Origin of the sequence: Polaromonas sp. CG_9.5 (assembly GCF_035984465.1) — a bacterium.
Taxonomy (GTDB): Bacteria; Pseudomonadota; Gammaproteobacteria; order Burkholderiales; family Burkholderiaceae_C; genus Polaromonas.
The window spans coordinates 1-55,677 of the sequence record NZ_JAXCHR010000003.1 but is presented as its reverse complement, the minus strand read 5'-3'; the positions used below and the strand labels follow the sequence as shown (position 1 = coordinate 55,677).

Genomic DNA, 55,677 nt, shown 5'->3' with positions numbered 1-55,677 from the left:
GGGGCTCAATGCCCGGGGAATAGACAACATCATTGCTGTTGATGACCTTACCCAAGGCGACAAATTCCGCAACCTGGCTGACCTGAACATTGCCGACTATATTGACGCGGGCGACTTTTACGACCGGTTTGCCAATGGCGCATTCGGCCATGTCGAAGCCGTATTTCATGAGGGCGCCTGCAGCGACACCATGGAGCTGGACGGCAAATACATGATGGCCAACAATTACACGCTGTCGTGTGATTTGTTTCGTGCCTGCCAGACCCACAACACCCGGCTTTTGTATGCCTCGTCTGCCGCCACTTATGGGGGTTCTGACACCTTCAGCGAATCGCCTGAATTCGAGAAGCCGCTGAACGTCTACGGCTACTCCAAACTGCTGTTTGACCAGCAGCTGCGACGTGAGCTTGGCGCCCGGTTTGAAAATGCGACAACGCAAGTCGCCGGATTCCGGTACTTCAATGTGTATGGCCCCCGCGAGCAGCACAAGGGCCGCATGGCCAGCGTGGCTTTTCATCAGTTCAGCCAGTTTCAGGCCGAAGGCAAGGTCAAGCTGTTTGGTGACTATGGCGGCTATGGTGCCGGTGGTCAGATGCGCGACTTCGTTTTCATCGATGACGTGGTGGCTGTCAACCTCTGGTTTTTAGACCACCCTGAAAAGTCGGGCATTTTCAACCTTGGCACAGGCCGTGCCCAGCCCTTCAATGACGTGGCGGTTGCTGTTGTCAACACCTTGCGAAATGCCCAGAATGCAGCGCCATTGAGCCTTGAAGAGATGGTGCGTGGCGGCATGATTGACTACATCAGCTTTCCCGATGCATTGGTCGGCAAATACCAAAGCTACACCCAGGCCGACCTGAGCGCATTGCGTTCCGCCGGTTGTAAGCATGAATTTGCGGATGTGCAATCGGGTGTGAGTGCCTACATGCAGTGGCTGAGCAACGCTAAAACTCAAGGGTAACGGGCTAAAAGATTTCGCCAGACCGGTCAACCCGGCGCGTGTCCAGCCGTTAGGGGAACTGCATCCTTTATTTCAGGATGCAACGCCCCATTCAACTCACTCTTGAGGAATCTTTCATGTTCAAAAAATTGCTGGCATTTCTCGCTGCCATGTCCGTCTTTGCAGCATTTGCTGCGGTTGATGTCAACAAGGCCAGCGAAGCTGAACTCGACGGCATCAAAGGCGTTGGGCCTGTTACGACCCGGCTTATTGTTGCTGAGCGCAAAAAATCCGAATTCAAAAGCTGGGACGACTTCATCGCCCGCGTCAAGGGTGTGGGCGCAAAAAGCGCCACCAAGTTCTCTGCCGAAGGCTTGACTGTCGGCGGCGCAAGCTACAGCGGCCCAAGCGCCACGGTAACCAAGACTGCGACTGAAAAAACCAAGTCAGCAGCGGTTGCGACCAAGGATGCCGTCAAAGAAACAGCAAAAGATGCCAAGGCTGCCGTAACGCCAAAAGCCACTGCAGCCAAGCCTGCGGCCAGCGCAGTCAAGTAAGAAACTTGACTGGCCCACAAAAAAACCCGCATCAGGCGGGTTTTTTTGTGGCTGCAGTAAATGCAGATCCGGGTGATTAACCCATGTGCAAACCGCCGTTCAAGGAGAAGTCGGCGCCGGTGGCGTAACCACCTTCATCAGAAGCAATCCAGGAAATGATGGATGCGATTTCTTCCGGCTTGCCCAAACGTTTGGCAGGCACGCCAGCGACAATTTTCTCCAGCACTTCAGGACGAATCGCCTTGACCATGTCGGTGCCGATGTAGCCCGGGCTGACCGTGTTCACCGTCACACCCTTGGAGGCGACTTCCTGCGCCAGCGCCATGGTAAAGCCATGCAAACCGGCCTTGGCGGTGGAATAGTTCACTTGGCCGAACTGGCCCTTCTGGCCATTGACAGAAGAGATGTTGATGATGCGTCCAAAACCAGCCTCAACCATGCCTTCAATGACCTGCTTGGTCACGTTGAACATACTGTCGAGGTTGGTCGAGATCACGGCATCCCAGTCGGCCTTGCTCATCTTGCGGAATTGGCCATCGCGCGTGATACCTGCGTTGTTCACCAATACGCTGACCGGGCCGTGCTCTGCCTTGACCTTGTCAAATGCAGCCACAGTGGAATCCCAGTCACCCACGTTGCCGACCGAAGAGTGAAATGAATAGCCCAGCGCTTTTTGCTCGTCAAGCCACTTGGTGAAGTCACGTGTGGGGCCGCAACCGGCAATAACCGTGAAACCATCCTTGGCCAGCCGCTGGCAGATGCCGGTTCCGATGCCGCCCATGCCACCCGTTACATATGCTACTTTTTTGCTCATTGTCTACTCCTTGAATTGTTAATCTTTGAAAAGCTGTTTCACTATTTTTTTAATAGCATTTAACGCCCGTGTAACAAGCGCCAGCACCCGTTTTACCTGATATTCAGCGCTCCAGTGTCAGGGCAACCCCCATACCGCCGCCAATACACAGGCTGGCGATGCCTTTTTTGGCATCCCGGCGCACCATTTCGTGCAGCAGTGTGACCAGAATGCGGCAACCGGACGCGCCAATCGGGTGGCCGATGGCAATCGCGCCGCCGTTGACATTGACCTTGCTGGTGTCCCAGCCCATTTCCTGGTTGACGGCGCAGGCCTGCGCGGCAAAAGCTTCATTGATTTCAAGCAGGTCAAGGTCTTGCGCCTTCCAGCCTGCGCGCGCGAGCGCCTTGGTCGATGCAGGCACAGGGCCCATGCCCATGTAGGCGGGGTCAAGTCCGGCGGTAGCGTAGCTGGCGATGCGCGCCAAAGGCGTCAGGCCAAGCGCCTGGGCTTTTTTGGCTGTCATGACCATGACGGCAGCCGCGCCGTCATTCAGGCCCGAGGCATTGCCTGCAGTGACGCTGCCAGCCTTGTCAAAGGCTGGACGCAAACCTGCCAGGCCTTCGGCACTGGTTTTGCGGTTGATGAATTCGTCGGCTGAAAACACCAGCGGATCGCCCTTTTTCTGGGGAATCGAAATCGGAACAATCTCGTCCTTGAACTTGCCGGTGTCTTGCGCTGCGGCGGCCTTGGTCTGGCTGGCCAGCGCCAGCGCATCTTGCATGGCGCGGTCAACGCCGTATTTCTTGGCTACGTTTTCGGCCGTAATGCCCATGTGGTACTGGTTGTAGACATCCCACAGGCCGTCGACGATCATGGTGTCGACCATTTTCCAGTCACCCATGCGCTGGCCGTCGCGCGAACCGTTCAACACATGCGGCGAAGCACTCATGTTTTCCTGACCGCCGGCAATTACGATGTCGCTGTCGCCAGTGCCCACGGATTGCGCCGCAAGCATGACGGCCTTCAGTCCGGAGCCGCAGACGGCATTGATCGTCAGGCCGGGAATGCCGTGTGGAAAGCCGGCCTTCAGCACGCTCTGGCGCGCCGGGTTTTGGCCTACGCCTGCAGTCAGTACCTGGCCCATGATGACTTCGCCGATTTGCTCAGCATTCAAGCCAGAGCGCGCCAGCACCGCCTTGATGACGGCAGCGCCCAGTTCGGTGGCAGGTACTTTTGCCAGCGAGCCGCCAAATTTTCCAACGGCTGTGCGGCCTGCTGAAACGATAACGATATCTTCCATGTTGTCTCCTTGAATTAAAAAATGGGAAATGCCCGATGGCAAACTTCACCCGGACGAATCAAGGGGTGAGGTTTGCTGGCGTCCTGGAACGCCGAGCTGTCATTGTGACTTATCAGACTTTGGCCTTGACGTAGCGTCCTGGCGCAGGCTCGATGACCTTGTAATTGCGGTTGCCGTAGGTTTTTGGCGCTGCAATCTGTTTGCCGGCATTGGCCTGCAACCAGTCTGACCAATCGGGCCACCAGCTGCCGGCATGCTCGGTCGCCTCTTTTTGCCAGTCTTGCTGCGCTGCCGGAAACTTGTCGCCCGCCGACTTGCTGGTCGCCAGATTGTCATTGGTCCAGTAACTGCGTTTCTTTTTGGCCGGTGGATTGATCACGCCAGCAATGTGGCCTGAAGCGCCCATCACGAAACGCTTTTTACCGGGCAGTACCTGTGTCGAGGCATAGGCCCCGCCAATTGGTACGATATGGTCTTCGCGTGAACCGTAGATATAAAACGGCATGTCCAGCTTGCCGAGATCGACTTTTTCATCGCACACCACGAGTTTGCCGGGCTTGATCAGGTTGTTTTCGAAATAGGTGTTGCGCAGGTACCAGGCGTAAAACGGCCCCGGCAGGTTAGTCGAGTCGCTGTTCCAGTAGAGCAGGTCAAACGGCGGCGGGGTTTCGCCCTTGAGGTAATTGCCGACGACATAGTTCCACACCAGGTCATTGGGTCGCAAAAAGCTGAACGTGGACGCCAGGTCTTTGCCCTTGAGCAAACCGCCCTTGCCCATTTCAGCCTCACGGTATTTGACGGAAGTTTCGTCAATAAAGATGTCCAGGATGCCGGTGTCGGTAAAGTCCAGCAACGACGTCAGCAGTGTGGCGCTTTCAACCGGCTTTTCGCCGCGCGCCGCCAGCACCGCCAAGGCGGTTGCCAAAATCGTGCCACCCACGCAAAAACCCAGTGCATTGAGGGTGTCGGCGCCGGTAATTTCCTGCACCACCTTGATGGCCTTGATGGCCGCGTGTTCGATGTAGTCGTCCCAGGTCTTGCCGGCCATCGACTGATCGGGGTTGCGCCAGCTCAGCACGAAAGTGCGGTGGCCTTGTGCGGTCGCATAGCGAATCAGGGAGTTTTCAGGCTGCAAGTCCAGGATGTAAAACTTGTTGATGCACGGCGGAACCATCAGGAACGGGCGCTCATACACCTTGTCCGTCAGGGCCTTGTATTCGAGCAGCTGGAAAAACTCGTTTTCAAAAACCACGGCACCTTCGGTGGTGGCGACGTTTTTGCCGACTTCAAAGATACTTTCATCGGTCATCGACACGTGGCCCTGCTTCATGTCGTGCAGCATGTTGGCCATGCCCTTGGCGATGCTCTCGCCCTTGCTATCGATGGCTTTTTTCTGGGCTTCTGCATTGAGCGCCAAAAAGTTGCTGGGCGCCGAAGCGGCCATCCATTGCTCGACCGCGAAACGAAGGCGAGCCTTGGTCTTGGCGTCGGATTCGACGGCTTCAGCCAGGCCCATCAAGGTGTTGGCGTTGAGCTGGTAGGCAGCGCTGAGGAATTTGGAAATCGGGTTGGTCTGCCAGGCCGGATCTGAAAACCGGCGGTCAACAGCGGCAGGCGCTGATTCGCTGGCCTGCAAGCCCTGGTTCCAGAGCGCCGATGCGCCGGCAATGTAGCGCTGCTGGAGTTCCATGAGTTTGCCCGGCTCGAAACGAATGTCGGGCTGGGTTTGATTCATCGACGTGAAGGCAGAAAGATCCATTTGTGGAAAGCCGGGCGCCGGCCCTGTGCCCAGGGTGGTCATGGCTTGCTTTAAACCGGCACCCAGGGTTTCTTGCATTTGTTGGACTGTGCGGGTCCATTCAGGTTCAGAATTCAAGGTTGTCTCCTCTAGAGTACGAGTCTTTGTGAGCGCCCTATTGCCTCATCTTGCAGTATCGTAGGATTTGCTTTTGATTTTCTGACAAGGCCATGTATTTATGTATTTGATCGTTATCGCGTGGATGTACGTCGTGCTCATGATGAGTATTGCCGAGGCTACCAACAGCAATGGAACGCTGTTGGGCGCTTTGGTCACCTTTGTGATGTATGGCGCGGCGCCCGTGGCGTTGGTGGTTTACCTGATGGGCGCGCCCGCACGCAGCAAGGCCATCAAAAGGCGTGAAGCCGAAGCACGTGCGCTGCACATCGCTGGCGTCAAGCCGGACACCGCACCGGCAGCCCCTTCAGTCGCGCCAGATGCAAGCGGCCATGCGCCCGGTGGTGCCGAAGCCGTTGCCAAGGATGCCGGCATCGCGCCGGTGAGAAAAGAAACTTGAATTGCTGACCGTACACCAGGGCGCGCTGCCGTCGTTGCCATAAACCTGCGTAACGCCCAGCGCCTGCAGGCGAAGTCGGGCCAGCCCCGGCAAATTGGCCAGGTACTTGCCCGGCCCGGTGGGGACAAAAAATTGCGCCGCTTCAGGCTGTCTAGCCATGAACGCCGTCTTGACTTCTTCGCCGACCTCGAAGGCAGACGGGCCAATGCACGGCCCCAGCCACGCTATTGATTTAATAGCTGCTTGCGCATGTGCAGCCTGCACAAGCGCACTAAATGATGCATAAACAGACTCCAAAACGCCGCATCCACTGCTGATGCCGGCTCCCGCCAACCCGCGCCAGCCGGCATGCGCTGCGGCCACCACAGTGCCATCTTGCGTTGTCAGCAGCACTGGCAGGCAATCGGCCACCATGACGGTACAGGCCAGGCTGCGCTGCGTTGTCACGCAAGCATCGGCCCGCTGGCCTTGCGGGCTGGCGGCGTCCAGTTGGAGTGTGTCGACACCATGCACCTGGTTCATGAAAACCATGTGCGCACCCGTGGCGCGCTGCAAGACCAGACGATTTTCAGCGACTGAAGCAGGCAGATCGCCCACATGGTCGCCCAGGTTCATGCTGTCGAAAGGCACCGCCGACACACCGCCGGCACGGCGGGTGAACACGGCCCGCACGCCGGGCGGCGCAGGCCAATCGGGCACCAGCCAGTCGGGATGAAAAGCGGTGTGCATCTTCAGGCCTCGCAATCGCTGCAATCTGATGCGTAAAAAGAGGGGGAGCGTGTCATGGCGCAAAGCATAAGCCGAAACAGCATTGCCAAATTCAGCCGCGTCGGGACAAGCCGCTTGGATCACTTGCGCGACTTTGCCCAACGGCAAGCGTCGCTACCATGCAGGGCTTTATCACAGCCCTGCCCCGGAGACACCCATGAACGCCCTCACTGCACTGACCAATCACCAAATCCGCCTGGCCAGCCGACCCGTCGGCCTGCCCACCCGCGACAACTGGAAATTCACCACCGAGCCGGTGACCGAGCCTGGCCCGGGTGGCGTTCTTGTCAAGACGCTGTACCTGTCGCTCGACCCGGCCATGCGCGGCTGGATGAACGAAGGCAAAAGCTATATTGCACCGGTCGAAATTGATGCAGTCATGCGCGCAGGCGGCGTGGGCCGGGTGGTTGCCTCGCAAAATCCGGCCTTTGCCGTGGGCGACCATGTCAGTGGCGGGCTGGATGTGCAGGAATACTGCCTGATTCCGGAGGCGCAGCTCAAGCGCAGCGGCCTGTTCAAAATCGACCCCAGCCTGGGCCTGACGACCTGGCTCAATGTGCTGGGCATGCCGGGCATGACGGGCTACTTTGGCCTGCTCGACGTAGGCCAGCCCAAGGCGGGCGAAACCGTGGTGGTGTCAGGTGCCGCCGGCGCGGTGGGCCAGACTGTGGGCCAGATCGCCAAGCGCAAAGGTTGCCGCGTGGTGGGCATTGCGGGCGGCCAGGCCAAATGTGACTGGGTCGTCAATGAATTGGGCTTTGACGCCTGCATCGACTACAAGGGTGGCGATGTGAAGGCTGGCTTGAAGGCGCACTGCCCGAACGGCATAGATGTGTATTTCGACAACGTCGGCGGCGAGATTCTCGACGCCGTGCTGACACGCATCACGCGCGGCGCACGCATCATCATCTGCGGCGCCATCAGCCAGTACAACAACACCACGCCCGTGAAAGGCCCGGCCAATTACCTGTCGCTGCTGATGAACCGCGCGCGCATGGAAGGCATCGTGGTGTTCGACTACGCTGACCGTTACCCGCAAGCGATTGCCGAAATGGCAGGCTACCTCAAGGACGGCACGCTGAAAAGCCGTGAAGACGTGGTGCAAGGCCTGGAGAATTTTCCGGAAGCGCTGCTCAAGCTGTTCAATGGTGAAAATTTTGGCAAGCTGGCCTTGCAGGTGGCATCAGAGTAAGCGGTTGCGCCTTTTACCCGGCGCAGCGCGCTAGCTTTGCAGGCTGAAGCGGGTTCCGGCCTGCTTGAGGCCCCAGAAGAGCTCGACCAGCGCCGGATTGTTCAGCAGCGGCTCGCCCATGAGGATCAGCCAGTAGCCCGCCCCGTCTACCCAGAACGGCAAGAAAGCATGGCTGGGCAGTAAAAAATCAGGATCGCTGTGAAACGCCACATAGCGGCTGGCACCCTCCCAGCCGCGCCGCGCCTGGCGCGTTGCAAAGTCTGAATAATCGGCAGCGGCTGCGCACAAGGCGTCGGCCTCGTCCTGCTCTACCCCCGCCCGGCCCAGGCAAAAGCCGCCGTCCGATGCCAGCACGGCACGGCGCTCGCCCGACAGCGACGCAATCACATGCGGCAAAAAGTCATCGAGCCGCGCATCAGGGCCTTGCAAGGGACGTTGCAGCGCTTGCACCCACCCGTTTTCAAGGGCGACTTCCAGTATGGCGGGGGCCTGGGCATCGATGGCACGCCAGGCGGCCAGGTCCAATGACCGATCACCCGTCAGCAAGACCTGCAAGGCAGATTCGGACGGGCCGGGGTTTTTGCCGGCAAACGCGTGCAGCGCGCCGGCCGGTGTCAGCATGAAGCCATCGGATGCAGTGAAAGTCATGAAATACCCAGCCAAACAGAAAGATTAAGAAAAGCCAGCGGCCAGTTGCTTCAGGCCGGCGACACGCTCGGCGTTCTCACGCGAGCCGTTGATACATCAGCGTGCCCAGAAAGGCCCCCAGCGGCTGAACGGGCATGTCCAGGCGCTGCGCGCGTGTCAGGGCATCCATGCCGTCAAGGGTGTCAATGGACATGTCAGCGGCCAGCGCGTCGCTTTGGCACAAGCCCTGCAAGACAGACAGCGCGGTGTTGCTCGCAGCCCATTGCGCATCGGGACTGAGAATCAGGCGGTTCAAAAACGTCACCCGCACTTCGAACGGCTGTTTCAGCGCCAACGCATCGGCCAGCTTGTGCAAAAACAGCTTCGGTGCTGACGCCGGCAGCGCAGCCAGACGCGTCTGAAATTCGTTAACGCTCAAGGGCGCAATTTCAACCGTTGCAGCAGGCGCTGGTGCTTTGACAGGCACTGGCGCTTTTGCCATAGCCGCCACCGGGGCAGTGATGAACCGCACAGCGGGTGCGGCAGGTGCAGGCGCGGCCGTTATGGCGGGTGCCCGCACCTTAGCCGGCAGACGGGGTGCCACCCATGCCGAACGGACGGGTACAGTGGGCGCCGCCTTCAACAGCGCAGCACGCATGGCTTCAATGCCATAGGGCTTGCGCAGCATGACCAGCGACGGGCTTTTCATGCGGCTCGCCTCCAGTGCCAGCCAGGTCTCATCAAAGGCAGGTGCCACCAGCACCGCTGGCGCACCGTTGAGCGACTCAAGCAGGCTTTCCTGCGCCTCTTGCGTCCAGCGCGCCAGCCCCCGGCCCGCCAGATCGAGCACATACAGATCCGCAGGCGGCAGCGGCTCTTTGCGCCCCACCGGCACGGCACCGCACTCAAAATCCGGCAGCGTCTTGCCGACCAGCATCATCAAGGCAGTTTCTTCGCGGGCGGTCAGGCCGGCCAATGCCACGTTCATGTGAACTCCCGGGGTTGTTCCAGCTGCAAGCTGACGGCAGCCCAGTCATCGGGCAGCGAAATGCCAGTTTTGAGCAGTGCGCGGCGTGCCAGCATGAAGGCCAGGTTGTCGTGACAGGTCACGCAGTGGTGCAAAAACTCGTTTTGGGCCGACGGGTCACCGCGCTCAAACGCCAGCACGGCTTGCTCGGCCAGCAGACGAGAATCGTCAACGCTGCAGCGCCGCGCGCGCGTAGAAATGTCGGCACAAGGATGGGCCAGCACGCTCCAGCGCGTCGCCAGCGGATTGATGGCGGGCAGCGCGCCCTGCGCCGCCTGCGCATCAAACCAGCGGGCCGCATGCGCTGACAGACGGGCGCGCGCCAGTTGCAACGCCGCGCGCTTGAGCGTTTCGTGCTGCGCGCCAAAACAGCTGAACAGATCCGCCAAAGCGCCCTGCGCTGGCTCAGCGCCGGCCAGCTCAAGCGTCGCCTGCAAGCGCGCTATGTGCGCATTGGCATCGTCTGGCTGACGCAACAGGTGGCGGCCTTGCTGGCGCACCACTTGCCGGGCGATACGCTGACCGGGAACTACTGCAGACATAAGCTTTTCTTTTGAGGTTTTACGACTTCAATCAAGCAGCGTGTCCATGAGGTCAATCATGAACTCAGCCTGCTCTTGCGTCATGGGCTCAAAGCCGGCCGGCAGCCCGAGCGCGACCAGCACGTCGGCGTCTGCAGGCTCACGCCCCATGCCCAGCAGCGCTTCGCTGATGCGCGGCAATTCAGCGGCCATGCGCGGATGGGCCAGCACCACATGCGAGATGTCGCTGATACGGCTTTCCACCAGCACCTGCAACTGGCTGCGCGTCATTCGCGTAAGCGACGCATAGGCATCGGCCAGGAAAAACGAAGCCTGCACATCGCCCTTGATGGCCAGGCGCGCGGCGGCCTGAAAACTCTCCACCGGAACCCACTCGATCAGCGACTCGTCCAGATCAGCCGGCTCCAGCAGCCGCAAGCCAATCAGCTTCACGTCCTTGTTGTCCGTCAGGGCGATGCGGTGGCCAGGCTTGATGTCTTCGAGCTTTTGCAGACCCGACTCGGCACCGGTGGCAATCACCATTTCGTCCGACCGTCCGATGGGGCGTGCAAACGGAATGTAGCCTTGGTTGCGAATCATGTCGGCCGCATCAAACGGGTTGGCATACACCAGGTCGGCTTTTTCTGCAGCCAGCAACTCGGCTTGCTCGGACGGGCTGGCCGGCGTGAGCAGGTGCAGATGAATGCCGGAGCGGCGCTGCAGCAGCGTGTTGAGCATGTGCCAGCCGGCAAAGCGCTCGGGCGAGAAATCGGGGGCCACCAAAAAATTGAGGGTCATGGTGCGGTTTTCTCCTTCGCTTGCGTTTGCGTTTGCTCTTGATCCAGCCATTGGCGGTACACCGGAATCAGCTCATTGATGCGGGTGCGCGAGGGCTTTCGGCGCACCGAGGTGTAGCCGGCGATCTTTCCCTGCCGGATGTTGGGAACTGCCGTGGCGTAGACCCAGTAGTACGCACCGTCCTTGCGCAAATTCTTGACATAGCCATGCCATTTCTGGCCTTGTGAAACCGTCTCCCACAGATCCTTGAAGGCCGCCTTGGGCATGTCGGGGTGGCGCAGGATATGGTGCGGCATGCCGATCAGGTCATCCCGCTCCCAGCCGCTCAATTCGACAAAAGCGTCGTTGGCGTGGGTAAGAATGCCATCCAGGTCGGTACGCGAGACGATCAGCCGCCCTTCCGGAAAAGGCACTTCAACGCTTGACGCGTACACCGTGCGGGAATCGCCATTGGTATAAGTCAGCCGCGATTCGACGGCGTCAACGGCGGGACGGGTCATTTCAGGCAGTTTCATGACAGCCCCTTTAGATCAGCTTGGTCAGCGTTTCGGCTGCCCGCTTGATGTCCAGAAAAATCAAGCCCAGCTTGGCGTTGGACTTGGCCAGCACGGTCAGCACGGCTTCAGGGCCAGCTGAACTCATGATCACGTAACCCCGTTCGCCCTGAATCAGGACGCGCTCCAGTGAGCCCCGTGCCAGTTCGCGCGCAGTGCGCTCGCCGAGTGAGAGCAAGGCGGCAGACATGGCGCCCATGCGGTCTTCATCCATGCCGTGTGGCAGGGCCGAGGCAATCATCAAGCCGTCGGTGGAAATCAAGGCTGATGCCTCGATATCGGCCGTAGAACCGTTCAGGTCCTCCAGCGCTTGCTGAAACATATCTGTGCGCATCTTCCGCTCCTGTAGTCGAACTCAATTTGAATTCCCGGATTAGGCGCGCACAACCAAATGTTACTGTTGATACAAATCAACTCTCCCCAAAACAGCTTTTATTCAAGGTTTCCCCGCGCTGTGAAAAGTGGCAACGCCCGACCAAATGCCCAAAAATTCAAACCATCGTTGGATGCCTGAAAATTTGGCGCTAGAGTCAGTGCTTGCTTCTCACTTCAACCAGGAAATTTCATGATTCTCGAACTTGCAGACATTCGCATTCATCCGGGCCAGCAAGCAGCGTTCGACGCCGCCATCCAGCGCGGCATTGCCGACGTGATTTCAAAAGCCAGGGGTTTCGAGGGCTACACCATCAACAAGGGCATCGAAAGCCCCGAGCGCTACATTTTGCAAATCTTTTGGGCCACGCTGGAAAACCACACTATTGATTTCCGCGAGTCACCGGCTTTTGCCGATTGGCGGGCGATCGTCGGCCCGTTTTTTGCCGGCCCGCCTACCGTGGAGCATTTCAACCTGCTGGCCAAATCCGACTGACAGCGCGCGCAGAGACAGCGAAAAATCAAGGCTGGATAACCAGTTTTGCGCTGATGGCAAAGGGGTTAATGGGATATTGACACTTTGCACAGCTGGCAATGAACACGCCGAAAACCAGCCCCTTCAGCTTGGCGGCCTGTTCAGCCCCTCACGAAATCAATTTTTCACACTTTTCAGACCTGGCATGAAACCCTTCACTCACCTTCCCCGCCTTTTCACGACGCAAAAGCTTTCGTCCCTTTCCGGACATTCAGGACACGCGGTGCGCGCTCTGTTTTTAATAGCTGCTTGCGCCCTTCCACTGTGCGCCAGCGCCCAAAAAAGCTTGAAAACTGCCGAATCTGCAGCCGCCTGGCCGACCCGGACGGTTCGCATTGTGGTGGGGTTTCCGGGTGGCTCGACACCGGACATGTCGGCCCGCACGCTGGCCGAGCCCTTGGCACGGGCGCTGGGCCAGCCGGTCATCATTGAAAACCGGGTCGGTGCTTCGGGCAACATCGCTGCCGATTTGGTTGCCAAGGCCACCGACGACCATACGCTGGGCATCGTCATCAATGGCAATCTGACCTCCGCCAAACAGCTCTACCCCAAGCTGCCTTACGACCCGGCCAAAGACTTCACGCCGATATCGCTGCTCGCCACCGCCCCGCTGATGCTGGTGGCGCCGGCCAGCCTGCCGGGCGGCGCGGCCTTTTTTGAGGCCGCCCGCCAGGGTGGCAGCCAGTGGAACTATGGCTCGGTCGGTACAGGTTCGGTCGCGCATCTGGGCATGGAACTGATCAAAAGCCAGGTGCCCGGCATGACACCGCTGCAGATTCCTTATCCGGGCAATCCGCAAGTCGTCACCGCCATGCTCGGCGGCCAGATCCAGATGGCGCTCATTCCGCCAGGCATTGCCCTGCCGCATATCCGCTCTGGAAAACTCCAGGCCATTGGTCTGGCGGGCGGACGCAGTCTGCTCGCGCCCGACGTTCCGCCCTTGTCCGATATCGGCGTGAAGAACGTCCATCTGGAAGTCTGGAATGCGTTGATTGGCCCGTCCAGCCTGTCCAAAGCGGCGCAAGCCCGGCTGGCGCAGGAAGTGCCGCGCATCATTCGTGAGGCAGACACGCGGCAAAAACTGTTTGCCCAAGGCTGGCAGGCTGTCGGCACGTCGCCAGAAGGCCTTAAAAGCCGCCTGAAAGACGAAACCGCGCTGTTGGGCAACATCATCCAGACACGCGGCATCAAAATCGAATAAGCCAGCAACGCGTCACAGCCACTTGCGGGCGCAACGCCTGGCGGGTGGCGTGGCACACTTCAAAATTTCGGATACAGCGGCTCATTTTTCAAAAATTTTCGGCCATTGAGCCCCGCACGTCACTCAAAAGGAATCTTTTTCATGCGCTTTGTCGTTACCCCGCCCGCCCCAGTTTCTGTGCCCGTCGTAGGCACCGAAGACCGCTTTCCGATTCGCCGCGTTTATTGCGTGGGCCGCAACTATGAAGAGCATGCCAAGGAAATGGGGTTCACCGGCCGCGAGCCGCCTTTCTTCTTTTTGAAGCCCGCCGATGCCATCGTCGTGGTCGATGCCGGCAGCACCGGCTCGATGGCCTACCCCAGCCTGACCCACAACCTGCACCACGAAATTGAACTGGTCGTGGCGGTTGGCACAGGCGGAAAAAACATTCAGGCAGCCGATGCGCACCAGCACATCTTTGGTTACGCCGTCGGTCTGGACATGACGCGCCGCGACCTGCAAAACGAGATGAAAAAGCAGGGCCGCCCGTGGTGCATCGGCAAGGGGTTTGACCAGTCCGCACCGATTGGTCCCATCACACCCGTAGCGCAGGCCGGTGACATAGACAACGCAGAAATTTACCTGCAGGTCGGCGGCCAGGACCGGCAGCGCAGCCATGTCTCCAAGCTGATCTGGAATATTGCCGAAACCATCGCGCATTTGTCCGCTGCCTGGGAGTTGCAGCCCGGCGACCTGATTTACACCGGCACGCCGGAAGGCGTGGCCGCCGTGGTAGCGGGCGACACGATGACCGGCGGCGTCACGGGCCTGGAGTCCTTGAGCGTCAAGGTGGTCTGACAGGCCTGTTTGCTGAAACGCCGAAGGCCTGCAGCGCTGAAAAATCCATTTTTTATACGATTTGTGCCTCTTGTGCATGATAGACGGGCGAATAAAGCTATTTATTTGATAGCATTTTTCGCCCCTGAAATCCAGGTTTCAGCCAGCAAGAATTTCAAAGCCACTACACTTATTTAATGCACCGCCCTCCCCTGAAATACTGCCGCGTTTGCGGTACCGCCGTGGTTTACCGCTTGCCTGACGATGGCGACACCAAGGAGCGGGCTGTCTGTCCGGCCTGCCACACCGTCCACTATGAAAACCCGCTCAACGTCGTCGGCACCGTGCCGGTCTGGGGCGAAGATGGCGCGCAGGTCTTGCTGTGCAAACGCAATATCGAACCGCGCTGGGGCAAATGGACGCTGCCGGCGGGTTTCATGGAAATGGGCGAAACCACCGCCGAAGGTGCAGCCCGTGAAACCGACGAGGAAGCCGGTGCGCAGTATGAATTGCAGGGGCTTTTTACCCTCATGAATGTGGCGCGTGTGGGCCAAGTGCATCTGTATTACCGGGCGCGGCTGCTAAACCCCGACTTCAATCCCGGCCATGAAACCATCGAGGCCCGGCTGTTCACCGAATCAGAAATCCCGTGGGACGACCTGGCCTTCAGAACCGTCAAGGAAACGCTGGCGCTTTATTTTGACGACCGCCGCAAGGGCCATTTCGGCGTTCATGTGCTTGACATTGCCTGAGCGGGCGGCCCTGCAGCTTTGTAAGCAAGTGCAGGCGGCAGTTTCAGCGCCTTAAAATTTCAGGCATCTGTAAAGGCGCTGCGCCAGGCAGGTTATCTGCCCGTCGCGTCATTCGTCGCCCCTTTCATCCCGCATTCCAACACCCGTAAATCCATGTTCAAATCCGCCTCTTTTTTCCGTATTTCTGCCGACTTCGTCATGCCGCCCCTGGATGCACTGGAAGAGGCGCTGCAGTCTGCCCAATTCATGCCCTGCGGCGCCACCCAGCCCGAGTCCGTCGGCTGGGTTCCGCCGCGCGGCAACAAAAGCACGGTACTGCTGGAAACTGTAGGCCCCCAAGTCATCTTGCGGTTGTGCATTGAACGCCGTCCCGTGCCCGCTTCTGCCGTCAAAGCCGAGGTCGAACTGCGCGTTGAAAAATACAAGCAGGAAACTGGCCGCGAGCGCGTCAGTTCCAAAATCAAGAAAGAATTCAAGGAAGAAGCCATGCAGTCCCTGCTGCCACGCGCGTTCACCAAACGTTCTTCAACGACGCTGTGGATTGACCCGGTGAATAAATTCCTGGTGGTGGATTCAGGCAGCTTGACCGGCGCTGACAAAGTGGTGGGCAACCTGGTGGAAGTGCTCAGCGAAGTCCCCGGATCGCGTCCGGGTATCATGGCCAAGCCGGTGCAAACCACGACAGCTGCCGGCACGGCCATGGCGCAATGGCTGGCCAGCCGCGAAGCACCTGCCGATTTCACGGTCGACCGTGACTGCGAACTCAAGATGCCCGATGACCAAAAATCAACCGTCCGCTATTCACGCCACACGCTGGAGATTGACGAAGTGGCTGAACACATTGCTTCGGGCAAAGTGCCTACGCAACTGGCCATGACCTGGAACGAGCGCGTGTCTTTTGTGCTGACCGACATGGCACAGATCAAAAAAATCAAGCTTCTCGATGTGGTGCTGGATGGCGTGCAGGAAAACGGCAAGGATGATGATGGTTTTGACACCGATGCCGCCATCGTGACGGGCGAGTTGTCAGCCTTGATTCCAGACTTGCTGGAAGCACTGGGCGGCGAGTTGTCTATAGACGGCGCTGCACCACAAGCCCCCGCACGCGAGCTGGCTGCGGCCTGAAGCCAGGAAAATTGATTTTTTGAGGGCCACGCGTTCGCCCAAAATCGCTCAAAACCGCCATCAACCAGCGTTGCGCGGATTGATGGCTCTCTGCCAAGCCAAGCCTGGTTTATTGCCCTCTTCAATCTGGGAGCATGAAATCAAGGGCTCCTGCGTCAGGTTTTTGCGCCAAAACCTGACGTCGTTGCTGCCGCAAAATCCCTCATGAATACACACATTGTTCTTATCCAGTGGCGGAGCGGGTTGCAACGGCATTGCTCCGCAAAAAGTGCGGTACGCTGTCCGCCATGAACTTACCTAAACGAAACAAGCCTTTCGCGATGATCCGGGAATTCCACCTCGCTGACTGGTTCACACTGGCAAATGCAGTGTGTGGCACAGGTGCGTTGTTTTCCATGATGACGTATCTGCAGACAAACAACGTGATGCATGTCTACTTTGCATGCGCACTGGTATTGGCCGCCTTGGTCTTCGATGTGCTGGATGGGCGCATCGCCCGCTGGCGGCAGAAAACGTCGGCTATGGGCCGCGAACTCGACTCTTTGGCGGACATCATTTCATTTGGCGTTGCCCCGGCGGTCATTGCCTATGGTTGCGGCATGCAAGGCCTGTTTGACCGTATTGTGCTGACCTGCTTTGTAGCCTGCGGCGTTTCACGTCTGGCGCGCTACAACGTGACGGCTGAATCGCTGTCTGACGGCGAGAACAAGGTGAAATACTTTGAGGGAACGCCTATTCCCACATCGCTGCTGCTTGTGCTGCTGATGTTCGTTGCGGCCTGGCAAGGCGCGCTGCATGAGTCGCTGTGGTTCGGACAGGTCGCCTTTGCCGGTTTCACACTGCACCCGCTGGTGCTGCTCTTCGCACTTTCGGGCTCGTTAATGGTGAGTCGGATCCGATTTCCCAAACTTTGATTGGCGCAGTTACCACGCGTCAGATACGCAAGCAAAGAAAGTAAGGCGCAAAAACTAAAAAACCCGGCACATTGGCCGGGTTTTTTAGTTGAAAGCGTTTTCAGTCAAACGCCGCTGCTGATAAAGCTTGCCGACCCCAACGACTCATCAAGGCGTCGTGGTTACAAGCCCAAGGGGAGCAGTTCAGGAATTACGTGCTTTCTTGACAGCGGTAACGCCGTTCTTCATGGCTGACTCCAGAGCGGTTTCCATCGACGAAGCGGCCGTCTTCAGGCTCTTGCCCACGTTTGCAAAAACTTCTGGCGCTGGATGTGCTTTTTCGAGGGCATCGACGCTGGAATTGAATTGTGCAACGCCAAGAGCCGTGACATCCTTCAAGTTTTTCTTGGCAATCGCGATGCTGTTTTCAGCAGATGCTTTCATGGCTTCGAAAGCAGCTTGTGGCTCCTTGACGTTTTTGAACGATTCCACCGTTTCAGCCATGGATGCTTGCGCAGCTTGCGCCTGTTTCTGAGCCAGATCGCCCCACGCCTTGAGGTGATCCATCACTGGCTTGAACGCTTCTTGCGCAGCAGCAGGATTGAATTTCTCGGCGCTGTCTTTCATGGTTTTAGCGGCGGCTTCGAAAGGATTTTTGGAGAACATGTGATGACCTTTTTAAAATGTTGCAATGCAGCAATTATGCTGCATTAATCAAAAAATGCAAAACCGACCGACTGAGTTGGCCCCCAGAAGACGTATTGCTTATTGAGTGATTTTCAGCTTGGAAGTCAATGCGGCGGAGTGCGAGCAAATTCGCCTATGGTCGACAGCGCAAACGCTGACGCGGTCGAGTTGTTGGCCGTGAGGTTGCGGGAAACCATGACGGCAGTACTGCTTGCCGGTGTCGTGGGCTTGCGTCAGCCTCAAACCGGGGTAGCCGCCTAATTCCCGGGCCAGCGCTAGGCGCCGAGAGCAAAACCCAGCACTCAGTCCAGAGATCATCCAGCAGCACGCAGGCAGGCAGGCAGGCAGGCAGGAAAATTAAGAGTTCGCCGCAGACAGCATGCGCACCTTGGTGCTTTCAAACGAATAAATCAAGCTGAGTTCACGATAAAACTTGCGCATGTGCGTCTTATAGGCCACATCCAGTAAACGCTTTCTCGGCGCGTTACTTCGGCTTGCACCGCTTGAATAAGCAAGCCCCAATGAAAAACGCACCCGAAGGTGCGTTTTGGAGCGTCTTGAGCGCTTGTATTGGCGGAAACGGAGAGATTCGAACTCTCGATGAGGCTCTACACCCCATACTCCCTTAGCAGGGGAGCACCTTCGGCCACTCGGTCACGTTTCCAATTCAACGATTATCGCACGACTTTTGGCCTGATTTCAGACAGCCGGCTGGTCCAGACCAAAAGCTTTGTGCAGGGCGCGAACGGCGAGTTCCATGTACTTCTCGTCAATCACTACGGAGGTCTTGATTTCGCTGGTCGAGATCATCTGGATGTTGATGCCCTCTTCGGCCAGCACACGGAACATCTTGCTGGCCACGCCCACATGGCTGCGCATGCCAATGCCCACGATGCTGACCTTGCAGATCTTGGCATCGCCAGTGACTTCCTGCGCGCCCAGTTGGGGCACCACCGTGGACTTGAGCAACTCGACGGTTTTTGCAAAGTCGTTGCTGTGTACGGTAAAGCTGAAGTCGGTTTTGCCGTCTTTGCTGATGTTCTGGATGATCACATCGACTTCGATGTTGGCATCGGCCACGGCGCACAGGATCTGGGCAGCAATGCCGGGGGTGTCGGGCACGCCGAGCACTGAAACTTTGGCTTCGTCGCGGTTGAACGCGATGCCCGATACGATGGCTTTTTCCATGTTTTCGTCTTCCTCAAAACTGATCAAGGTGCCGGATTTGGCTTCTTCGTTGATATCGATATCCCAGTCGGTAAAACTGGACAGCACGCGCATGGGCATTTTGTACTTGCCGGCAAATTCGACCGAGCGAATTTGCAGCACCTTGGAGCCCAGCGAGGCCATCTCCAGCATTTCTTCAAAACTCACGGTTTGCAGGCGGCGCGCCTCGGGCACGACGCGCGGATCGGTGGTGTAGACGCCATCGACATCGGTGTAAATCAGGCATTCGTGCGCCTTGAGCGCAACAGCAATCGCCACCGCTGAAGTGTCAGAGCCGCCCCGGCCCAGCGTGGTGATGTTGCCCTCGTCATCCACGCCCTGAAAGCCGGTGATGATGACGACCTTGCCGGCGTTCAGGTCTGCCAGCACGCGCGCATCGTCAATCGACTCGATGCGCGCCTTGTTGTAGGCATTGTTGGTCTTGATGCCGACTTGCCAGCCGGCATAGCTCACCGAAGGCTGGCCGAGTGACTGCAGGGCAATAGCCAGCAGCGCGCTGGAGGCCTGCTCGCCCGTCGCGGCCAGCGCGTCGAGTTCGCGGCTGTAGCTTGTGTCGGGAGCCTCAGGAGCGAGCTCGCGGGCCAGGCCCAGCAGGCGATTGGTTTCGCCACTCATGGCACTGGGAACGACCACCATCTGGTGGCCGGCACGCGCCCATTTGGCAACGCGTCTGGCCACATTTCGAATGCGCTCGGTCGAGCCCATCGAGGTGCCGCCGTATTTATGAACGATCAAAGCCATTGCAGGATGTCAATCAGTTGTTGGGGGTGAACTTGTTTTATTGCCAGCGTTTGCAGTACGCTGCTTTCGTCAATGCATGACGTGCGGCTTGGCGGCAAAGCCTTAAATTATACCCAGCGCCAACAGCAGCTTAGCGGGCGCTGGCCGCAGCCGTGAAGTGCAGATGCAGGCCAAGCCGCGTGACATGGCCTTGCGCCACCTTGAGGTGAATCTGGTGACCGCGCGTGCTGCAGGCGGCAACCTGATGCAGCAGCTGATCAAGTTGCGCGGTGCTCGGCGTGGCGTGCTGCAGCAGCAGCCAGTGACGCAGCACGTTGGCCTGGCGCGGCACCGACAAGGCTTGCAAAGCCTTGATGGCCGGCGGCGTGCCGATGGCCGCCATATCCTGCACGGCGACTTCAACCAGCACTGCCTGCGCCTGCGCGGCATGGCGGGCGCTGCGCGCAAAAGTGACGCGAAAGTGCGGAAATGCTTGCGCCAATACAGGCAGCAAACGCGCCCGGATACGGTTGCGCGTGTAGCGTTCGTCCGTGTTGCTCGGGTCATCCACGAATGGGATCTGCAACTGCACCAGCCATTGCCGCAGAACAATCGACGGAGTTTGCAACAGCGGACGATAAAACATGACGCCGCCGCGCGCGAACTGCACCGGCATGGCCGACAGCCCCGGCAAACCAGCGCCCCGGCTGAGTGCCAGCAGCAAGGTTTCAACCTGGTCGTCGGCATGTTGGCCGAGCAGCACGCCTTTCAAGCCATGCGCCACTGCCGCAGTAGCCAGCGCCGCATAACGCGCCCGACGCGCTGCGTCTTCAGGGCTTTCGCCGGCTGTGTGGCGAGCATCAATTCGCACAATGTGCAAAGGCACCCCGGCCTGGACGCATACAGATTCGCAGACGCCTACGAAATCGCCAGCGGCTGCCTGCAGTCCATGATGGATATGAATCGCCTGAACCTGGCCAGGCCACCGTCTGGCGGCAGCCATCAACAAAGCGGTGGAATCGGCGCCACCGCTGTACGCCACGCCCAAGGGCAGCGGCGCTACGCCCGGAAAAAGAGCATCGATACCCGCCAATGCCGGATTCACAGGATTAACTGGCGCAGCCGCGCCCATCGGCGGCGGACGAATCTTATTTGCCGACGTCAGCTTTGGTGTCGGTAAAGCGGCCATAGCTCTGCAGCCGGTCATAACGACGATCCAGCAGTTCCTTGACTTTCAGGTCGCTGACCTGACGGAACGCGTCATTGAGCGCCCGCTTCAAAAACGCCGCCATCTGCTTGGGGTCGCGGTGCGCGCCACCGACCGGCTCGTTGACGATCTTGTCAATCACGCCCAGTGCCTTGAGCCGGTGCGCGGTAATGCCCAGCGCTTCGGCGGCTTCCTGCGCCTTGTCCGAAGTTTTCCAGAGAATCGAGGCGCAGCCTTCGGGGCTGATGACGGCGTAAATCGAATACTGCAGCATCACCAGCTGGTCAGCCACCGAAATGGCCAGCGCGCCGCCCGAGCCGCCTTCGCCAATGATGGTGGTGATGATGGGCACCTCAAGCTGCGCCATTTCAAAGATATTGCGGCCAATGGCTTCCGACTGGCCGCGCTCTTCGGCTTCAATGCCGGGGTAAGCGCCCGGCGTATCGACAAACGTAAACACTGGCAGCTTGAATTTTTCAGCCGTCTTCATCAGGCGCAGCGCCTTGCGGTAGCCCTCGGGCTTGCTCATGCCGAAGTTGCGCAGGCCGCGTTCCTTGGTGTCTCGCCCTTTTTGGTGGCCCAGCACCATGCAGGCGTTGCCGTTGAAGCGGGCCAGGCCGCCCACAATGCTTAGGTCGTCGGCAAAATGCCGGTCGCCGTGCAGCTCGACAAAGTCGGTAAAGATGTCCCGGATGTAGTCCAGCGTGTAAGGGCGTTCGGCATGCCGGGCAATCTTGGTGATTTGCCAAGGCGTCAAAACGCTGTAAATGTCTTTGGTGAGCTGCTGGCTTTTTTTGGCCAGCTGTTCGATTTCTTCCGAAATATCGACCGCTGACTCGGTTTGCACGTATCGCAATTCTTCAATTTTTCCTTCAAGCTCCGCAATCGGCTGCTCGAAATCGAGAAATGTCTTTTTTGCCATGTGTAATCCTCAGGCGTTTAAATCTTGAAGGGCCGCGTGCAGTGCTTCAGCACACAGGCCACTAGGCCACTGGCACCGCAATCGGGTCCAGGGAGCGCCAAATATACCAAGTCGCCACGCTGCAATAAGGCGCCCAGGCGGCTGCCACTTCTCTGGCGTCGCTGCGGCTGACGGCTTCACCGGAAAAATAATTGCGGCTGATGCCGTTGATCAGCCCCACATCATCGAGCGGCAACACGTTGGGCCGTGTTAAATAAAACATCAAAAACATCTCGGCTGTCCAGCGGCCAATGCCCCGGATGGCGATCAGCTCGGCAATGATGGTTTCATCGTCCATCGCCTGCCAGTCCTGCACATGAACCCGGCCAGCGTCAAAGTGAATCGATAAATCCACCAGGTATTCAACCTTGCGCGCGCTTAAGCCGGCGGCGCGCATGTCGTCGACCTTGAGTCGCAGCACATGCGCCGGCGTCATTTCAGCGGGCAAGGCGGAAAAACGGTGCCAGACGGTTTGCGCCGCCTTCACCGAAATCTGCTGGCCCACAATGCTGCGCGCCAAGGTGCTGAAAGCATCGCCCCGCGACTGCAGGCAGGTGTTGCCGAATTTCGGAATCAGGCGTTTCATGACCCGGTCTTTTTTGACCAGGTGTTTGCAGGCATCCGTCCAGTACGGCGGCAGAACCAGCGCGGGAACCGGTGCACCCGCCGCGTCGGTCGGCGTGATCGGCAACGTCAGGGCGGCATCGGAAGTTACTATGTTTTTCATAGCTGCTTGCGCCCGTCGGCTGTGCGCAAGCGGCCTAAAAAGCTTGAAAACCTCAAGATTGCACCTCCCAGGTCGTCCCCAGGGGCGAATCTTTGAGCACGATGCCTTTGGCCAGCAGGTCGGTGCGGATACGGTCTGCGGCAGCAAAGTCGCGGGCTTTTTTGGCGTCGGCGCGCTCGGCAATCAGTTGCTGGATAGCCGCGTCATCGAGCGCGGCACCCGCCTGAAGGTACGCCGATGCGTCGCCCTGCAGCAGGCCCAGGCAGCCGCCCAGGCTTTTCAGCAGGCCGGCAAGTGGGGCAGAGCGGGTCTTGTTGACCTCGCCCGCCAGATCGAACAGCACGGCAACGGCTTCGGGCGTGCCGAAATCCTCATCCATCGCGGCCTTGAAACGGGCGGCAAACGGATCGTTCCAGTTAATCACCACGGTAGCCGGCGCGACCAGACTGAGCGCGGTGTACAGGCGCTTGAGCGAGTTGCGGGCATCGTCCAGGTGCGCGTCGCTGTAGTTCAGCGCGCTGCGGTAATGGGCGCGGAGGATGAAAAAACGCACCGTCTCGGGATCGTACTTTTCCAGCACTTCGCGGATGGTGAAAAAGTTGCCCAGCGACTTGGACATTTTCTCGTTGTCCACCCGCACGAAGCCGTTGTGAATCCAAAAACGGGCCATAGGCTTGCCGTTGGCGGCTTCGCTCTGTGCGATTTCGTTTTCGTGGTGCGGGAACTGCAAATCAGCGCCGCCGCCGTGAATGTCAAACGTCTCGCCCAGTGTCTGGCAGCTCATGGCCGAGCATTCAATGTGCCAGCCGGGCCGGCCTTTGCCGTAGTCGTGGCCCAGCGCGGCGCTGTCCCACTTGGCGTCTTCGGGCTCGCTCTCCTTGGCTGATTTCCACAGCACAAAGTCCAGCGGATCGTCCTTGCCTTCGAGCACCGCCACGCGCTCACCGGCGCGCAATTCGTCCAGCGATTTGCCCGACAGCTTGCCGTAGCCCGGAAATTTGCGCACGGCGTAGTTCATGTCGCCGCTTGACCCCCGGTAGGCCAGGCCTTTTTTCTCCAGCGTGTTGATCATGTCCAGCATTTGCGGCACGTATTCGGTCGCGCGCGGCTCCAGCGTGGGCGGCTCGATGTTGAGCGCGCCAATGTCCTGGTGCATGGCCGCAATCATCTCGTCCGTCAGGGCGCGAATGGTGATGCCGCGCTCAACGGCCCGTTTGATGATCTTGTCGTCAATATCGGTTATGTTGCGGACATAAATGACCTGGTAGCCGCTGACCTTGAGCCAGCGTTGCACCACATCAAACGCCATCATCATGCGGGCGTGGCCGATATGGCACAGGTCATAAATGGTCATGCCGCACACATACATGCGCACCTGGCCGGGGACGAGGGAAGAAAAATCTTCTACGGCACGCGACAGCGTGTTGTAAATGCGAAGGCTCATGGGAATTGTCTGAATGCGTAGCCTGACGTCAAAGTCGTCAGAAATGAAGAAAAAAGGCACCTGCAAATCACCGGCGGCGATGAGCCCGAAGCCGAGGCAAAATCTACAGAATAAAACGGTGGAAAAACATCACGACAGGGAAGCTGACTATACCCCCTCAGCTAGAATTGCGCAGTATATCCAGCCAGTCCGGGCACGCTTGGCGAGGCCGGAACAGCGATCTGATTCGGCTTGTTTTAGCCTCACTTTCCGCCCCAGCGCGGCCTCATGCCTTCTTGACAACAGCGAGAGTCCCATGCCCACGCGAGCCCTCTTTTTACGCAAGCCCCTGCCCTTTTTTATGAAGATGGGCAGCCTGATGCTGCTCACGCTGCTTGCCCCGCTTGCCGCCCATGCCGACGACTACAGCGACGTCAACTTCCTGATCAGCGCCAGGCAATTCCCGCAGGCACTGGCCAAAGCCGACAGCTACCTGGCCGGCAAACCGCGCGACCCCCAGATGCGTTTCCTCAAGGGCGTGATTCAAAGTGAAACCGCCAAAACCGGCGACGCGATAGAAACCTTCAACCAAATCACCCTCGACTACCCCGAGCTGCCCGAGCCGTACAACAACCTGGCCGTGCTGTATGCCGGGCAAAGCCAGTTTGACAAGGCCAGGGCAACACTTGAAATGGCGATTCGCCTGAACCCAAGCTACGCCACCGCCCACGAAAACCTCGGCGATGTTTATGCGCGCCTGGCCAGCCAGTCCTACAGCCGTGCGCTGCAGCTTGATGCCGGCAACGCCAGCCTGCGCCCCAAGCTGGCCCTCATCAACCAATTGCTGACACCGGCCGCCAAAGCCGCTGCGCCGGTCAAAGCTGCCGCGCCTGTCAAAGCCGCTACGCCCGCTAAAGCCGCCAAAGCCCGCTGAAGGCACGCAGCAACGCACCCGTTTCCTGAATTTCCAAGACTTTTTGAAGGACTGAATCCGTGAAAATATCAACAACCCACCTCACCCGACGCGCAGCAACGGCCCTGCTGGTCGCCCTGACCTTCAGCGCTGGTATCACGACCGCCCTGGCCGCCGAGCCAGCAGCGCCCAAGGTCAAATTCGCCACCAGCGAAGGCGACTTCGTGGTCGAGGTCTATCCCGACAAAGCTCCCAAGACAGTGGAAAACTTCTTGCAGTACGTCAAGGACAAACACTACGACGGCACGATTTTTCACCGCGTAATCAACAATTTCATGGTGCAGGGCGGCGGCTATGACGCCGCTTATGCCGAAAAGAAAACCCGCGCTCCCGTGGTGCATGAGGGCCGTGAAGCACTCGCCAAAGGCGGCCAAAAGAACGTTGTCGGCACGCTGGCGATGGCCCGCACCAACGAGCCCAATTCCGCCACGTCGCAGTTTTTCATCAATGTGAAAGACAATGACTTCCTGAACCCGTCCACGCTGGCCCCCGGCTACACCGTGTTCGGCAAGGTGACGAGCGGCATGGACGTTGTCAACAAGATCAAGGCCTTGCCCACAGGCAGCGGCGGGCCTTTTCCTTCAGACGTTCCCAAAACGCCCGTCATGATCAAATCCGCAACCCTAGTCAACTAACCCTTCTCCACAAAGGACACCATGAGCCATCCAAAAGTAGAACTCCACATCACCAACTACGGCGTCATCACGCTTGAGCTGGACGAAGCCAAAGCGCCTAAAACGGTCGCCAACTTCCTGAACTACGTCAACAAGGGCCATTACGACGGCACCGTGTTTCATCGCGTAATTCCCGGTTTCATGGTTCAGGGCGGCGGTTTTTCCGTCGGCATGAAGCAAAAGCCCACTGATGGCGAGATCGAAAACGAAGCCACCAACGGCCTGAAAAACGACCACTACACCGTCGCCATGGCCCGCACCAATGCGCCGCATTCGGCCAGCTCGCAGTTTTTCATCAATGCATCCGGCAACAACAGCTTTCTGAACCACACGTCACCGAACGGTTCGGGCTGGGGTTACGCCGTGTTTGGCAAAGTCGTTGAAGGCAAGGAAGTGGTCGACAAGATCACCTCCGTCAAGACCGGCAACAAAGGCGGCCACTCGGATGTGCCCGTCGAAGACGTGATCATCGAAAAAGCCGTTGTGCTGGCTTGATGTCCTCCGGGACTGAGCTTGCCTGAGTCCTTGATGGAAACCCGATCGACCGTGCCCCGGATGACCGAGCTTGTAGCTCCATCGTCCTGGCGCACGGTCGATTTCATTTCCGACCTGCATTTGAACGCCGACGAGCCGGCTACCTTCGCTGCATTTCAGCACTACCTGCACGGCACGCCAGCCGACGCCGTTTTCATTCTGGGCGACCTGTTTGAAGTCTGGGTGGGCGACGATGTCGTCAGCAGCGACTTCGACCGGCATCCCGAAGCCAGTTTTGAAAACCGCTGCGCCAGCGCGCTCAGCCAGGCCGCCAGCCAGCGGGCGCTTTTTTTCATGCACGGCAACCGCGACTTTCTGGTCGGCCCGGCGCTTATGGCGCTGTGCGGCGCTACCTTATTGGACGATCCGACCGTGTTGACATTTGCCGACCAGCGCTGGCTGCTGTCGCACGGCGATGCCTTGTGTCTGGACGACACCGACTACATGCAGTTTCGCCAACAGGTGCGTTCTGCCGCGTGGCAACGTGCTTTTCTGGCCAAGCCATTGACTGAGCGCCAAGCCATCGCCAGCGAGATTCGCCGGCAAAGCGAAGCCCGCAAGCAGTCCAGCCAGGATTACGCCGATATCGACACCACCGCCGCCCGCCAGTGGCTGCAGGCGGCCCATGCGCACACACTGATTCACGGCCACACCCACAAGCCCGCCCTTCACGACCTGGGCAACGGCTTTTCGCGCGTGGTGTTGAGCGACTGGGATGCGCACGCTGTGGTGCCGCGCGCCGACGTGCTGCGCCTGACGGCCAGCGGCCTGCAGCGCATTGCCCTGCTGCCGGCCTGAGAAAAACGCCATGCTCGACTGGCTCAAAACCCTGCTTCACCTTCCGGGCGGCCAACCCAAGGCGATTCCTGAAGCGCTGTGGCAGCAGACGCTGCAGCACTACCCTTTCCTGGCGCATCTTTCAGCGGCTGATCGGCAAACGCTTCGCACGCTGGTGGGCGAATTTTTAAACCGCAAGGAGTTCACCGGCGCGCACGAGCTGCAGGTGACCGATGAAATGGCCGTCGCCATCGCCGCACAAGCTTGCCTGCCGGTGCTGCACCTGGGGCTGGACTGGTATGACGATTTCACCGGCATCGTGGTGCATGCGGGCGCGATGCTGGCCCGGCGCGTCAGCACCGATCAGGCCGGCGTGGTGCATGACTACAAGGAAGCGCTGCTGGGCGAAGCCATGCACGGCGGCCCGGTCACGCTGAGCTGGCAGGACGTGGCCGCCTCGGGCCGTTCCGCCGAACACGGCCACAACGTGGTGATTCACGAGTTCGTCCACAAAATCGACATGAAGGACGGCACTGCCAACGGCTGCCCACCCCTGCCGTCGCGCGCCGACCAGGCTGTCTGGCATGACACGATGCATGCCGCCTACGATCATTTTTGCGAGCAAATCGCCATGGCCGAACGCTTTGGTGCCGCAGCGCCCTGGCTGGACGCCTACGGTGCGACGGCACCGGCTGAATTCTTTGCCGTGGCCTGCGAAGCCTACTTTGTGAACCGCGAGCGCTTCACACAAGAGTTTTCGACCCTGACGCCGCTGTTTGACCAGTTTTTTCAAGCCAAATAGGCTTTAGGCGCATGCCCTGCCTGCGCAGGCAGCTATTTATTCAATAGCAAAATTTATTGCTTTCCAGCGCCAGCCTGCCAGTTCAAGCGCAGCGCGGCAATCCATCCCCTGTGATTGATCCACCCTGAATCGCCACCGCCTGCGACTTCGCGATGACGCGGCCAAAGCATGGCCATCTCGGCAACCAAATCTCCCACTTTGAAATGCAATAACCCGTTGCCGGCCCACGTCCGCACCCTCGGGCTAACCCGACTTGCAAAATTTTCAAAATAGGCTTTCTTTTTCATGAAAAGAGCGTAAATTCCGGCCACGCTTGGCGCGTCGGTGATGCGGTGCCAGCTTTACCTCAAACAAAAACACCATGAACCTCTTCAGCCAGCTCTTTGGCCGCTTTCTGGCGGCCCGGCACACCAGCCACCTGTTTCGTCGCCGCGTGATTCTGGAGTCGCTGCCCAAGGGCGGACGTTCGGGGCAGGTGTCCGACCAGCTGACTCAGCAATTGATCGCGCAGGCGCGCATCGACCTGCCCGGCGTGCTGTCGCAGCTTGGCACTTCAAAACAAGGCCTGAGCGACGCCGAAGCCGACGCCATACGCGAGCGCGTCGGCCCCAACGAGGTCGAGCATGAAAAGCCTATGTCGTGGCCGCACCACCTCTGGCTGAGCTACAACAACCCGTTCAACCTGCTGCTGACCGTGCTGGCCATCGTGTCGTATGTCACCCATGACGACAAAGGTGCCATCGTGATCGGCAGCATGGTGACGCTGTCCACGCTGCTGCGTCTGGTGCAGGAGCGCCGCTCCAACCGGGCCGCGTTGGAACTCAAAGAGCTGGTCAGCAACACTGCCACCGTCATCCGGCGAATGGAGGCTGCCGCAGGCGAAACGCGCCCACCTGAAAACGTCCTTGGCATTCAGGCCTTGGGCCAGATCGAGCTGCCCATCAAGCAACTGGTGCCCGGCGACATCGTGCAGCTGTCAGCCGGCGACATGATTCCGGCCGACTGCCGCATCATGACCGCCAAAGACCTGTTCGTCAGCCAGTCGGCCATGACGGGCGAGTCGCTGCCGGTCGAGAAATTCCCTGATGCCCAGGCGCAAACGCAGGCCGCAGGCGCACTGGAAATGGTGAATCTGGTGTTCATGGGCACCAATGTGGTGTCAGGCTCGGCCACTGCCGTGGTGCTGGCCACCGGCAACCACACCTACTTTGGCACGCTGGCCACGCGCGCTACGGCTACCACCACCGAACCCAACGCCTTTCAGGTTGGCGTCAACAAGGTCAGCTGGCTGTTGATTCGCTTTGCCTTTGTCATGGTGCCGATTGTTTTTTTCATCAACGGCTTTACCAAGGGCGACTGGCCCGAGGCGTTTTTGTTCGCACTGTCGGTGGCGGTGGGCCTGACGCCGGAAATGCTGCCAATGATCGTCACCTCCACGCTGGCCAAGGGCGCGGTGATTTTGTCGCGCAAGAAAGTCATCGTCAAGCGGCTGGACGCCATCCAGAACTTCGGCGCGATGGACGTGCTGTGTACCGACAAGACCGGTACGTTGACGCAGGACAAGATTGCGCTGGCGCGGCACACCGACGTGTTTGGCCAGGAATCCGACGAGGTGCTGGGCTTTGCCTACCTCAACAGCTACTACCAGACCGGCCTGAAAAACCTGCTCGACCGCGCTGTACTGGAGCATGTCGAGGTGCAAACCGAGCTGCAACTGGCCGAAAACTACACCAAGATTGACGAAATTCCGTTTGACTTCGAGCGCCGCCGCATGTCGGTCGTGGTTGCGGAGCGGGCACACCACCACGAGCTGATCTGCAAGGGCGCGGTCGAAGAAATCCTGGCCGCCTGCACCCAAGTGCGCGATGGCGACAAAACCGTGCCACTCGACGCCGCCATGCTGGAGCGCGTCCAGCAGGTCACGCGTGCATTGAACGAAGACGGCCTGCGCGTGGTGGCGGTGGCGATGAAAGAAACTGCGTCCAGCCAGAGCGCCTATTCAGTAGCAGACGAGGCCGCGCTGACGCTGATTGGTTACATCGCCTTTCTTGACCCGCCCAAAGAATCCACCGCGCCCGCGCTCAGGGCGCTGGCCGCCAACGGCGTGACGGTCAAGGTGCTGACCGGCGACAACGAACTGGTCACAGCCGAAGTCTGCCGCCAGGTCGGCTTGAAGGTCGAAGGTCTGGTGCTGGGCCCACAAATCGACGGCATGGACGACAAGGCGCTGGCGCTGGCCGTGGAGCAGCACACGATTTTTGCCAAGCTTTCGCCGCTGAACAAAGAGCGCATCGTGCGCAGCCTGCGCGCCAACGGCCACATCGTTGGTTTCATGGGCGACGGTATCAACGATGCACCGGCGCTGCGCGCTGCCGACATTGGCATTTCAGTCGATACGGCGGTGGATATTGCCAAGGAGGCAGCCGACATCATCCTGCTGGAGCGCAGCCTGATGGTGCTGGAAGAAGGCGTGATCGAAGGCCGCAAGACCTTCAGCAACATGCTGAAATACATCCGCATGACGGCAAGCTCGAACTTTGGCAACGTGTTTTCGGTGCTGATTGCCAGCGTGTTTTTGCCGTTTTTGCCGATGCTGCCGCTGCAGTTGCTGGTGCAAAACCTGCTGTACGACGTGTCGCAAATCGCCATTCCGTTTGACAACGTGGACGCCGAGCTGGTGCGCCAGCCTTTGCGCTGGAACCCCGACGACATCCGCCGCTTTATGATTTTTTTCGGGCCGCTCAGCTCGATTTTCGACATCACGACGTTCGCGGTGATGTGGTACGTGTTCAAGGCCAATTCGCTGGAACACCAAACGCTGTTCCAGTCGGGCTGGTTTGTGGTCGGGCTGCTGACGCAAACGCTGATCGTTCACATGATCCGCACGCCCAAGATTCCGTTCATCGAAAGCCGCGCCGCCTGGCCGCTGCTGGGCATGACGCTGCTCATCATGGCGATTGGTATCTTTTTGCCGATGGGGCCGTTGGCCAGTTACTTCAAGCTCGAAGCGTTGCCGCTGGCCTACTTTGGCTGGCTGGCGGGTATCTTGTTGAGCTACGCGGTGCTGACGACGCTGATGAAGCGTTATTACATCCGGCGTTTTGGCTGGCAGTAGGCCAGTGCATGCGCCAGGCATCTGGCTCGCCGGGAGTCGCCTGCGAGGGAGACAACCGGGCCAGCCATTGCCGGCCCGATAAAGCAAAACCACCTTGTCAATGGCCGCCAGTGCCAAGCGCCGGAATCGATAAAAAAGCCGCCACTGGCGCGGCGGCTCCCTTTATCAGCGCTTGAGCAAGGCTTTCAGCGCGTTCTGCACGCGGCGGGCATTGCTGCCGTCAAACTCGGCAGCCAGCACCTTGGCGGCATCTTCGCCCCAGGTTTCAGCCGGTGCCGGTGCATTGCGTTTGGTCAGCAATTGCAGTTGCAACATGCGGCGCGCACTGATGTGCTCAGCCGGCGTTGGCAGTTCAGCGGCGATTTCGAGGCGCAACAGTGCTTCTGCTGCATCCTTGCCAGCCGGTTCGCTCAGCGCCTTGACCCAGCTGCTGCGCACCGCAGGCGTGACCTGCTTGCCCAGTTCCTGCGCGCCAGGAAGCTGTTCCGGATCGCGCTTTTCCCAAGCCGTCAGCAGGTTGGTCAGCACTTCGCCGTGAGCCTGCATGGCGAGCTTTTTCAGCGCCTGGTTGGCGGCGTCAAAAGCGTCACGCTGGGCGCGGAAAGCGGCATCACCCAAGCGAGGGCCACGCTCTTCAAAAGCCGGACGGTCGCTGAAACGCTCGGTGCGTTCCGGACGCTCTGCGCGTTCTGGACGATAAGGCTCGAACTTGTTGTCGGTGCTCGAACGCGGGCCGCTGGGCTTGCCGCCCGGACGCGCGTCCTTGCGGTCGCCAAACTTGCCGCCACGACCGGGCGCGCCGGCGGGTTCGGCCTTGCGCATGCCGGGGCGGTCATCGCCGCGCATGGCGACGATAGGCTTGGCGGCAGGCTTCGGTGCGGGCGCAGGCTCGGCCGGCGCACTGGCTGGCTGGGCGGATTCAGCAAACTCTGCCGGTGCGGCTTCAGCGGACGGATTGCCATCCACATCGACAAAAGCAGGTGGCGTTTCGCTGGATGCGTCTGCTACGTTTTCAGTAGCTGACTGTGCAGGTGCAGCTTGCGCATCAGGCTGATTTTCATCAGAAACCGGGGCAGATTGATTACCGGCGGCAGCGCCTGCGGCATCGGCAGCGGTTTTGGCTTCGGCAGCCGCTGCGGCCACTTGCACCTGTCCGCGTACGGCGGCTTCCAGCGCCTTGGCGGCAGCATGGATTTTTTGCGCGTCGCCGCTGGCGGTGGCCTGCTCGACCGCCTTGGCGGCTTCCAGCACGTAACGGTCATGTTGACCCAGCGCAGCAGCGGATTTTTCGCGCTCGACGGTTTTGCGCTGGAAGGCGTCGTCAATCGGCTTGCGAAAAGCGTCCCAGAGCTTTTGCTCCTGCTTGCGCTCGATCGGCACACTTTGCGCCTCCTGCTGCCAGCGCTGCTGCACCGACTTGACAGCATCAATGCGCAACTGCGGCTCGGCGCCCAGGACTTGCGCTTCCTCAATCATGGCCTTGCGGCGGGCCAGGCTGGCGTGGCGCGCGGTGGTGAGCGCCGCATCGGCCTGCTCCATGGCGGCTTTCCAGACAGGCTGGATTTCAGCAAACGCTTTGTCGCCCAGGTGGCCGGCTTCACGCCATTTTTCGACAAAACCGTTCAGGCTGCGAATATGCATCTTCCAGTCGGTGCTGTCCTTGTTGGCTTCGGCCCAGGCCAGCACTTCGTCAATCAACGCCTGGCGCTGGGCTTTGTGGGCCTCGGCCTGCTCCTTGACCTTCTCCAGCCAGGCCTCGACGACCTTGTGGGCTTCGTTGCAGGCATCGTCAAAACGCTTCCACAGCGCATGGTTGGGCGTGCCGCCCTGGTCAGAGGTTTTCCACTGCTCGCGCATGTTGCGCAGCGCGTCTTGCTGCTTGCGCCCGCCCAGCGGCTTGGCGAGAAGCGCTTCGGCCTTGACGACCAGCTCTTCGCGAATCTGGTCGGCACGCCAGCGCTGCCAGCCTTCGAGTTCACCAGCGGCGGTCAACGCGGCGTGGGCGGCGGCCTCTAACTTGCTGTCGATGTTGCGGATGTTTTCTTTCAAAGCATGGCGCAGGTCAGCGGCGACCTTGGGCGTGGACTTGCCGTGGCCTTCGGTGACTTCATGCTCCAGCTTGGCCAGCGCTTGCTGCACGATGGCGGAAGCTTTGGCGCGCATCTCATTCAGCACGGCCGGATCCATCTTGACCTTGGGCGCGCGCGCTGGCTGGCTGCCATCAGCGCTGGCCATCTGTTCGGATTTTGAGGTCGGCAGGCCGCGTGCAACGCGCAACTCATCAGCCCATACCGGCACGGCGGGCAGTGGCGCTGCCGTGTCTTCGGCAGCCTTGACAGCCAGCGCCAGCGCGCTTTGAAAAGCGTCCCAGACGGCCAGCAACTGGCCGCGCGAAGCGTCCAGCAGCGGCGGGAACTTGGCATCCACGCTGGCCCAGTTGGCGTCTTGCGCAACTTCATCGGCCTGGGCTTGCCAGTGCGCTACGTCGGCGCGCAAGGTTTCAAGCACAGCCTGGGCATCGCGCCACGGCTTGATCGACAGCACTTCGATGCGCTGCGCAATCAGCACGGCGGCTTCGCGCTGCACCTGGGTGCGGTGCTGCAGGTCTTCAATCGTCTTGACGCGTTCGGCCAGTTGCCCTTTCATACCGGCCAGCGGCTCCTTGGACAGCGGCGCACCGGCTTTGGCGGCATCGCGCTGCCAGGCCAGGGCGTCGGCCAGATTGAGCTTGGGCAGGGCCAGCAAAGCCTGGGCTTTTTCAGCCCATTCGGCGGCAGCGGCTTCCTGGCCTTTGCTGCGCTTGACTTCGTCGAGCTTTTCTTTCAGCGGCTTGGCAGCACCTTTGTCGCGGTTGGCCAGGTCTTTATAGACCTCGGCCATTTGCTCGGGCGTGGGCTCGGTGGTCAGCCACTGGCGGATACGCGAGGCGCGTTCACCGGACGTGGGCGCGGAGAAAGCGCCGCCCGTCAAGCTGTCCAGCGGATGGGGCTCACTACTCTTGGCCGAACTGGATTTCACGGCAACGGCCGGCGTGGCGTCGACTTTGGAAGATTTGGACAAAAAAGAGCGCAACATATAGATCAATCGTTTCTAGAAAAAGCAGCCAGAGACAGCACAAATACCGTGGCAGCGCGGCCCTGAAGCGGGCGATACACGGCGGCTTGTCAGCGGAGGAATTGGGCCAGGACTTGCAAGGCCCGAATGCCCGACGCTTTAAAAAATTAAAGCAGTGCGTGTATTTTCGCTGTTTTTAAAGCATCGCCAAATTAAGTTCGGTACGCGGGGTGCATTTCCCGTCGGGTAGCATGGCTTTGACGGCCCCGAGGAAGAGCCTGCCGCCCGGTAAATCACGCGAAGCGCAGCAGCGAATGGCGTTGTGCATCTATATAGATACGCTTGATTTTTAGCAGGGAAACTGCCTGCACGACAAGGCCGGCTTTGAACACGAAGCGTCGCTAGATATTGCAGACCGGCTGGCTTGCAGACGGCCCGGATTTGACGATGGCGATGGCGATGGCGATGGCGATGGCGAGATCATGAATCGTCAACTCCTTTTTCACACAGGTTTTGACGCCGGTGCGGACAAACGTTAATTACCGCAAGCCTCGAAAAGAAAACCTCCTCTTCGTGCAATTAGCCCAATTTTAGCAAAAAACAGTAACTTCCTACGTCTATTTAGAATATCAAACAAACCTCTTATTATTGACAGGTTATTTGAGTGCCTAATAGAATGCGCCAATCTCAAAGAAAAGGGGGGTCAACCCCTACGCGCTGCCTACCCCGGCAGCATCCAATGAGGGTCAGCAGCCACCAGAAAAACCTGTGGTTTGATGGCGACTCAATCAAAGCCTGCGCAACCTCACAAGGTCTGCACGCAAAGAAAGGAGTGCTATGACAGCGCTAGTAAACGATCACCCTGATTTCAATATCAAGGCTCCCCTGAAAAATGTACGAAGCGGCCTTGCCACGGTTGCGGACGACATTGGCCAAGGTTTCTTCCTGGTCACCCACAACAGTCTGGCGCTTGTGGGAATGGCCGTCGTGTTTGCCGTCATCACCTTGCTGGCCCGGCCTGACTTGCGGGATGCAGGCGAGCTCAAGCTCATGGCCTGGCTGCAGGAACGCCGTGTTGCTGTCGTCCAGCCTCAAGCCCCGAAACTTCCGAAAGAGGCCGAGCGCACTGCCACCGCCAGCGTTACTGCCACTGCCAAACCCAAAATTCTGTCCAGCCAGCAAGCGGCTATTGCATCGTGGATCAGCAAGAAATATTCCGTGGCGCAGGAGCCTGTCGGCGCGCTGGTCGCAGAAGCCTTTGAGATTGGCCACAACGTCAAACTCGACCCGACCTTGATTCTGGCCATCATGGCGATTGAATCGGGCTTCAATCCGTTTGCGCAAAGCCCGGTCGGCGCGCAAGGCTTGATGCAGGTCATGACCCAGATTCATCACGACAAATATGCCAACCTGGGCGGCAAGCGCGCCGCTTTTGACCCGGTGGCCAACCTGCGCGTCGGCGTCAAGGTGCTGCAGGAATGCATCAGCCGCGCCGGCTCCATTGAAGGCGGCCTGAAATACTACGTGGGCGCAGCCAACCTTCCAAGCGACGGCGGTTATGCCAGCAAGGTGATGGCAGAGCGGGACCGTCTGCTCGCCGTCGTGGCGGGAAAGCGTCCGCCCACTTCGCGCTTTTATGCATCGCCAGCGCCCTCACGCCCGATTCCCGTGTCTTTGCCGGCCAACACTTCTACGCAGAAATCCAATGAGAATGATGCTGAAAAAGTCGCGCTACTAGGTCAATCCTGACCGGATTTTCGGGTCAACCACCCCCTAAGTTACACTAGCGCGGTGCGCGACTGGCGATAGGCATCCTGGTTTTTTGAGCCATTGATGCCAACGTGGGACACCACGGGGAAGCGCACCGTTTGCGGCCAGTGGGCCAAAAGCGTTCAGCCGTTCGCCTGGGCAGCCCTTGCTTCCTTTGCTTATAAAAAGCCAAAGGACAAGGAACCAAAGTCTTGAAGGACTGCCATGTACCACCGCAATATTCTCATCGAACAGACCGACCCCGAAATTTTCGCTGCCATCCAGGCTGAAAACGCCCGGCAAGAGCAGCATATCGAGCTGATTGCCAGCGAAAACTACGCCTCGCCCGCCGTGATGGCCGCGCAAGGCTCGCAGCTAACCAACAAATACGCCGAAGGCTACCCCGGCCGCCGCTACTACGGCGGCTGCGAGCATGTTGACGTGGCCGAGCAACTCGCCATTGACCGCATCAAGCAAATTTTCGGCGCCGAAGCCGCCAACGTGCAGCCGCATTGCGGTGCTTCCGCCAACGAAGCCGTGTTTCTGGCTTTCCTCAAGCCCGGCGATACCATCATGGGCATGAGCCTGGCCGAAGGCGGCCATCTGACACACGGCATGGCCCTGAACATGAGCGGCAAGTGGTTCAACGTCGTTTCCTACGGCCTGAACGACAAGGAAGAAATCGACTACGAGGCGATGGAGCGCAAGGCCCACGAAAGCAAGCCCAAGCTGATCATTGCAGGCGCTTCAGCCTACTCGCTGCGCATTGACTTTGAGCGCTTTGCCAAAGTCGCCAAGGACGTTGGTGCCATTTTCATGGTCGACATTGCCCACTATGCCGGTCTGGTGGCCGCTGGCGTGTACCCCAACCCGGTCCCGCATGCCGACATCGTGACCTCGACCACCCACAAGAGCCTGCGCGGCCCGCGCGGCGGTATCATCCTGATGAAGGCCCAGCACGAAAAAGCCATCAACAGCGCCATTTTCCCCGGCCTGCAAGGCGGCCCGCTGATGCATGTGATTGCCGCGAAAGCCATTGCTTTCAAGGAAGCCATGTCGCCCGAGTTCAAAACCTACCAGCAGCAAGTCGTCAAGAACGCCCAGATCATTGCCGACACATTGACGCAACGCGGCCTGCGCATCGTCAGCGGCCGCACCGAAAGCCATGTCATGCTGGTTGATTTGCGCGCCAAGGGCATCACCGGCAAGGAAGCCGAAGCGGTGCTGGGCAGCGCCCACATGACCATCAACAAGAACGCGATTCCGAACGACCCGGAAAAGCCGATGATCACCAGCGGCGTACGCATTGGCACCCCCGCCATGACGACGCGCGGTTTCAAGGACGAAGAAGCCCGCCTGACCGCCAACCTGATTGCCGACGTGCTCGACAATCCGCGCGATGCAGCCAACATCGAAGCCGTTCGCGCCAAGGTCCACGCCCTGACCAGCCGCTTCCCGGTTTACGGCTGAACCCCATGAACGGCGCAACAGCTATTGAATTGATAGCTGCTTGCGCCCGTGGTGATTGCGCCAGCGGCCTTAAACGCTTAAAAACTGGTCAAGGACACGCATGAAATGTCCTTTTTGCGGCCATCTTGAAACCCAGGTCATCGAGACCCGGATTTCAGAAGACGCCGAATTCATACGCCGTCGCCGCCAGTGCGGCGCGTGTGAAAAACGTTTCACCACCTACGAGCGGCCCGACGTGAGCTTTCCGTCCATCGTCAAAAAAGACGGCCGGCGCACCGACTACCAGCGCAGCAAAATCCTCGGCTCCATGAAGCTGGCACTGCGCAAACGCCCGGTCAGCACCGCACAGATTGATGCTGCCGTCGAGCAGATCGAGGAAAAGCTGCTGAGCCTCGGCCTGCGCGAAGTCGCTTCGAGCCACCTGGGCGAGCTGGTCATGCTGGAGTTGAAAAAGCTCGACAAGATCGCCTACATCCGCTTTGCCAGCGTCTATCGAAGTTTTGAGGATATAGATGAGTTCAAGACGCTGGTGGATGAGGTGGGGCGGTAATTTTCCATAGCCGATGATCCCAGACTACCTTCTGGCTTTTTGAGATCAGCAATTTGCTTGCGTCTGGATGCATTGGATTCACCAAAGCATTCCATTCCGGCCTGGCAACCACCGATGGAATAAGCAAAATTGCGCTTCTAGCTTCCTTGATCCACCGATCGCCAAAGGCTCTGGCGACAGAACTACTTTCAGCGTCCCAGCCACAGGGAAGCGAATTCACATCATGGCGTTCTACGCTTACAACGTCTGGGACATCGGCCACCAGGAAACAGTGCGTCGCAGGAATGCGTCCAATATTTGCGTGGACCAGTATTTCCAGCATGGCGCAGGAATAACTCAGCGATCCGTAAATTACGGAGCGACCTGGACTATTCCATCGGCCACCGATCAACGCAGCGCCCATGCCATCCCAAATCGGATGCCGACTGTCCCCTATTCGGAAAATCTGCATCACGCTGCAATTCCGTAATAGAGCTTCCAGAGCAATTCTTCAATACGCCGCGCGCCCAGCTCAGTCATTGAAACATCAAGGGGGGTGCGGCCCTGCAGCATCGCATGCGGCGTACTTAAAAAGGTACGGGCATCGTCTTCCGAGTTCCACACGTACTGCGCAGTAGCAAAAACACGGGCCAAGCGTTCGGCTCGCCCAGACTCATCGGCCGAGAGAGTGCTACGGCGGCGCTTGTAAGTAGCCTCGGGAACAATGCGGTACAAAAGTTGTTTGCGCTCTTCGCTACTCTTGCAGACACGGTCAACACTGGCTTTGAGCGCTTGCTTGGGGAGACCCTGCGAAACCAGCTCGTCGAGTTCCGCAAAGGAATGTGGAAGTGAGGCAAGCGCCATCACAGAGGCTATTTTCTCAGGAGTTACCAGTACCATAGAAGACCTAAAAGTATCGTTTGATAAAAAATTATAAGTCAATTGATACTAAAATAAACATCCGCACATCAATTTCCCGACGGTCATCAAGAAGGATGGCTGGTCATGCTGGAGACGCAAGTGGATGAGGCCCGACTCTGAGCGGCCGTTCACCGTTGATCAAACGCAGGAGCTGACCTCAATCTTCTGAACGCGCGGGCGGCCGACCGCATTCAGGATGATTTGGTATGCATCGCCGCTTGATGCCGACTGCCGGCACACGGTGAATGTGCCGGCCTGGAAAGCGCCTCCAACCAATTGTGTCGCCCCGGTAGGGGCGAACGATACATATCTGGCCACATTCGTGTTTCCAGTGAATCTCAAGCTGGCGGCCAATGGCGCTGCTCGATGTATGACCGTCTCGCCACTGTCGAGCGCAGCATTTGTGTTGGCATCATGAAAAACAATCCAGCCTTGCTCCCAGCCGCCGTCGGATACGCAGGAAACGCCATCCGCCGATTTGCACAAGACGACTCGGCTGTTGCGCTTGATCGCTTCACTACGCGCCAAGTGCAAATGGGAAAAGAAAACATTGGACGCAGATCTAAGCCTGATCGAATCCATTAAGGCCGCCATGGAAGGTATGCCGATGGTGGCAAGCACCGCCATCACGGCCAAGGTCACCAGCACCTCGATCAGGGTAAAGCCTCGTGATGAGCTTTGCGATAAAGGCGGCGTACGCCACTGAAGCCTTCCGATGATCAATGAGAGCGGAGGCTTGTTCATGAACAGAGGTTCTCAGGTGCAAACGCCGGTGGCCGTTTTTGTCACAGAGGTGCGGCCGGTCGCACTGACGGAAACCACGCGCTCCTGGCTTCCTGCGTTGGGCATCGCCCGGCATACTTTGAAACTGGCCTGTGTTGAACCCACGCCTGTGGCCTGAAAGATCAGGCTGGTCACGCTTGCCAACTCAGTGATCTTGAAACCTGTCGGCGCTGCCTGCTCGTAGAACAAAACAGTCGTTCCAGTCAATACGATCCAGCCTTGCTCCCAGCCCCCCGTGGTGATACACGAGTTTCCATTGGTGGAAATGCAAAGTTTGATGGATGAATTGCGCTTGATGGCCTCACTGCGCGCCAGCGTGGCGCTCGCCGCAAGGCGATTCGCATTGGCCGCCAGTTTGCTACTCAAAGCCGCATCGCTGAACGAAGGTACTGCCAATGCCATCAAGATAGCCACCAGCGCGATCGTGACAAGTAGTTCGATCAAGGTGAAGCCCCGCAGCAGCAGCAAGGCCTGGAAGCGGCGAGCCTGGACTCCTGCCAGCCGCTCGCTTTTCTCGACAGAACTGGCGTGAGTCATTTCTGGATGTACCAATAAGACCTGATTTTTGACAAGTTTGACGTTCCCGCTGCACCCGTTAACTGCTTGGTTTCCAGCGGTCCCAGAGCACCGATAATGAAAGGAACTGTGGTTCCATCATCAAGCGTCACCTTACCTGCGACTGGCGATGGCGGCAGGCCGCCCCCCGTCAGCAAGACAAAGGGATCGCCAGTGGTGCCATCCGGTTTAGCGCCATTCTTGTATAAAACGCTGTAAGACCTCGTGTTTCCCAAGTTGGCGCTGCAGCTACCTTGCGCTGTAACTTTGGGTTGATGGGTGCTGAAATAAACCTCACCGAACACCGTAACGGCTGAGGTCACGACCTGCTCATTAGCTTGCAAAGCAAGATACCAGCCCTTTTTTGTATTCAGATTTGCAGTTGTGGCAATAGTCCCTGAAGTTACGGGCAGCAAAGAGTTAAGGCACATCACACTCGCCCCTGGGCAATTAGCGCTGCTTTCAGTTGACAAATAACCAGTCTCTGTAGGCTTGTCATTGATTTTGAAAAAATAGTTGCTCGTCGTATTGGCAGTGTTCAAGGGTTTCTCACGATCACCAGAACCGAGCAGAAGAACGTTGGTCGCGCCGTCAACCGTCACATCGGGCCCAAAGATAAATTTCCGGTTCGCTGGAGCGGTGCAGGTGGTGGCGGTTGCGCAGCCCAACGAGGCAATCTTGGTAATGGTCCACAGACTTGGATCGGTCGAGCCAATCGCCACATTGGCCGAGATGCCCGAGATGCGGTAAACATTGCCGCCCAAATCCGCCGCATAGCCAAAGGTAACCTTGCCGCTACTGTCCTTGATGAACACCACGTCGCCTGTGACGCCACGATCAGTGCTGAACGTATTCTTCAACACGCCGCTATCGGCATCCATTATGTAGATACGATTACCGGTCGTTGTTGCCGTCGTGCAGCTGTAGCTCATTGCATCTTCGCAGCTTGCGTCATAGCCGCCCCCCATCACCAGCAAAGGGGAATTACCGCTCAAATAACCCGATGCAAAAATGACTTTTGGCGCAGCCCACGTCTGGCCAATCCTTGTGAAATCGCCATTAGTGCCATCATTGGTGCAGGTGGTGGCACTGCCGTCGGTGGTGCTGTTGATGCCACAGCCCCGCTTCCACTTGAGGGTAACGGCCAATGTGGAGCTATTGACCGTGAAAGCGTACATTGCCCGGCCACCCCGGCGCATAGTGGCGTAAATCCAGGCGTCGCCGCTGGCAGTCTTATGGCCCACTATCGTGCCGTCCATGCCATAGCTTTTGGCGGTGCCTGCAATTTTGGTGGCTCCGGTGCCATCACGCACCAAAATCGTTGACGTGTTGTCGTACAGGCGCTTGATCGAACTGTAAAACTCAGGCGGTATGAAAGCCCACATTTCCTGGCCTGGGCCTGCTGCGACGGTGCCGATGTTTGCAGCGTTCTTATCTGGACGATTGCCATTGATGGCGCGCAAGGCGCCGTCATTCGCGCCGTAAAAAACCATAACCCTGGGAATGGCATCGGTACCGAAGTTGATGGCAACCGGGCGTGAATGCACTACATCGCCATGCACCGAGGGGCGCATGGCCGTCGCGGCAACGGTGGCAGATTCATCATTTGTCGGCAAGGTCTTGCTGTTCAAACCTCGCGCCCAATTGACAAGCGTGGTTTGGGTCACGGTCGTACCAGTGTCAGTGGATCCGCTACTTCCCAGCAAGCCATTGGTGGTGCTTGAGGTATTGAAAGGCGTAAGCGAGGTACAGGATGCAAAAACGGGTGAACAGGTCGTCACCCTCCGATTGGCAGGCGTCATGCTGCGCAGCATGTAAGCCTGTCCGCCTTTTTCCACGATGTTGCCATCGGGCGTGTTGGACGCAGCCGCATAGCCGGTGCAGTTGGGCTTGAGAAAATAATTCCAGTAGGTGTCGGTATCTGCCAGCGCAGGCGTCCAGAAACTGCGGGCGCACTCGGCGATGAAGTCCGAGCCGCTGGCTGAAATGGCCGATGTCGGTGTTGTGGAGGCATCCAGCAGCTTCAAGGCGCCATTGAGCATGCCCATCTTGTACTGCTTGAGGTTGCCAGCCCAGCGCGGCAGTGAATCGGCATCAGGCCGAAACATGCCGATAAATACCTGATTGAGGTAAGTGCCCTGCGTATTAACGCTGACTGGCAAGCTGACCGAGGCAAAGGCGCTATTGGTTGACTGCACCTCGCTCAAAATAGTTTCAAAAGCAGCTTTTAACTGCGCAAAATTGGTAGTCGGAAAGTATTTCCCGCCCCCTTGAGTCGCCGTACTGTTCAAAATCCACGCATATTCCGCCTTGCAAGCAGAACTAATAACTCCAATGGTATAAGTAGTTATATTCTGCTCGCGCATATAGCGCGACCACTCGTCAAGATAATAGCCTCTATTTTCATGAGTATTTGGAAAGCTTACTGTACCGCATGAGGTAATATTATCATTACTGGTGCTATTTATAATAGATGTCTTCGTGGGAACAGGTGAAGCGTTCATCAAAAGCGTGGTATTCGAACCGAGCAGCGCATTCAATGGGCCACTATCGCCTGTGGAATCGCCTGGTGATCCATTGGGACCGTAGGAGTTGCCTATAAAAACTACAAAGTTTTTAAGACAGCCAGCAACCGGAGCGATGCTCGCATAATTTGTTCCAGAAAGACCTGTTTTACCGGCCATATACGCCCAGGCCTCCTGCATTGTCGCTGCAGTTGCTTGATTATTTGCTTTCACAGCGCCAGCTCCGTTTCCACTGGTTCTCCATGATTTTATCCAGTCCAACAATGCAGGCTTCGTAGCGGTCGTAAGGCCCGTAAGAGGGTATAAAAGACATCCGCCAGCGTTTGCGCTACCACGGCAGTTATTTCCCAAATAATCAACCACATTGCCGGCTTTGTATGCCATCACACCGATATTTACCGATGCTGTAGGGGTGACCGGCATGCCGCTGATCACCGAGTAAAGTGCGCATTGTTCAATACCGCCTGCCGACCCACTGAGTGAAGCATTAACACCGTCAATTTGGCAATCGGGAGCGCTAGCAGAAAAGCTACCGGCGTTGTCTATCACCAAGAGCAAGTTCGGCGCAGTGCCTGCTGCAGCGGTGGCTCCAGCAAACAAATCGATGTCCTCTGCCCGAGATGCCGACTGAGCGAAGCATAGTATTGCGAGTAAAAAAATCTTGAAGCAATGGGGTTTCATGTTGATCTCCTGATAATTTCGCCTACGGGCACATGCTGGCTTTTTGATCACTGCTCAGTTCCACGCGCAGACCTTGATGCACCTCCAAATCCGTACCACTGACCGCATCGGTCACCTTGGCCTGAATGTCCCAAAGCGTGCTGTAGTTGGGGCTGCCACAACCGCTGAATCCCTCGAGCGTTGCACTGCTGCAAGCGCCTTCCGAACCACTGCCCGCTACCTCGGTGGACTGTATGCAAGCCGGCGCAGCCACAGCTATTGTGTAATCCGTGACGCCATCGTTGTTGATGTCAAAGGCAATAGACTGGGCGGGGGGGACATTGGCAAAACCGGCTGCAAAATTTGTACCGATGACCTGCTCTATCGCTTTGTTGGCTGCAGCAATCGACTCGTTGCGAAATTGCATGTTTCCTACCGCCTTGAGGCTGGTGCTGCTAAGCGTGAAGGAGGTGGTCACCATCAGCGTGATCAGGACAAGCATGATCAAACCTACGATCAGAGTGACGCCTTTCTGGCTGCGCGGGCTAGCCGGCTTCATGGCGTTTCCCTTCTGCCAGAAATGTTGGGCAAGCGCACGGTGGACTGGAATACATGCCGCTTGAAGCCGTCGCAAAAAGGTCCGAGCAATGGAAGCGCATTGGCGGCAACCCCAGCAGTTTCGGGGCAGGTCGTGGCGGTCGGAGTTGGACAACTGCTGCCGAGGCAATACACCTTGGAGTCGGTATAACCTGGGGCAGTCTCGCGGCTGCGTGCCAGCACATAAAGCTTGACATTCACCACATCACGCAATTGCGCATTGTTACAACCGGCCCCGGTAGTGCATCGCACAAAAGGCGTCTCGGGAACTCCGTCACCACGATTGGTAGGCATTGTGTTGTTAGTAGCAGTGACTGCATCCACCGCGCAGGTGGACGGCCGTACCCGGGTGACCGCAGAAATCGCAGTGGTGTAATTTGTGGCGGTCCCACAGCGGTTCTGGCCATCAATGCCCAGTTCAACCATCAACCCTTCGATGCCTTCGATCAGCGCGGCCGGCGGGTCTTCATGAGCGGGAACTCCGCTGACCAGATTGAAAGTTGAGCGCATCAGGGTCGGGATGCCATCGCCTGCAGTCACTGCGTGAGTGCGAATGTAGTAAATATTGGAGATGAACTTGCGTTTGTCAGACAAGGTGCCTGCCGTGGTAGGAGCGACTCCAGTACAACCTCTCTTTTTCAGAGTGAAGTCGGCTGCTGTGTTGCTCAGCACGTAACGCAAGGGAGTGGCCGCAGTGGTTTCGGCTTCGCAGAACGATGACTGGAAATACAACTTGCTGTTGTCCAGAGCTTCACAGTTGGCGCCATCTGGCAGGCAATTGGCGGCATGACGCACGACCAGAACGTCCGTGCTGGGTTTCTTTGAGGAAATTAGCGCCGTGCAACCTGTAGGAATGGCGTCATAACTCTGCACAGGAATGCCAAGCAAAGCGTTCTTATAAGCAGCCGTCCAGTTGGCAGCATTGAATGCAAGACAGGGATCGGGCGCCAGCGACGGCGCATCCCCCGGGACAAGCGTCGAGCTGAAATCATCGAACTGGGGCGTATAGCCTCCCCAGAATCCCCCATGCTCAATGTCTTCCTGCAGGATGTCAATGGCAAACCGCCCATTTTCAATGAGGCCGTTTGTTTTGACCATCTCGGTATTGGTGCGACTGACATTGAGAAATACCGCGACCAAGGCAGTCATGAGAAGCAACCCCAAAGTGAGCGAGATCATCAACTCAATCAGGGTGAATCCTCTCTGAGAAAGACGGCGGGGCATGCCTTTGGCACGCGAGACAAACCCATTATGAAAAAGTAAGGCAGGGTGTTTCATAAAGGTCAAATCAAAGCAGCTATTCGAATGACCGTGGTAACGGTACGGCGACACAAGTCATTGATGCAAGCCGACCCGGCCTCGTTGTACTGATTTTGACCGCAGGCGACGCTGGCAAGCGGTGCGGTCAAGGGAATCAATCCTTGCCAGGCGACAGTGATCATGTATTCATTGTTACCAAGACTCTCAACGCAACCACGTCCGCCAAGCATGGCGCCCCGTTTGTTAGTGCCAATAGCTTCTGCCGCGCCCTGCAAGGCATTGCACCACTCACGCGCATCAATTTGCTGCAGCGTTTGCCCTGAGGCAACGGCTGGGCATGGCGTCAGGCCTGCTCCCAATGCAGAAACCGTCACATAAGAAGCCGCCACCGTGCGGTTGATCGCAATACGCTCGGCCATGTCATTGAGCAGCACCAGCGCCTGGGCTCTCTGGTAGGCCTCCATCTCCGACACCTGCATGCGCGACTGCAGGCCAGCCATACCCAGCAAACCAAAGGCCACAATCACGATGGTCACCAGCACCTCGATCATGCTTGAGCCGCGCTGCGGGGCTATTTGCCCGAAGGATGGAACTACCATTTGGCGGCAGGGGTTTTGACTCCTGCGCTGTTGAGCGTGAGAGCGCCGTCGCTGGTCTGGCTGCCGATGGCCGTGAACGTGATCGTATAAGAGGGAGGGGAAACTGTGTCAGATCCCACCGTGATGTCGTAGCTGTACTTGGTGCTGACCTCGGAGGGCAAGGCGTAACCACTGGTTTCGAGCACTGTCTTTGTGGCGTAAGCGCGGTTAGCCAGCAAGAACTGCTGCTCGCGGTTGGCGATATCCATCATCTGCGCCATGGCGGCGGTACGGTTGCCCCTGATGATGTACTGGGTATAAGACGGATAGGCCACCGCCGCGAGGATGCCAATGATGGCCACCGTGATCATCAGCTCAATGAGCGTAAAACCGTATTGCTTGCCGCTTCGCATGTCATCCCCTGTTTTTGCTCGATTGAGTGAAAGCGGATGTTAAGGGAGTTTGAACCCGCGACCACGGTCTGCCCGACTATCGGTCAACTTGCCGGAATGAATGGTGTCGCTCGCCCAACGCCAGCACCATGATTTGCCCATGGGATACTGGTCCACTGTCTGCATTCACCTGGTTCGCCATGCCCAATCACTATCCGCCCGCCATGGACCAAGCACTGGACCGGGCTCGCTTTGCCCTTCTGATGGCCCCGCCGAACCCCCGAGTGGGCTGCGTACTCATGTCAGAAAATGGCACGCTCATCGGCGTTGGCCACACCCAGCACACCGGTGGAGCCCACGCCGAAATCATGGCCCTGCGCGACGCAGCCGCCCAAGGCCACTCCACCGAAGGCGCCACCGCCTACGTCACCCTCGAACCCTGCTCGCACCACGGCCGTACCGGCCCCTGCTGCGATGCACTGATCGCAGCAGGCATCAAAAAGGTGGTCGCATCCATCGCCGACCCGAATCCGCTGGTTGCGGGCCAAGGTTTCGAGCGCTTGCGCGCAGCCGGCATCGAGGTAGAAGTCGGCCCGGGCGCCGCCGAATCCCGCGAACTCAATATCGGCTTTTTCAGCCGCATGATTCGCCGCACGCCGTGGGTGCGCATGAAAATGGCCGCGTCGCTCGATGGCACGACGGCGCTGGCCAATGGGCAGAGCCAGTGGATCACCTCGCCCGATGCCCGCGCCGACGGCCATGCCTGGCGCGCGCGCGCCAGCGCCGTGCTGACAGGCATCGGCACAGTGCTCGAAGACAACCCACGACTGGATGTGCGAGAGGTTCAAACACCGCGCCAGCCGCATATCGTGGTGGTAGACAGCCGCTTGCAAACGCCGCTGGATGCTCATCTTTTCATAGCTGGTCGCGATTGCATCATCTACGCTGCAGTCCAAAATGATGCTAAAAAAGCGGCACTGGAAGCACGCGGTGCCACAGTCGTCATGCTGCCTGACGCGTACGGCAAGGTGGATCTGGCGGCCATGATGAAAGACTTGGGAGCCCGCGAAATCAACGAGCTGCATGTCGAGGCCGGCAGCAAGCTCAATGGCTCGCTGATTCGCGCCGGGCTGGTCGATGAGTTCTTGCTTTACCTGGCGCCCAAACTTCTGGGGCCGGGCCAGGGCATGGCGGCGTTCGGGCCCTTGCAGTCGCTGGCTGACGCAGTGGCGCTGCAGTTTCAGTCTATTGACAGGGTGGGCGCCGACTTGCGCATCGTGGCCCGCGTCGCCGGTCGCGACCAGTTTTAGCCATCTTTCCGGCCGAGGCGTTTCAAGGCCATCTACAAGCCTTTTCAACGCCTTTACGGCCCAGCCGGCCGTTCCACCTCTTTTCCCTGCGAAAATAGCCGCATGTTTACCGGAATCATCACCGGCATGGGGCGCATCGTCGCTATCCATCGCCTGGGCAGCTCTTCAGATCATGGCCTGCGTCTCACCATTGAAACCCCTGCGGGTTATCTGGATGATGTGGGCTTGGGCGACAGCATTGCGCTTAACGGCGCTTGCATGACGGCCACGTCGCTGGAGCCTGCCCAAAACCAATTCACCATCGACATCTCCGCCGAATCGCTGGGCAAAACCTGCGGTCTGGCGGAACTCGGCATCATCAACCTCGAAAAAGCCCTGCGCGCCCATGACCGGCTTGGTGGCCACATCGTGTCGGGCCATGTCGATGGCATTGGCCGCATCACGCATTTTGCGCAGGTGGGCGAAAGCTGGGAGCTGCGCATCCGTGCGCCGCAAACGCTGGCCAAATACATGGCCTATAAAGGCTCAATCACCGTCAACGGCGTGAGCCTGACCGTGAACCGCGTCACCGATCTGGCAGGCAATTTCGATGAGCCCGACAACACGCCGGGCTGCGAGATCAGCATCAACCTGATTCCCCACACCGTTCAAAATACCGCGCTCGGCCAGTTAAACCAAGGCTCCCAGGTCAACCTGGAAATCGACCTGATCGCGCGCTATGTCGAACGCATGCTTCAAGATTCCCTCACAAAACAAACCATTGCCTAATGACCACTCTCATTTCCCCTGTTGAAGACATCATTGCCGAGATGCGCGCTGGTCGCATGGTCATTCTGGTTGACGAAGAAGACCGCGAAAACGAAGGTGATCTGGTGCTGGCCGCCGACCACGTAACACCCGAAGCCATCAACTTCATGGCCAAATTTGGCCGTGGCCTGATTTGCCTGACGCTGACACGCGAGCGCTGCGAACTCCTGAAACTGCCGCCCATGGCGGCCCGCAATGGTGCGCAGTTCTCCACCGCCTTCACGGTGTCGATTGAAGCCGCTGAAGGCGTGACCACCGGCATTTCGGCCGCTGACCGTTCCCGTACGGTGCAGGCAGCCGTCGCCAAAAACGCCCAGGTCAGCGACCTGGTGCAGCCCGGCCACATCTTTCCGCTGCAAGCCGTTGATGGCGGCGTCCTGATGCGTTCCGGCCATACCGAAGCGGGCTGCGACTTGGCCGCCATGGCCGGCTGCTCGCCAGCGGGCGTGATTTGCGAAATCATGAACGACGACGGCACCATGGCCCGTTTGCCGGACTTGCAGGTGTTTGCAGCCACGCATGGCCTGAAAATCGGCACCATTGCCGACCTGATCGAACACCGCAGCCGCACCGAGTCGCTGCTTGAAAAAGTGGGCAGCCGTACTGTGCATACGGCTTTTGGAGAATTCACCGCGCATGCGTTCAAGGACAAAACCAGCCACGAGTTGCACCTGGCGTTGGTCAAGGGCCAATGGGCTGCTGAAGACACGGTGGCCGTGCGTGTTCACGAGCCGCTGTCGGTGCTCGACCTGTTAGAGACCGGCCGCACCATGCATTCGTGGAGCCTGGACCAGACGCTGGCGCATATTGAGAGCAAAGGCCAGGGCGTGGTGGTGCTGCTGAACTGCGGCGAAAGCGCGTCCCAGTTGCTGGCCCAGTTTGAAGGCACGGCACGTGCCGCGCAAGCGCCGGAACGCGGCCGTATGGACTTGCGCACTTACGGCGTGGGCGCGCAAATTTTGCGTGAATGCGGCGTGCAAAAAATGCAGCTCATGGGCAATCCGCGCCGCATGCCCAGCATGACCGGCTACGGCCTCGAAATCGTCGGCTATATCGGCAAAGATTAATCATTTCCTTCATCAGAAAGTTCATCATGTTTGGTGCAGAAAAAGGCTGGTCCGACAACCTGGACGGCAAAAAGCTTTCCATTGGCATAGTCCAGGCGCGTTTCAATGAAGGCGTGACCGACGCTTTGGCCGAAGCCTGCAAAAAAGAGCTGTTAGCCCTTGGCCTTGAAGAAAAAAACATCACCCATGTCAAAGTGCCTGGCGCGCTGGAAGTGCCCTGCGCGCTGCAGGCCCTGGCAGAAACAGAAAACTTTGATGCGTTGATCGCCCTGGGCTGCATCATTCGCGGCGAGACCTATCACTTCGAGCTGGTGGCGAACGAAAGCGGCTCGGCCGTGACGCGATTGGCGCTCGACTACCAGTTGCCGATTGCCAACGCAATTTTGACGGTCGAAAACATGGAGCAAGCCCAGGCGCGTCAGGACGAAAAAGGCCGTGACGCGGCGCGCGTGGCCGTCGAGATGGCGAATCTGCTCAACGCGCTTGCCTGAACATTCCTCTCTTACAAAAAATCAAACGGAGCTTCATGGCTGAACCCCTCACCAAACCCAAACGTCCCCCGCAAAACCGCACCGGCCTGACCGACACCGGCGTAAAAAAAGCGGCCGACAAATCGGCCCGCACCCGCGCACGCGAATTTGCCTTGCAGGCGCTGTACCAGCATCTGGTGGGGCAAAACGCGGTCGATTCGATTGACGCTTTCACCCGCGATCTGGTGGGCTTTCACAAGTCAGATTCGGCCCATTACGACGCCTTGCTGCACGGCTGCATTGATTCAGCCCAAGTGCTCGATGAGCGCATCACTCCTTTGCTGGATCGAAAAATGGCCGAAATTTCTCCGGTGGAGCATGCCATTCTGTGGATCGGCGCTTACGAGTTCACACATTGCCTGGATGTGCCCTACCGCGTCGTCATCAACGAGTGCATCGAGCTGGCCAAGGCGTTTGGTGGCACCGACGGCCACAAATACGTCAACGGCGTATTGCACAAGATGGCGCCTTCGCTGCGCGCCGCCGAAGTGGCTGCCGACCAATCGCGTCAAGCCTGAAAACCATTCTTGTTTCCTGAAAGTTTTGCCGTGAAGATTTCCCAGCGCGCCGAGCGGATTGAGCCTTTTTACGTGATGGAAGTGGCCAAGGCGGCCAGCGCGCTGGCGCAGCAGGTGGCGCATACGAGCCAGCCGATGATTTTTCTGAACATCGGCGAACCTGACTTTACCGCGCCGCCGCTGGTGCAGCAAGCGGCCTGCCGCGCGATTGAAAAAGGCGACACACAGTACACACCGGCGCTGGGTTTGCCGGCCTTGCGCCAGCGCATCAGCGACTGGTATGGCGCGCGTTTTGGCGCGGATGTGGCGCCCAGCCGGATTGTCATCACAGCGGGCGCATCGGCTGCGCTGCAACTCGCCTGCCTGGCCTTGGTCGAGGCCGGCGACGAAATCCTGATGCCTGACCCGAGCTACCCGTGCAACCGGCATTTTGTCAGCGCGGCAGAAGGCACGGCGGTGCTGATTCCGACCACGGCCCAAGAGCGCTTTCAGCTGACGCGCGAGAAAGTGGAAGCGGCGTGGAAGGACAAAACACGCGGCGTGTTGCTGGCGTCGCCCTCCAATCCGACAGGCACGTCGATTGCGCCCGAAGAGCTGCAGCGCATTCATGAATTCGTTCACAGCCGGGGCGGCATCACGCTGATTGACGAGATTTATCTGGGCCTGAGCTACGAAGAACACTTTGGCCACTCGGCGCTGGCCCTGCCCGGCGGACTCGGCCAGAGCGTCATCAGCATCAACAGTTTCAGCAAATACTTCAACATGACGGGCTGGCGGCTGGGCTGGCTGGTGGTACCCGAGACGCTGACCCCCGTGATCGAGCGCATTGCGCAAAACCTGTTCATCTGCGCCAGCACCGTGGCGCAACATGCCGCGCTAGCCTGCTTTGAACCGGAAAGCTTGAGGGAATACGAAAGCCGCCGCGCTGAATTCAAAGCCCGCCGTGACTACTTTATTCCCGAACTGAACCGCCTGGGCCTGCGCGTGCCGGTCATGCCGGATGGCGCTTTCTACGCCTATGCCGATTGCACCGAAGCCGCCGCCCGGCTGGGTGTCAGCGGCAGCTGGGACTTTGCGTTTGAGCTGATGAAACGCGTCCACTTGGCCGTGACGCCAGGCAGGGATTTTGGCCACGCAGCGCCCGAGCAATTCGTGCGGTTTTCGACCGCCAATTCGATGGCGCAACTCAAAGAAGCCGTGGCCCGGCTGGAATCGGTACTTGGCTGATATGAAGGCCAGCGCAGCGCACGCGGTTACAGACGGCAGCGCGGAGACTTCGCTCAAGCAAGGGCAGCAAGATCCGCATTGCCAGACTGCAGGTGCAGCAGTCCCCTCAAACAACAGTAACCCCCACAAAGCGGCGAGCACGAATGCCCCCGCCCCAACCCAGCAGGGGCCGCAAGACCGGCTTTGCCGGATTGCAGGCGCAGCGGCCCCCTCGGGGGGCAGCGAACCACACGAAGTGGGGAGCGTGGGGGCATCACCCTTTAGCGTGGGGGCCATTTTCCAGTGGCCAGTTCGCGTCTACTGGGAAGACACAGATGCAGGCGGCATCGTTTTTTACGCCAACTACCTTAAATTTTTTGAACGTTCGCGCACCGAGTGGCTCAGATCGTTGGGCATCGAACAGCAGCGAATGAAAGACAGCACGGGCGGCATGTTTGTCGTGACCGAAACCAGCATTCGCTACCTCCGTCCGGCCCGTCTGGACGATCAACTGATTATTACGGCCAGTCTGATAGAAACCGGTCGTGCATCCATGATAATCAAGCAGCAAGCGCTATTAAAAACAGAGCAAAAAGACCCGCTATCTGCCACGTTGCTTTGCGAAGGCACGATACGAATTGGCTGGGTCCACGGTGCCAGCCTGCAGCCAAAACGCATACCCGCCTGCATTCTGGACAGCTTGAAAACCTGATAAAAAAGCTTCAACATGAACCAAGACCTCTCCATTGTCAATCTCCTTATTCACGCCAGCTGGGTCGTCCAGGCGGTGGTTGCTTTGCTGATCGGCATTTCCATTGCCAGCTGGGCCGCCATTTTCCGCAAGATAGTCGCACTCAAGCGCGCCCAGTTTCTCAATGACGAGTTTGACCGCGAGTTCTGGTCGGGCACCAGCCTGAACGATTTGTTTGCAGGCGCTGCTCAAAACGCCAAGACATCGGGCTCCATGGAACGCATTTTTGCCAGCGGCATGCGTGAATACCAAAAACTGCGTGAGCGCCATATCAGCGACGCCGGCACGCTGCTCGACGGCGCACGACGCGCCATGCGGGCCAGTTACCAGCGCGAGATGGATACGATTGAATCGAATCTGTCTTTTCTGGCCACCGTCGGCTCGGTGTCGCCTTACGTCGGCCTGTTCGGCACGGTCTGGGGCATCATGCATGCCTTTACCGGGCTGGCGGCTATGGAGTCGGTCACCCTGGCCACCGTGGCGCCCGGCATTGCAGAGGCACTGGTGGCGACGGCCATCGCCCTGTTTGCCGCTATTCCGGCGGTGGTGGCGTACAACCGCTTTGCGCACGACATTGATCGCATCGCGAATCGTCTGGAAACCTTCATTGAAGAGTTTTCCAACATCCTTCAGCGCAACCTGGGTGCGCAGTCGCCCTCAGGCCACTAGAAATGACCCCCATGCTCCCCACTTCGTGTGGTTCGCTGCCCCCCGAGGGGGCTGCTGCGCCTGCGGCCCGGCTAAGCCGGTTCCGCGGCCCCTGCTGGGGCGCAGGGGGTGTCTCCACGGTTTTTTCAATGCAGCCTGTGCTGCTGTCGTCTTGCTCAGGAAACAACCATGCCAACAGTTAGTTCACGTGGCCGGGGCCGCCGCACCATCAGCGAGATCAACATGGTGCCGTTCATCGACGTCATGCTGGTGCTGCTCATCATTTTCATGGTGACGGCGCCACTGATCACGCCCAGCATGATTGCCCTGCCCAAAGTCGGCCAGGCGTCCAAGCAACCGCAAAACCCCGTGCGCATCGATATCCAGAAAGACGAAAGTCTGCAGATCCGCTTCAAGACCGACACCCTGTCCAGCAGCGTAAAAGGTGTGGCGGCTGATATTCTCAGCCGGGAGCCTGGTGTGAAAGCGCAAGGTGCCGAGGCGGTGCCGGTCGTTATCAGCGCCGACAAGTCCATCAAGTACGAAACCGTGGTTCAGGTCATGGACACGCTGCAAAAAGCTGGTGTGTCGCGTGTCGGCCTGTCCGTTCAAACCGGCAAATAAGCCGCGACCCACCGGAAGACCGCCAGACCTCCATGCCCAGCACTGCAGATCGCCTTGAATTTACCCCGCCACGCGACAAAGGCTCGCCGCGCGCGTTCGGGCTGTCGCTGCTGGTACACGCCCTGCTGATTGCTGCCCTGACCTGGGGCGTGAACTGGAAACGCACTGATGAAACCGCGTCGTTCCAAGCCGAGTTGTGGTCTGACGCGCCCCAGCAGACCGCACCCAAAGAGCTTGTAGTGCCGCCGCCCGCACCCGAGCCTCCGCCAGAACCCACACCGCCGCCGCCCAAGCCTGTTGCGCAACCCATTCCTGCGCCCCTGCCCAAGCCAGCTCCACCGCCGCCCGCACCCAAGCCCACACCGGCACCCATACCGCCAGCGCCTGTTGCGCGGGCCGTTCCTGCGCCTGCACCCAAACCAGTCCCACCGCCGCCGGTGGCCAAAGCGCCTGAAGTCAAGATCACGCCAGTCCTGCCGGATGCCGACATTGCTCTTGAAAAAGAAAAAAAACGCAAGCTGGTTCAACAACAGAAAGAAGCAGAAGTCCGCAAAGCGCAAAAGCTGCAAGAGAAGCATGAGGCCGAACTGCAAGCCAGACACGAAAAAGAGCTGAAAGCCAAAGAAGCACTGGCGGATCGCAAAGCCGAAGAACTAGCCCAAAAAGCAGAAGCCAAAAAGCAGGAAGCCCGCGAGCTGGCAAAAGAAAAAGAAAAAGAAAAGCGCACTGCCGTTGCCAATGCGGCGGCAGCTGCAGAAAAGCAAAAGCAAGCCGCCGCTACAGCCGCAGCCAACGCCGAGAAACGAAAAGAAGCAGCCGCTGCCGCTACAGCCGCAGCCAACGCCGAGAAACGAAAAGAAGCAGCCGCTGCCGCTACAGCCGCAGCCAACGCCGAGAAACGAAAAGAAGCAGCTGCTGCCGCTACAGCTGCAGCCAACGCCGAGAAACGAAAAGAAGCAGCCGCTGCCGCCACAGCCGCAGCCAACGCCGAGAAGCGAAAAGAAGCAGCTGCTGCTGCCGTCACCAAACAAAAGCAGGCTGCCGCCGCTGCCGCTTCAGAAAAGCAGCATCAGGATGCCGTTAAACGCATGATGAGCCTGGCGAATGCCGGCAGTTCCGGCGCTGCAAAAGCGAGCGGGCCATCAGCCGGATATGCGGGCAAGGTCAGGGCCAAGATATTGCCGAACGTGGTCTTCAGCGACGAGATCACGGGCAATCCGAAGGCAGAAGTGGAAGTCACCACCACGGCGGATGGCACCATCATGAGCCAGCGACTGCTGAAATCCAGCGGCAACAAGGCTTGGGATAATGCCGCACTCAAAGCCATTGTTCGCACCGGATCGCTGCCGCGCGATATAGATGGCCGAATCCCTACGCCGATGATCATCGAACTCCGGCCGCACTGAATGCGGCCAGGCAATTCGCTATCAAATAAATAGCTGCCTGCGCCCGTCTCTATTGGGCAGTTTCAAGTCCAAGCGCAACACAGGGATCATTGAATAGTAGCGGGCGAGGGGTGGTAGTTGAGCAACAAATTGCGGTAGACCTCAAGGGGCGAATGCGCATTGAGCGTCTTGCGCGGTCGATTGTTGATCTCATCGGCGATGGCATCGAGCTGCGCCTGGGAGTAGCCCGAGAGGTCCGTGCCCTTGGGCAAGTACTGGCGCACCAAGCCATTGGTGTTCTCGTTGGTGCCCCGCTGCCAGGGGCTGTGGGGGTCACAAAAGTACACCGCGATACCGGTATTGGCGCAAAGCTCCTTGTGGCGCGCCATCTCAGAGCCTTGGGTCTAGGTCAGGGTGCGCCGCATGGGTTGTGCAATTGAGCGCAGCTTGTCGGTGAAGGCTTGGAGCACATGGGCGGCACTGGCGGGCTTGGGGATTGGCAGGTGCACCAGGATCAGCAGCCGTGAAGTGCGCTCGACCAGCGTGCCCACGGCGCTCGCGTTGGCCTTGCCCTTGATCAAATCGCCCTCCCAGTGGCCGGGGAACAACCGGTCGGCCACCTCGGGCGGGCGCACATGGATGCTGAGCATATCGGCGATCTTGCCCCTGCGGTCTTCACCCCGGGTGCGCGGCAGGCGCTTGGTGCGCGCATGGCGCAAACAAGCAATCAACTCACGGCGCAGCTCACGTAAGCGTCCGCCCAGTACCCGTATTGAAATTCAAGACTCAGTCTGGTGGAGCCACTGGTTGATTTCGGCCACGTCGAATGCGGCAGGGTCAAA

The 55,677-nt window shown here is 58.7% G+C and carries 56 protein-coding genes, 1 tRNA gene, 1 pseudogene and 1 riboswitch (1 of these 59 only partly in view); of the genes and pseudogenes, 29 read left to right on the top strand and 29 right to left on the bottom strand.

Annotation, left to right across the window (positions count from 1 at the left end):
• Window positions 1-961, top strand: partial view of an ADP-glyceromanno-heptose 6-epimerase gene (rfaD, locus tag RCH06_RS03155; protein WP_327079975.1) — the 3' portion only. It extends 53 nt beyond the left edge of the window; 961 of the gene's 1,014 nt are visible here — the last part of the coding sequence; its start codon lies beyond the left edge, outside the window; it ends in the stop codon at window positions 959-961.
• 116 nt (window positions 962-1,077) lie between these two features.
• Window positions 1,078-1,497: a ComEA family DNA-binding protein gene (locus RCH06_RS03150; RefSeq protein ID WP_327079974.1), complete on the top strand. Its 420-nt coding sequence runs from the start codon at window positions 1,078-1,080 to the stop codon at window positions 1,495-1,497.
• 76 nt (window positions 1,498-1,573) lie between these two features.
• Here RCH06_RS03150 and phbB read toward each other — a convergent pair whose 3' ends face one another.
• From phbB to phaC, 3 genes are all read right to left on the bottom strand, one after another.
• On the bottom strand, window positions 1,574-2,311 hold the full coding sequence (gene phbB, locus RCH06_RS03145; protein ID WP_327079973.1) for an acetoacetyl-CoA reductase: 738 nt from the start codon (window positions 2,309-2,311) through the stop codon (window positions 1,574-1,576).
• A 103-nt stretch (window positions 2,312-2,414) separates the two neighbouring features.
• The gene (locus RCH06_RS03140) at window positions 2,415-3,593 is read right to left on the bottom strand and encodes an acetyl-CoA C-acetyltransferase (RefSeq protein ID WP_327079972.1); all 1,179 of its coding nucleotides are present in this window, start codon (window positions 3,591-3,593) and stop codon (window positions 2,415-2,417) included.
• Window positions 3,594-3,705: 112 nt separating this feature from the next.
• Entirely contained in the window at window positions 3,706-5,469 is a 1,764-nt protein-coding gene (gene phaC, locus RCH06_RS03135; RefSeq protein ID WP_327079971.1) for a class I poly(R)-hydroxyalkanoic acid synthase, read from the bottom strand.
• Window positions 5,470-5,569: 100 nt separating this feature from the next.
• Here phaC and RCH06_RS03130 point away from each other — a divergent pair, with 100 nt between their 5' ends.
• Complete coding sequence (locus RCH06_RS03130; RefSeq protein ID WP_327079970.1) at window positions 5,570-5,908, top strand: hypothetical protein; 339 nt, start codon at window positions 5,570-5,572, stop codon at window positions 5,906-5,908.
• Here the strand turns inward: RCH06_RS03130 and pgeF are convergent.
• Window positions 5,816-6,637, bottom strand: coding sequence for a peptidoglycan editing factor PgeF (gene pgeF, locus RCH06_RS03125; RefSeq protein ID WP_327079969.1), 822 nt, complete (start codon window positions 6,635-6,637; stop codon window positions 5,816-5,818). The two genes, RCH06_RS03130 and pgeF, sit on opposite strands and share 93 nt — an antisense overlap.
• A 196-nt stretch (window positions 6,638-6,833) precedes the next feature.
• Between pgeF and RCH06_RS03120 the strand changes: the two genes are divergently transcribed.
• Complete coding sequence (locus tag RCH06_RS03120; RefSeq protein ID WP_327079968.1) at window positions 6,834-7,868, top strand: NADP-dependent oxidoreductase; 1,035 nt, start codon at window positions 6,834-6,836, stop codon at window positions 7,866-7,868.
• A gap of 30 nt (window positions 7,869-7,898) precedes the next feature.
• On the opposite strand, the gene RCH06_RS03115 is transcribed toward RCH06_RS03120, so the two are convergent.
• The 6 genes from RCH06_RS03115 to RCH06_RS03090 form a co-directional block, all read right to left on the bottom strand.
• Complete coding sequence (locus RCH06_RS03115) at window positions 7,899-8,516, bottom strand: hypothetical protein (protein ID WP_327079967.1); 618 nt, start codon at window positions 8,514-8,516, stop codon at window positions 7,899-7,901.
• A 76-nt stretch (window positions 8,517-8,592) separates the two neighbouring features.
• Complete coding sequence (locus tag RCH06_RS03110) at window positions 8,593-9,483, bottom strand: hypothetical protein (protein ID WP_327079966.1); 891 nt, start codon at window positions 9,481-9,483, stop codon at window positions 8,593-8,595.
• Window positions 9,480-10,064: a hypothetical protein gene (locus RCH06_RS03105; RefSeq protein WP_327079965.1), complete on the bottom strand. Its 585-nt coding sequence runs from the start codon at window positions 10,062-10,064 to the stop codon at window positions 9,480-9,482. Before RCH06_RS03105 ends, RCH06_RS03110 begins: the two co-directional genes overlap by 4 nt.
• A 27-nt stretch (window positions 10,065-10,091) precedes the next feature.
• Window positions 10,092-10,841, bottom strand: coding sequence for a phosphate/phosphite/phosphonate ABC transporter substrate-binding protein (locus RCH06_RS03100; RefSeq protein ID WP_327079964.1), 750 nt, complete (start codon window positions 10,839-10,841; stop codon window positions 10,092-10,094).
• A complete protein-coding gene (locus RCH06_RS03095) occupies window positions 10,838-11,356 on the bottom strand; it encodes a PAS domain-containing protein (protein WP_327079963.1) in 519 nt (172 codons plus the stop codon). Before RCH06_RS03095 ends, RCH06_RS03100 begins: the two co-directional genes overlap by 4 nt.
• A gap of 10 nt (window positions 11,357-11,366) precedes the next feature.
• Window positions 11,367-11,729, bottom strand: a complete 363-nt coding sequence (locus tag RCH06_RS03090; RefSeq protein ID WP_327079962.1) for a roadblock/LC7 domain-containing protein — start codon at window positions 11,727-11,729, stop codon at window positions 11,367-11,369.
• Between the two features lie 231 nt (window positions 11,730-11,960).
• Here RCH06_RS03090 and RCH06_RS03085 point away from each other — a divergent pair, with 231 nt between their 5' ends.
• From RCH06_RS03085 to pssA, 6 genes are all read left to right on the top strand, one after another.
• Window positions 11,961-12,263 (top strand): antibiotic biosynthesis monooxygenase family protein, encoded by a 303-nt coding sequence (locus RCH06_RS03085; protein ID WP_327079961.1) that lies wholly within the window; start codon window positions 11,961-11,963, stop codon window positions 12,261-12,263.
• A 325-nt stretch (window positions 12,264-12,588) separates the two neighbouring features.
• Window positions 12,589-13,503, top strand: coding sequence for a Bug family tripartite tricarboxylate transporter substrate binding protein (locus tag RCH06_RS03080; protein WP_327079960.1), 915 nt, complete (start codon window positions 12,589-12,591; stop codon window positions 13,501-13,503).
• Window positions 13,504-13,644: 141 nt separating this feature from the next.
• Entirely contained in the window at window positions 13,645-14,340 is a 696-nt protein-coding gene (locus RCH06_RS03075) for a fumarylacetoacetate hydrolase family protein (RefSeq protein WP_327079959.1), read from the top strand.
• A gap of 176 nt (window positions 14,341-14,516) precedes the next feature.
• Window positions 14,517-15,071, top strand: a complete 555-nt coding sequence (locus tag RCH06_RS03070; RefSeq protein ID WP_327079958.1) for an NUDIX hydrolase — start codon at window positions 14,517-14,519, stop codon at window positions 15,069-15,071.
• Window positions 15,072-15,224: 153 nt separating this feature from the next.
• A complete protein-coding gene (locus tag RCH06_RS03065) occupies window positions 15,225-16,196 on the top strand; it encodes a recombination-associated protein RdgC (protein ID WP_327079957.1) in 972 nt (323 codons plus the stop codon).
• A 287-nt stretch (window positions 16,197-16,483) separates the two neighbouring features.
• Complete coding sequence (gene pssA / locus RCH06_RS03060) at window positions 16,484-17,110, top strand: CDP-diacylglycerol--serine O-phosphatidyltransferase (RefSeq protein ID WP_327080142.1); 627 nt, start codon at window positions 16,484-16,486, stop codon at window positions 17,108-17,110.
• 183 nt (window positions 17,111-17,293) lie between these two features.
• Here pssA and RCH06_RS03055 read toward each other — a convergent pair whose 3' ends face one another.
• The 7 genes from RCH06_RS03055 to cysS all read right to left on the bottom strand — a co-directional run bounded on the left by RCH06_RS03055 (window position 17,294) and on the right by cysS (window position 24,062).
• The gene (locus RCH06_RS03055) at window positions 17,294-17,755 is read right to left on the bottom strand and encodes a hypothetical protein (RefSeq protein WP_327079956.1); all 462 of its coding nucleotides are present in this window, start codon (window positions 17,753-17,755) and stop codon (window positions 17,294-17,296) included.
• A gap of 592 nt (window positions 17,756-18,347) precedes the next feature.
• A tRNA-Ser gene (locus tag RCH06_RS03050) sits at window positions 18,348-18,440 on the bottom strand.
• A 35-nt stretch (window positions 18,441-18,475) separates the two neighbouring features.
• Complete coding sequence (locus RCH06_RS03045) at window positions 18,476-19,744, bottom strand: aspartate kinase (protein WP_327079955.1); 1,269 nt, start codon at window positions 19,742-19,744, stop codon at window positions 18,476-18,478.
• Window positions 19,745-19,874: 130 nt separating this feature from the next.
• Window positions 19,875-20,855 (bottom strand): tRNA lysidine(34) synthetase TilS, encoded by a 981-nt coding sequence (tilS, locus tag RCH06_RS03040; RefSeq protein ID WP_327080141.1) that lies wholly within the window; start codon window positions 20,853-20,855, stop codon window positions 19,875-19,877.
• 16 nt (window positions 20,856-20,871) lie between these two features.
• Window positions 20,872-21,852: an acetyl-CoA carboxylase carboxyltransferase subunit alpha gene (locus RCH06_RS03035; RefSeq protein WP_327079954.1), complete on the bottom strand. Its 981-nt coding sequence runs from the start codon at window positions 21,850-21,852 to the stop codon at window positions 20,872-20,874.
• A gap of 61 nt (window positions 21,853-21,913) precedes the next feature.
• Window positions 21,914-22,618: a DNA-3-methyladenine glycosylase family protein gene (locus RCH06_RS03030; RefSeq protein ID WP_327079953.1), complete on the bottom strand. Its 705-nt coding sequence runs from the start codon at window positions 22,616-22,618 to the stop codon at window positions 21,914-21,916.
• A 52-nt stretch (window positions 22,619-22,670) separates the two neighbouring features.
• The gene (gene cysS, locus RCH06_RS03025) at window positions 22,671-24,062 is read right to left on the bottom strand and encodes a cysteine--tRNA ligase (RefSeq protein WP_327079952.1); all 1,392 of its coding nucleotides are present in this window, start codon (window positions 24,060-24,062) and stop codon (window positions 22,671-22,673) included.
• Window positions 24,063-24,357: 295 nt separating this feature from the next.
• Here cysS and RCH06_RS03020 point away from each other — a divergent pair, with 295 nt between their 5' ends.
• The 5 genes from RCH06_RS03020 to RCH06_RS03000 are packed head-to-tail and all read left to right on the top strand — an operon-like array spanning window position 24,358 to window position 27,801.
• Window positions 24,358-24,975: a tetratricopeptide repeat protein gene (locus RCH06_RS03020; protein ID WP_327079951.1), complete on the top strand. Its 618-nt coding sequence runs from the start codon at window positions 24,358-24,360 to the stop codon at window positions 24,973-24,975.
• 59 nt (window positions 24,976-25,034) lie between these two features.
• Window positions 25,035-25,649: a peptidylprolyl isomerase gene (locus tag RCH06_RS03015; RefSeq protein WP_442799582.1), complete on the top strand. Its 615-nt coding sequence runs from the start codon at window positions 25,035-25,037 to the stop codon at window positions 25,647-25,649.
• Between the two features lie 21 nt (window positions 25,650-25,670).
• Entirely contained in the window at window positions 25,671-26,183 is a 513-nt protein-coding gene (locus tag RCH06_RS03010) for a peptidylprolyl isomerase (RefSeq protein ID WP_327079950.1), read from the top strand.
• Between the two features lie 33 nt (window positions 26,184-26,216).
• A complete protein-coding gene (locus tag RCH06_RS03005) occupies window positions 26,217-27,020 on the top strand; it encodes a UDP-2,3-diacylglucosamine diphosphatase (protein WP_327079949.1) in 804 nt (267 codons plus the stop codon).
• 10 nt (window positions 27,021-27,030) lie between these two features.
• Window positions 27,031-27,801 carry a zinc-dependent peptidase gene (locus RCH06_RS03000; protein WP_327079948.1) on the top strand — a complete coding sequence of 257 codons (771 nt, stop codon included), beginning with the start codon at window positions 27,031-27,033 and terminating at the stop codon, window positions 27,799-27,801.
• A 53-nt stretch (window positions 27,802-27,854) separates the two neighbouring features.
• Here the strand turns inward: RCH06_RS03000 and RCH06_RS02995 are convergent, their stop codons facing one another.
• The gene (locus tag RCH06_RS02995; protein WP_327079947.1) at window positions 27,855-28,088 is read right to left on the bottom strand and encodes a hypothetical protein; all 234 of its coding nucleotides are present in this window, start codon (window positions 28,086-28,088) and stop codon (window positions 27,855-27,857) included.
• 74 nt (window positions 28,089-28,162) lie between these two features.
• Between RCH06_RS02995 and mgtA the strand changes: the two genes are divergently transcribed.
• Window positions 28,163-30,916, top strand: coding sequence for a magnesium-translocating P-type ATPase (mgtA, locus tag RCH06_RS02990; RefSeq protein WP_327079946.1), 2,754 nt, complete (start codon window positions 28,163-28,165; stop codon window positions 30,914-30,916).
• Between the two features lie 165 nt (window positions 30,917-31,081).
• Here the strand turns inward: mgtA and RCH06_RS02985 are convergent, their stop codons facing one another.
• On the bottom strand, window positions 31,082-33,991 hold the full coding sequence (locus RCH06_RS02985; protein ID WP_327079945.1) for a DUF349 domain-containing protein: 2,910 nt from the start codon (window positions 33,989-33,991) through the stop codon (window positions 31,082-31,084).
• Window positions 33,992-34,807: 816 nt separating this feature from the next.
• Here RCH06_RS02985 and RCH06_RS02980 point away from each other — a divergent pair.
• From RCH06_RS02980 to nrdR, 3 genes are all read left to right on the top strand, one after another.
• Complete coding sequence (locus RCH06_RS02980) at window positions 34,808-35,719, top strand: lytic transglycosylase domain-containing protein (protein ID WP_327079944.1); 912 nt, start codon at window positions 34,808-34,810, stop codon at window positions 35,717-35,719.
• A gap of 36 nt (window positions 35,720-35,755) precedes the next feature.
• A riboswitch (ZMP/ZTP riboswitch) is annotated at window positions 35,756-35,887 on the top strand.
• A 57-nt stretch (window positions 35,888-35,944) separates the two neighbouring features.
• Window positions 35,945-37,189 (top strand): serine hydroxymethyltransferase, encoded by a 1,245-nt coding sequence (glyA, locus tag RCH06_RS02975; protein WP_327079943.1) that lies wholly within the window; start codon window positions 35,945-35,947, stop codon window positions 37,187-37,189.
• A gap of 100 nt (window positions 37,190-37,289) precedes the next feature.
• Entirely contained in the window at window positions 37,290-37,739 is a 450-nt protein-coding gene (gene nrdR / locus RCH06_RS02970; RefSeq protein ID WP_327079942.1) for a transcriptional regulator NrdR, read from the top strand.
• On the opposite strand, the gene RCH06_RS02965 is transcribed toward nrdR, so the two are convergent.
• The 9 genes from RCH06_RS02965 to RCH06_RS02925 all read right to left on the bottom strand — a co-directional run bounded on the left by RCH06_RS02965 (window position 37,708) and on the right by RCH06_RS02925 (window position 46,010).
• Window positions 37,708-38,190, bottom strand: a complete 483-nt coding sequence (locus RCH06_RS02965; protein WP_327080139.1) for an RES family NAD+ phosphorylase — start codon at window positions 38,188-38,190, stop codon at window positions 37,708-37,710. The genes nrdR and RCH06_RS02965 overlap by 32 nt on opposite strands.
• Window positions 38,190-38,618, bottom strand: coding sequence for an antitoxin Xre/MbcA/ParS toxin-binding domain-containing protein (locus RCH06_RS02960; protein ID WP_327079941.1), 429 nt, complete (start codon window positions 38,616-38,618; stop codon window positions 38,190-38,192). The genes RCH06_RS02965 and RCH06_RS02960 overlap by 1 nt, the downstream gene beginning before the upstream one ends.
• A gap of 159 nt (window positions 38,619-38,777) precedes the next feature.
• Window positions 38,778-39,383, bottom strand: a complete 606-nt coding sequence (locus RCH06_RS02955; protein ID WP_327079940.1) for a GspH/FimT family pseudopilin — start codon at window positions 39,381-39,383, stop codon at window positions 38,778-38,780.
• Window positions 39,384-39,395: 12 nt separating this feature from the next.
• The gene (locus tag RCH06_RS02950; protein WP_327079939.1) at window positions 39,396-39,959 is read right to left on the bottom strand and encodes a GspH/FimT family pseudopilin; all 564 of its coding nucleotides are present in this window, start codon (window positions 39,957-39,959) and stop codon (window positions 39,396-39,398) included.
• Entirely contained in the window at window positions 39,956-43,183 is a 3,228-nt protein-coding gene (locus tag RCH06_RS02945) for a pilus assembly protein (protein WP_327079938.1), read from the bottom strand. Before RCH06_RS02945 ends, RCH06_RS02950 begins: the two co-directional genes overlap by 4 nt.
• A gap of 22 nt (window positions 43,184-43,205) precedes the next feature.
• Window positions 43,206-43,721, bottom strand: a complete 516-nt coding sequence (locus RCH06_RS02940) for a pilus assembly PilX family protein (RefSeq protein WP_327079937.1) — start codon at window positions 43,719-43,721, stop codon at window positions 43,206-43,208.
• Window positions 43,718-45,037 (bottom strand): PilW family protein, encoded by a 1,320-nt coding sequence (locus RCH06_RS02935; RefSeq protein WP_327079936.1) that lies wholly within the window; start codon window positions 45,035-45,037, stop codon window positions 43,718-43,720. The genes RCH06_RS02940 and RCH06_RS02935 overlap by 4 nt, the downstream gene beginning before the upstream one ends.
• A gap of 5 nt (window positions 45,038-45,042) precedes the next feature.
• Entirely contained in the window at window positions 45,043-45,618 is a 576-nt protein-coding gene (pilV, locus tag RCH06_RS02930; RefSeq protein WP_327079935.1) for a type IV pilus modification protein PilV, read from the bottom strand.
• Window positions 45,612-46,010: a type IV pilin protein gene (locus RCH06_RS02925; protein ID WP_327079934.1), complete on the bottom strand. Its 399-nt coding sequence runs from the start codon at window positions 46,008-46,010 to the stop codon at window positions 45,612-45,614. Before RCH06_RS02925 ends, pilV begins: the two co-directional genes overlap by 7 nt.
• 179 nt (window positions 46,011-46,189) lie before the next feature.
• On the opposite strand from RCH06_RS02925, the gene ribD reads away from it, so the two are divergent.
• From ribD to tolA, 10 genes are all read left to right on the top strand, one after another.
• Entirely contained in the window at window positions 46,190-47,299 is a 1,110-nt protein-coding gene (gene ribD, locus RCH06_RS02920; protein WP_327079933.1) for a bifunctional diaminohydroxyphosphoribosylaminopyrimidine deaminase/5-amino-6-(5-phosphoribosylamino)uracil reductase RibD, read from the top strand.
• A gap of 102 nt (window positions 47,300-47,401) precedes the next feature.
• The gene (locus RCH06_RS02915; RefSeq protein WP_327079932.1) at window positions 47,402-48,067 is read left to right on the top strand and encodes a riboflavin synthase; all 666 of its coding nucleotides are present in this window, start codon (window positions 47,402-47,404) and stop codon (window positions 48,065-48,067) included.
• Window positions 48,067-49,173 (top strand): bifunctional 3,4-dihydroxy-2-butanone-4-phosphate synthase/GTP cyclohydrolase II, encoded by a 1,107-nt coding sequence (ribBA, locus tag RCH06_RS02910; RefSeq protein ID WP_327079931.1) that lies wholly within the window; start codon window positions 48,067-48,069, stop codon window positions 49,171-49,173. The genes RCH06_RS02915 and ribBA overlap by 1 nt, the downstream gene beginning before the upstream one ends.
• A 26-nt stretch (window positions 49,174-49,199) precedes the next feature.
• Window positions 49,200-49,664: a 6,7-dimethyl-8-ribityllumazine synthase gene (gene ribH / locus RCH06_RS02905; protein ID WP_327079930.1), complete on the top strand. Its 465-nt coding sequence runs from the start codon at window positions 49,200-49,202 to the stop codon at window positions 49,662-49,664.
• 35 nt (window positions 49,665-49,699) lie between these two features.
• On the top strand, window positions 49,700-50,221 hold the full coding sequence (nusB, locus tag RCH06_RS02900; RefSeq protein WP_327079929.1) for a transcription antitermination factor NusB: 522 nt from the start codon (window positions 49,700-49,702) through the stop codon (window positions 50,219-50,221).
• 30 nt (window positions 50,222-50,251) lie between these two features.
• Window positions 50,252-51,448, top strand: coding sequence for a pyridoxal phosphate-dependent aminotransferase (locus RCH06_RS02895; RefSeq protein WP_327079928.1), 1,197 nt, complete (start codon window positions 50,252-50,254; stop codon window positions 51,446-51,448).
• Between the two features lie 274 nt (window positions 51,449-51,722).
• Window positions 51,723-52,139: a tol-pal system-associated acyl-CoA thioesterase gene (ybgC, locus tag RCH06_RS02890; protein WP_327080138.1), complete on the top strand. Its 417-nt coding sequence runs from the start codon at window positions 51,723-51,725 to the stop codon at window positions 52,137-52,139.
• A gap of 15 nt (window positions 52,140-52,154) precedes the next feature.
• Window positions 52,155-52,847 carry a protein TolQ gene (tolQ, locus tag RCH06_RS02885; RefSeq protein ID WP_327079927.1) on the top strand — a complete coding sequence of 231 codons (693 nt, stop codon included), beginning with the start codon at window positions 52,155-52,157 and terminating at the stop codon, window positions 52,845-52,847.
• Between the two features lie 168 nt (window positions 52,848-53,015).
• Window positions 53,016-53,450, top strand: coding sequence for a biopolymer transporter ExbD (locus tag RCH06_RS02880; protein WP_327079926.1), 435 nt, complete (start codon window positions 53,016-53,018; stop codon window positions 53,448-53,450).
• Between the two features lie 32 nt (window positions 53,451-53,482).
• Entirely contained in the window at window positions 53,483-54,856 is a 1,374-nt protein-coding gene (gene tolA / locus RCH06_RS02875) for a cell envelope integrity protein TolA (protein WP_327079925.1), read from the top strand.
• An 86-nt stretch (window positions 54,857-54,942) separates the two neighbouring features.
• Here tolA and RCH06_RS02870 read toward each other — a convergent pair.
• Window positions 54,943-55,581 (bottom strand): annotated as a pseudogene (locus RCH06_RS02870) (IS30 family transposase); the annotation flags it as partial.
• Between the last annotated feature and the right edge of the window lie 96 nt (window positions 55,582-55,677).

Coding starts and splice junctions, on each gene's coding strand:
- RCH06_RS03075 (WP_327079959.1), top strand. CDS start 13,645: ATGCGCTTTGTCGTTACCCCGCCCGCCCCAGTTTCTGTGCCCGTCGTA.
- RCH06_RS03105 (WP_327079965.1), bottom strand. CDS start 10,064: ATGTCTGCAGTAGTTCCCGGTCAGCGTATCGCCCGGCAAGTGGTGCGC.
- tilS (WP_327080141.1), bottom strand. CDS start 20,855: ATGGGCGCGGCTGCGCCAGTTAATCCTGTGAATCCGGCATTGGCGGGT.
- ribH (WP_327079930.1), top strand. CDS start 49,200: ATGTTTGGTGCAGAAAAAGGCTGGTCCGACAACCTGGACGGCAAAAAG.
- RCH06_RS02965 (WP_327080139.1), bottom strand. CDS start 38,190: ATGCAGATTTTCCGAATAGGGGACAGTCGGCATCCGATTTGGGATGGC.
- RCH06_RS03115 (WP_327079967.1), bottom strand. CDS start 8,516: ATGACTTTCACTGCATCCGATGGCTTCATGCTGACACCGGCCGGCGCG.
- RCH06_RS02985 (WP_327079945.1), bottom strand. CDS start 33,991: ATGTTGCGCTCTTTTTTGTCCAAATCTTCCAAAGTCGACGCCACGCCG.
- RCH06_RS03030 (WP_327079953.1), bottom strand. CDS start 22,618: ATGAAAAACATAGTAACTTCCGATGCCGCCCTGACGTTGCCGATCACG.
- RCH06_RS03065 (WP_327079957.1), top strand. CDS start 15,225: ATGTTCAAATCCGCCTCTTTTTTCCGTATTTCTGCCGACTTCGTCATG.
- RCH06_RS03095 (WP_327079963.1), bottom strand. CDS start 11,356: ATGAAACTGCCTGAAATGACCCGTCCCGCCGTTGACGCCGTCGAATCG.
- RCH06_RS03085 (WP_327079961.1), top strand. CDS start 11,961: ATGATTCTCGAACTTGCAGACATTCGCATTCATCCGGGCCAGCAAGCA.
- RCH06_RS02995 (WP_327079947.1), bottom strand. CDS start 28,088: ATGAAAAAGAAAGCCTATTTTGAAAATTTTGCAAGTCGGGTTAGCCCG.
- RCH06_RS02940 (WP_327079937.1), bottom strand. CDS start 43,721: ATGAAGCCGGCTAGCCCGCGCAGCCAGAAAGGCGTCACTCTGATCGTA.
- RCH06_RS02950 (WP_327079939.1), bottom strand. CDS start 39,959: ATGACTCACGCCAGTTCTGTCGAGAAAAGCGAGCGGCTGGCAGGAGTC.
- mgtA (WP_327079946.1), top strand. CDS start 28,163: ATGAACCTCTTCAGCCAGCTCTTTGGCCGCTTTCTGGCGGCCCGGCAC.
- nrdR (WP_327079942.1), top strand. CDS start 37,290: ATGAAATGTCCTTTTTGCGGCCATCTTGAAACCCAGGTCATCGAGACC.
- RCH06_RS03090 (WP_327079962.1), bottom strand. CDS start 11,729: ATGCGCACAGATATGTTTCAGCAAGCGCTGGAGGACCTGAACGGTTCT.
- RCH06_RS02935 (WP_327079936.1), bottom strand. CDS start 45,037: ATGAAACACCCTGCCTTACTTTTTCATAATGGGTTTGTCTCGCGTGCC.
- RCH06_RS03010 (WP_327079950.1), top strand. CDS start 25,671: ATGAGCCATCCAAAAGTAGAACTCCACATCACCAACTACGGCGTCATC.
- pgeF (WP_327079969.1), bottom strand. CDS start 6,637: ATGCACACCGCTTTTCATCCCGACTGGCTGGTGCCCGATTGGCCTGCG.
- RCH06_RS03020 (WP_327079951.1), top strand. CDS start 24,358: ATGCCCACGCGAGCCCTCTTTTTACGCAAGCCCCTGCCCTTTTTTATG.
- RCH06_RS03140 (WP_327079972.1), bottom strand. CDS start 3,593: ATGGAAGATATCGTTATCGTTTCAGCAGGCCGCACAGCCGTTGGAAAA.
- phbB (WP_327079973.1), bottom strand. CDS start 2,311: ATGAGCAAAAAAGTAGCATATGTAACGGGTGGCATGGGCGGCATCGGA.
- RCH06_RS03005 (WP_327079949.1), top strand. CDS start 26,217: ATGGAAACCCGATCGACCGTGCCCCGGATGACCGAGCTTGTAGCTCCA.
- RCH06_RS02880 (WP_327079926.1), top strand. CDS start 53,016: ATGCCAACAGTTAGTTCACGTGGCCGGGGCCGCCGCACCATCAGCGAG.
- pilV (WP_327079935.1), bottom strand. CDS start 45,618: ATGGTAGTTCCATCCTTCGGGCAAATAGCCCCGCAGCGCGGCTCAAGC.
- RCH06_RS03110 (WP_327079966.1), bottom strand. CDS start 9,483: ATGAACGTGGCATTGGCCGGCCTGACCGCCCGCGAAGAAACTGCCTTG.
- glyA (WP_327079943.1), top strand. CDS start 35,945: ATGTACCACCGCAATATTCTCATCGAACAGACCGACCCCGAAATTTTC.
- RCH06_RS02925 (WP_327079934.1), bottom strand. CDS start 46,010: ATGCGAAGCGGCAAGCAATACGGTTTTACGCTCATTGAGCTGATGATC.
- RCH06_RS03130 (WP_327079970.1), top strand. CDS start 5,570: ATGTATTTGATCGTTATCGCGTGGATGTACGTCGTGCTCATGATGAGT.
- RCH06_RS03120 (WP_327079968.1), top strand. CDS start 6,834: ATGAACGCCCTCACTGCACTGACCAATCACCAAATCCGCCTGGCCAGC.
- pssA (WP_327080142.1), top strand. CDS start 16,484: ATGAACTTACCTAAACGAAACAAGCCTTTCGCGATGATCCGGGAATTC.
- RCH06_RS03045 (WP_327079955.1), bottom strand. CDS start 19,744: ATGGCTTTGATCGTTCATAAATACGGCGGCACCTCGATGGGCTCGACC.
- ribBA (WP_327079931.1), top strand. CDS start 48,067: ATGACCACTCTCATTTCCCCTGTTGAAGACATCATTGCCGAGATGCGC.
- ribD (WP_327079933.1), top strand. CDS start 46,190: ATGCCCAATCACTATCCGCCCGCCATGGACCAAGCACTGGACCGGGCT.
- RCH06_RS02955 (WP_327079940.1), bottom strand. CDS start 39,383: ATGAACAAGCCTCCGCTCTCATTGATCATCGGAAGGCTTCAGTGGCGT.
- nusB (WP_327079929.1), top strand. CDS start 49,700: ATGGCTGAACCCCTCACCAAACCCAAACGTCCCCCGCAAAACCGCACC.
- RCH06_RS02945 (WP_327079938.1), bottom strand. CDS start 43,183: ATGAAACCCCATTGCTTCAAGATTTTTTTACTCGCAATACTATGCTTC.
- RCH06_RS03070 (WP_327079958.1), top strand. CDS start 14,517: ATGCACCGCCCTCCCCTGAAATACTGCCGCGTTTGCGGTACCGCCGTG.
- cysS (WP_327079952.1), bottom strand. CDS start 24,062: ATGAGCCTTCGCATTTACAACACGCTGTCGCGTGCCGTAGAAGATTTT.
- RCH06_RS03150 (WP_327079974.1), top strand. CDS start 1,078: ATGTTCAAAAAATTGCTGGCATTTCTCGCTGCCATGTCCGTCTTTGCA.
- tolA (WP_327079925.1), top strand. CDS start 53,483: ATGCCCAGCACTGCAGATCGCCTTGAATTTACCCCGCCACGCGACAAA.
- RCH06_RS03055 (WP_327079956.1), bottom strand. CDS start 17,755: ATGTTCTCCAAAAATCCTTTCGAAGCCGCCGCTAAAACCATGAAAGAC.
- tolQ (WP_327079927.1), top strand. CDS start 52,155: ATGAACCAAGACCTCTCCATTGTCAATCTCCTTATTCACGCCAGCTGG.
- RCH06_RS03035 (WP_327079954.1), bottom strand. CDS start 21,852: ATGGCAAAAAAGACATTTCTCGATTTCGAGCAGCCGATTGCGGAGCTT.
- RCH06_RS02960 (WP_327079941.1), bottom strand. CDS start 38,618: ATGGTACTGGTAACTCCTGAGAAAATAGCCTCTGTGATGGCGCTTGCC.
- RCH06_RS03000 (WP_327079948.1), top strand. CDS start 27,031: ATGCTCGACTGGCTCAAAACCCTGCTTCACCTTCCGGGCGGCCAACCC.
- RCH06_RS03100 (WP_327079964.1), bottom strand. CDS start 10,841: ATGACCCTCAATTTTTTGGTGGCCCCCGATTTCTCGCCCGAGCGCTTT.
- RCH06_RS02915 (WP_327079932.1), top strand. CDS start 47,402: ATGTTTACCGGAATCATCACCGGCATGGGGCGCATCGTCGCTATCCAT.
- RCH06_RS02980 (WP_327079944.1), top strand. CDS start 34,808: ATGACAGCGCTAGTAAACGATCACCCTGATTTCAATATCAAGGCTCCC.